Below are 57671 nucleotides of genomic sequence, written 5' to 3'. Positions count from 1 at the left end.
AGCGCTCGATTGATTACATGGGCCTGACGCCGGGCATGAAACTGACCGATGTAAAGGTCGATGCGGTGTTCATAGGGTCTTGCACCAATGGCCGGATCGAAGACCTGCGCGCTGCGGCCGGGATCCTCAAGGGCCGCAAAATGGCGCCGGGCGTGCGGGGCATGGTGGTTCCGGGCTCGGGCCTCGTGCGGCTCCAGGCCGAGGAAGAGGGTCTGGCGCAGATCTTCATGGATGCCGGGTTTGAATGGCGTCTGGCCGGGTGCTCTATGTGCCTCGGCATGAACCCCGACCAGCTGGCCCCGGGCGAGCGCTGCGCCGCCACCTCGAACCGCAATTTCGAGGGTCGCATGGGCCGTGGCGGCCGTACCCATCTGATGTCTCCCATCATGGCGGCTGCCGCTGCAATCACCGGCCATCTGACCGATATTCGTGATATCATGGCAGAAACCGCCTGACGGTAAGGGGGAGAGTGATGAAGGGTTCCTCGGCAAGTATTCTGGCGGGCGTCTTCGCCCTTATCGGCGGCTTTGCGGCCCTGATCTTCCCGTTCGTCGCCTCGCTGGCGGTGACGGGGCTTGTCGGCGGAGCCTTTCTGATCGCCGGCGCGCTTGGGCTTTTTGCGGCCTTCTCGGATCGTGACCTGCCATCTCGCGGCTGGCTTGCGGTGTTTTCCGTGCTGCAACTGGCGCTTGGCGTCTGGATCCTCGCCAATCCGCTTGCCGGGCTTGTCTCGCTGACCGTCATGGCGGGGGCTATGTTCCTTGCCACCGGCATTCTGCGCGTCATCTGGTCCTTCCGGCTGGGAACCCGGGCCGGCCAGAGCTTCTGGCTCCTGTTGCTGTCCGGCGTGGTCTCCGGCGGCCTCGGGCTTTACACCCTCCTCTTCCCGCTCCAGGCGAGCCCGATCCTTCTCGGCACGCTTGTCGCCATCGAACTCCTTTCCGTCGGCGCCGCCCTGATCGCCCTGGGCCTCGCGCTGAAGAAACTCCAATAGGCAGAACCCAATGGACAAATTCACCACCATCACCGGGATCGCGGCGCCCATGCCGCTGGTCAATATCGACACCGATATGATCATCCCGAAGCAATTCCTGAAAACGATCAAGCGTTCGGGCCTCGGCGTGAACCTGTTCGACGAGATGCGCTACACCCAGGACGGCAAGGAAATCCCCGATTTCGTGCTGAATCAGCCGGCTTACCGCGAAAGCCAGATCATCGTGGCGGGCGACAATTTCGGCTGCGGCTCGTCGCGCGAACATGCGCCCTGGGCGCTGCTGGATTTCGGCATTCGCAGCGTGATCTCGACCTCTTTCGCGGATATTTTCTACAATAACTGCTTTAAGAACGGCATTCTGCCGATCATCCTGCCGCAAGACGCCGTCGATCACCTGATGGACGATGCCAAGAAGGGCGCCAATGCCCGCATCACCGTCGATCTTGAGAACCAGACCGTCACGGCCTCGGATGGCACGAGCTTTGCCTTCGAGGTGGATGCGTTCAAAAAGCACTGCCTGATCAACGGCCTGGACGATATCGGCCTGACGATGGAGAAGGTCTCGGCCATCGACAGCTTCGAAAAGCAAAACGCGGCGGCGCGCCCCTGGGCATAAGCCTGCCAGACCCGGATGATCGTAACGCGGCTCCCTCCCGGGGTCGCGTTTTTTCATGGCGCTCTGTGCGCTCTGATGAATTCGCGCGATTTTTCAGCCGCGATTAACGGGTGATTTCCGCATCTGCTCCATTCTTGCAACATCTTCGCCCTGTTTCGGCCACAGGGCCAGGGTCTCTTTGGGATGGTTATTGCTTCACTCGGCGAAAGTAGGCAAAAGTTGGGCAAAATTGAGGCGATCCGCCACAATATCGGCGGGATCATGGGAAACAGGAAGCGGCATCGTATCGCTTCCGTCCATGTTGAGGATGTGAAGGCAGTGGTCTCGCGAATGACCGGCGCACTTGTGCGCGCATTTCTGGTGATGATTCTCATCGCCACGCCCTCGGTGATCCTGCCGGGGACGGGGCCTGACACCCAACAGATGGTGGCGCTGATCGCTCTGTTTGGCGGCGCCCTGACTTTCGCCGAATATAACGCCGTCTATCCCAGCCTTGTCGAATTCCGCGATGCGCCGCCCTTCAACCGCATCCGTTTCCTGGCGCTGTTTCTCACCGTCTTCATCCTTTCGGTGATCGAGGCCGCCAATATCGCCCCAACCTCCTTTACCCGTCTGTTCGAGGCACTTGGCCTCCTGATCGGGCATTCGCTGGATTTCCCCTATTCGCCGATCCGGCTGGCCACCATGATGATGTCGGAAAACGCGAGCCCGGCGGATATCTCCGCAGTGCGCAGTGCGGCGGGCACGGCCTATATCATCTCGCTGATTTCGCTGGCCTTCTTTGTCGTGATCTTCAAGCTGAAAGGCTGGCCGTCACGTCATAAGGATTTCAACGTCTGGGTCAATCTGCCGACATTCGAGCCGACCGCCGGCGGCGATGTGGTGGACCGGCTGGAACGCGATGCGCGTCTTAACCTTTCCTTAGGCTTTCTGCTGCCATTCCTGATCCCGGCTCTGGTGAATCTGGTTTCCAATGGGTTTGACCCGGCGACCCTCACCTCGCCGCAGACCCTGATCTGGACGATGGCTGCATGGGCATTTCTTCCGGCTTCCCTTCTGATGCGTGGCGTCGCCATGGGGCGGATCGCGGCCATGATCCGGCAGCGCCGGGTGGCCAATCTGCCGCCCGACCATCCCGGAATCGTTGCCGCCATCTGATCGCCTGGCTTTTCGCGCTGCTGATGCCGGTCTCTGCCTCACTGGCCGAGACCGGGATAAAGCTGGCGGTCTGGAACAGCGAGCTGGAGCGCCGGGGGCCGGGCCTCTTGTTGCGCGATATCGTCGGCGGCAAGGATCCGCAGACCGAGGCGGCGCTGCGCCTGCTGACCGACCTTGATGCCGATGTGATTCTGCTGGCCGGATTCGACTATGATCACGGGCTTCTGGCGGCGCGGCGCTTTGCGGCGAGGCTGGCGGCGATGGGGCCGGATTATCCGTATCTTTTTGCCCTGCGCCCCAATCGCGGGTTTGCAACCGGGCTGGATCTCGACCTTGACGGCCGCCTCGGCGGGCCGGGCGATGCCCAGGGCTGGGGCTATTTCTCGGGCCAGTCGGGCATGGTGATCCTGTCCAAACTGCCGGTGGAGACCGAAGCGGTGCGCGATTTCAGCGGGTTGCTCTGGGCCGATCTGCCCGGCGCGCTCTGGCCGCAATCACTGCCGTCTGACGCGCGCGCGGTGCTGCGGCTTTCCACCACCGGCCATTGGGAAGTGCCGCTGATCCTGCCGGATGGCCGGCGGCTGCGGCTGCTGGTCTGGCATGGATCGGCACCCGTCTTCGGCGCGACGGGCGAGGTCAACGCGAGGCGCAACCATGATGAGACCGCCTTCTGGGCCGCGTTGATTGAAGGGCGCCTGCCCTGGCCCGCCCCCGCCCCGCCTTTTGCCATTCTGGGGATCAGCAATCTTGACCCGGTGGATGGCGATGGCCGCCATGATGCGATCCGCAGTCTGATCGCGCATCCCGCCTTGCAGGACCCCGAGCCCCGCGCCGGCTTCACACCGGAGGAGCCCGGACATCTCGGCGATCCGGCGCTGGATACCGCCGCATTCGCCGCAACCGGCGGGTTGCGCACAGCGGTGATCCTGCCCGATGCCAGCCAGACCGTGGCAGGGGCCGGGATCCTGCGCCCCGCCCCCGGCGATCCGCTGGCGGAAACCGCCAAAGCAGCATCACGCAGCTTTCCACTCTGGGTCAGGCTGGCTTTGCCGGCCCCCCCGTGACCTGTCGGCAGCTCTGCCGCCCCGGCGAGGATTTTTGCGGCAGTCGGCGAGGTAATCATCTGGATCACGGCATAGAAAGCCGCCGGGACCGCGACCTCTGCCGGCAGGCCCGAGGCGCCACAAAGGCCACCGCGATGCAGAATTCCTTCCTGGAACAGGTGAAGAGGAAGGTGATCAGCTCTTCGCGGTCTCAGGTGAATAATTTTACAAATATACCAACCGTATAGCCGGTCAGGTTCAGCGCCAGAGCGGTCAGCAGCAGCAAGATACGGGGTCGAGCCAAGCGCCGGCCAAACCGGATCGAACCGTGCAACCGCCCTGCGAAAGCGGTCCGCAACCAGACCCCAGCAGAGTTCGGTCACCACCAAACCGACCGGCACGTCAAGCGGATAGCCGGTGACCCACAGAGAGAGGAGCGGCACCAGAAAGGGCGAGCTCGCGGTATTGACCGCGTTCAGCACCGCCGCCAGCGCCACATTGCCGCGCGCCAGCAGTACCAGCAGCGGCGCCGGGACATCGGTGGGCAGCATTCCCTCCAGCGCCTGCTCCAGAGCCAGCGGGCCATAGCCGAAAAACAGCCGGCCGCCCAAGCCAGCCCGCCAGCGACATCGGCCGAGGGTGTGTGGAAACTCCGCTCTATGGTAGACTTCTGCATGGCTGCGGGGATCGGCATGTCAGGTTTCATCGAAGGCGTAGCGCGCGGGCAGACAGTCCTTTTCCCCGATCGGCTCGAGGACTGGATCCATGAGGATCATCTGGTCCGGGTGGTCGATCTCTTCGTAGATGAGCTTGATCTGGCTGACTTCGGCTTCGTGCGGTCGGCAGCGGCACGCACGGGTCGCCCCGGCTACCATCCTGCTGTTCTGCTCAAGCTGTTCATCTACGGCTACCTGAACCGGATCCCGTCGAGCCGCAGGCTGGAGCGCGAGGCGGGGCCGCAACGTCGGACTGATGTGGCTGACGGGCCGGCTGGTGCCCGATCATAAGACCATCGCCGATTTCCGCCGCGACAACGGCGCTGGCATCCGCCGAACCTGCGCCCAGTTTGTGGAGCTGTGCCGCCGCATCGGTGTGCTGAAGGGCGCGTGCATTGCCATCGACGGCAGCAAGTTCCGGGCAGTGAATGCACGGGATCGCAACTTCACCAAGGGCAAGGTCGCCAGCCGCATCGCCCATCTGGAGGCGGACGTCGAACGCTACATCGCCGAGATGGTCCGCGTCGATCAACAAGAAGAAGGCGAGGTTCGGGCCGAGAAGGTCGCGCATTTGGCCAAGCGCTACGGCCGCGTCCGCCAGCACATCCAGCATCTGCAAGCTATGGATCGCGCGCTGGCCGATGCACCGGACGGTCAGATCTCCCTGACAGATCCTGACGCCCGCGCCATGGCCACGAGCGCCCGCAACAGCGGTATGGTCGGCTACAACGTCCAGACCGCCGTCGATGCGGAAACGCACCTGATCGTCGTGCATGACGTCACCAATCAGGGCCATGACCGCGATCTTCTGGTGCCGATGGCGCTGGCCGCGCAGGAGGCGCTTCATCGTGACACGATGCATGTGCTGGCCGACAAGGGCTACTTCAGCGGACGGCAGATCCTGACCTGCCATGAGGCTGGCATCACCACAACGATCCCCAAGCCGGAGACGTCCGGCAACAGGATCAAGGGTATGTATGTGAAGCCCGACTTCGCCTACGAGGCCGATGCGGATGTCTACCGCTGCCCCGCTGGCGAAGCGCTGACCTCTACCGCTACACGACCGAGGAAGACGGGCTGGAACTGCGCCGCTACTGGACCGGGGAGTGCGGCGGATGCCCCATGAAGGCCCGCTGCACAACCGGCAAGGAGCGCCGGATCACCCGGTGGGCGCACGAGCATCTGATCGAGGCGGCACGGGCCAGGTTGATCGGACCAACTGAGCCGATGACGATCCGCCGCGGCACGGTCGCGCATCCCTTCGGCACCATCAAGGCCTGGATGGGCACGACCCACTTCCTGACCCGCAGGCTGAGGAACGTGAGGACCGAGATCGCGCTGAACGTCCTTGCCTGTAACATCAAACGGATGATGGCGCTGATCGGGATCCAAGGGCTGATGGCGGCGGTGAAGGCCTGAAAAGGGCCGCCAAACCACGTCCTGTCGAGATTTGTTGCTGGTCGCCTCATCTTGGCCGGAGCAACGCGTCAGATATCATCCGCGGTAAGTTTCCATACAGCCTAAACCCATAGACGCCGCAAATCGCCCAAAGCTGCCAGCCCGGGCAGCGTATCACGCGGCCCGCAGCGCGCATGTCGAAGGCCAGGCTGACAACCAGCATCAAAAGGCTTCTCGCGCCCGTCAGCCACGCCGTCAGCCCCGCTCCGATCCCGGGCATCCAAAGCCCGGCCAGAGTGGTCAGCACCGCCAGCAGCAAGAGGTTGTTCTCGATGAATGACCCCAGCCTTTGCGCCGCTCAGCCCCCGTTCCCGGCCGCAAGGCGACTGGTGCAAGGCATGCGGTGCAGGGTTCTCAGCATGGCGAAAATGCGTGGCGACCCCGGGGGCCCTTGCTGCTGGCCCGCGTCAATGCGAGGCGGGCCAGAGCCTCAGCAAATCCGGCCCATCTGCCGACGGGTGCGGCGTTTCTGGTCCAGCTCGGCATTGATCGCACCACCGGCGAGGATCGCCCAGACCGAGAGATAGAGCCACATCATCAGGATCACCGCCGCCCCGATCGAGCCATAGATCCGGTTATAGCTGTTGAAGTTTTCGAGATAGAGCGAGAAGCCCATCGACACGCCCGCCCAGGCCAGCGCGGCAAAGACAACCCCGCCGGAAAACCAGCGCGAACGCTCGCCCACGGGGACATTCGGCCCGTAGCGGTAGAGGATCGACAGGCAGGTCAGCACCAGAAGGAACATCACCGCCCAGGGCAGAAACCGCGTCAGGCGCGGTGCGACCTGGTCCAGTGGCATCCAGGACAGCAGCACCGGCACGATCACAACCGTCGCCAGCGCCGCAATCAGCGCCGCAATCAGCGACAGCGTCAGCAGGAAGTCGCGCGCCATCCCGCCAAGCCAGGAGCGCGGCACCGTGCGATGCACCACATCCAGCCCCTGAACCAGCGCAGAGACCCCGTTCCGCGCCGAATAAAGCGCGATCACCAGCGACAAAAGCGTCGCCCAGCCCAGCGTGGTGCGCGGCGCATTGACCAGCCCCATCACCTGGTCATGGATCAGAAGACTGGCATCGGGCGGCAAAAAGCGCTCTGCCACCTGCAGATAGCCGGCGATCACCACCGGATCGGCCATGATCCCCCAGATCGCCACCACCGCCGCAAGCCCCGGAAACACGGCGAACATCGCGTAAAAGGCCACGCCTGCCGCGACGAGACCGAAATGCCCGTCGGTCATCCTCTCGACGACTGCTGTGATAAAGCGCCAGATCATTCGCAGCGGATGCATCAGACCTCCCCTTGCGACAGGCACGCCGCGCTCATTGCCGGATCCAGGCCGAGAAATCGGCCCCTGGCGGCATTTCCCGCGCGCGGGGCGAGATCAGCGAGCGGGCGCGCTTTTCCGCAATTGTGCCGGGGCCGGACAGGGCGCCCAGCCGGTCGAGGAATTCCGGCAATTTCCCCGGCAATACGAGGCTCAGATCCAGCGGCAGATCGGGGGACAGCACTTTCGCCAGTTTCCACACCACCGAGACGCAATTCGCGGTGACGGTATTATACCAGGCGGGCTGTTCGTTCAGATCATTGCCCAGCTGAAGGAAGCTGAGAAAGACCGCGATCTGCTGATCCCGGGTCAGGCTCAGCGGGTAAAGATGCACCTCTTCCTCGCGCGGCACCGCGCGCCACTGGACGATATCGGCCTCATCTGCGGCGATCAGCGACAGCTCGAACTGGCGGAAAAATCCGCCAAGCGCCGAGAATGCCTCGCCTTTCTCGCGACGAATTTCGACCGAGAAGGTCACCGGCTCTTCGCCCTGAAAGCGGAAGCTGACCAGCAGATGCGCGATCTTCGGATTGCCCCAGGACGAGGTGATCATATCCGCACCGTCCAGCCGGGACAGATCGACCGTGCGGCTGGTCCAGGCCTCATCGGCCTCGATGGCCGATTTCCAGCGAAAGGCGCGGATATTTTCCAGATGCACCAGGTCGCCATCAACCCGGCCCTTTACGATGCGCGCCACATCCGGCGCCCAGTCGCGATCCTGGCGCGGCTGCAGGCTGAAAAACCAGCCCGACAGCACCAGCATAAGAACGGCAAGCCCGCTCCACCCCCAGCCGGGGCCCAGCCTTGCCCAGGCCACCAGCAGCACTGCCAGGCCCAGCACAGCAAGCGCAACCGGGCGGGCCTCTGGGAATTGCACCCACAGCGCCGCCGCCGCCCAGACTGTAACAAGGATCAGGACCAGCCAAAAAACCACAGATCTCACCGTTTTACGCTCGCCGTAACATAATTGACCGAAAGATCGCGCGAGGACAGGCTCCAGCGCCAGGAAACCGGGTTGAAAACCATACCCTTGCGGTCGACCGGATCAAGACCGGCCCGCCGGATCAGATCATAGAGCTCATCCGGAGTGATGAATTTCGCCCAGTCATGGGTGCCCTTCGGCAGCCAGCGCATGATCCATTCGGCACCGATGATCGCCATGGCAAAGCTTTTGGCGTTGCGGTTCATCGTCGAGCAAAGCATCAGCCCGCCGGGTTTCAGAAGCTGCTGGCAGGCGGTCAGATAGGCCAGCGGATCGGAAACATGCTCGACCACCTCCATATTCAGCACCACGTCATAGCGCTCGCCCGCCCCGGCCAGCGCCTCGGCGGTGGTGTGGCGATAGTCGATCTTGAGTCCCTGGGTCCCGGCATGGATCTGCGCCACCGGGATATTGCGCTCCGCCGCATCGGCGCCCGTCACATCGGCGCCAAGCCGTGCCATCGGCTCCGACAGCAGCCCACCGCCGCAGCCGATATCCAGGATCCTGAGCCCCTCAAATGCGCGCGGCACCGTCAGGTCTCGGCCGAATTCGCCGGCGATCTGGGTGGTAATGTAATCAAGCCGGCAGGGATTCATCAGATGCAGCGGGCGGAATTTTCCCTTCGGATCCCACCATTCCTCGGCCATGGCCTGGAATTTTGCCACTTCGGCAGGGTCGATAGTGGTCGCGGCTGACATCGCATGTCCTCGTTCGACTTTGTGTTTCACCCGGGTTATATAGACCGCAATGGACCAGAGATCAGGACAAAAACGCGCAGCCGACTTCCTTTACCCGCCGGTCGAGCCCTTCGACCAGCGGATGATGGATATGGGCGACGGCCATCAGGTTTATGTCGAGCAATGCGGCAAGCCCGACGGAATGCCGGTATTTGTCTTCCATGGTGGCCCCGGCGGCGGCTGCAGCCCGCTGATGCGGCGGTTTTTCGACCCCTCGCGCTACCGCGTGGTGCTGTTCGATCAGCGCGGTTGCGGGCGGTCGACGCCGCGCGCCTCGGTGATCCGCAATACGACCTGGGATCTGGTGGCCGATGCCGAACGGATTCGCGAGGCACTTGGCATCGAGCGCTACATCGCCTTTGGCGGCAGCTGGGGGGCGACGCTGGCGCTGATCACCGCGATCACCCATCCCGGCCGCGTCTCGCATCTGGTGCTGCGCGGCGTCTTCCTGATGACAAAGCGCGAGCTGGACTGGTTCTATGGCGGTGGCGCAGGTGCGTTCTTCCCCGAACTCTGGCGCCGTTTCATCGACCCGATCCCGCTCGAAGAGCGCAACGACCTGATCGCCGCCTATCACCGGCGGCTCTTTTCCGGGGACCGCAGCACCGAAATCCGCTTCGCACGGATCTGGTCGGGCTGGGAAAACGCGCTGGCCTCGATCAGCAACGATGGCTGGCTGGGTGAAAGCCCCGCCGATTACGCCCATGCTTTCGCGCGGCTGGAAAACCACTATTTCATCAATGGCGGCTTTCTGGAGAGCGATGGCTGGATCGAACAGAACCGTGCGAGGATCGAACATATCGACACCGAGATCGTGCAGGGCCGCTATGATATGGTCTGTCCGCCGCAATCAGCCTGGAGCCTTGCGGAAAACTGGCCGAGGGCGCAGGTGAATATCGTGCCGCTGGCCGGACATGCGCTGTCCGAACCCGGGATCTCCGAAGCACTTGTTCGCGTGATGGACCGTCTGCGCTGAATGCCTTCGCCCCGTTGATGTGTGACACCTGTTCTTTCAGGGATACCGGCAGACCCCAACTGAATCCGGAAGACACCGGACAAGACAATAAACAGGGGGTTCGACACGAAGACTGCGACTGGACAAACCTGAATGACGTGTCCAGCCGGGAAGCCGAAAACCGCCTTTTAAGGGCCTTGAAGGGCCGTTGATGACCGGCAGCGCGAGAGCCCCGCGATAAGCCAGAACGGCCCATGAAATAAAGCGCCTTCGGGACATGGACGCTCTGGCGGAGGTCGGTCACAGCAGCGGAACCTGCAAATTCCGCCGCAAGCTGCCATCCCTTATTGCGTTTTCATAAAAATATTTAACAATCAATATATTACGCTGGGCGTTGTCGGGAACCAGAACCAACATGCAACAGATTTTCATCCGGACCGCCACTTACATCCCTGGTAGCCAGCCGAGCCAGCCGCCATGCTGTGTCGCGTTTTTTTGCGTCCAATCGGCCTTCAAGAGGTCACCACTCTCCGCGCAGGTATCTCTTACCTGACCCTGAATACGAGGTCGGGCCACCATGGCAGCGCCTGCATCAGATGACAGATCAGGGAAGGCAACCTAAAAAGGCATTGGCTCATCCGCCCGCATCGGCCCGCGATTTACGAGGATAAGACGTGACACAACCGACCCTCATGCAGCAAAGCCGCCCCAAGGTATCCGAAATCATCGTCGGAGACCGGCTGCGCCCGGTATCGAAAGCCGGCGTTGAGAGCCTGATCGCCTCCGTCAACGAGACGGGGGTGATGAAGGACGCCATCCACATCCGCAAGAAGAAGGATGGCAAGCTGGTGCTGATCGCGGGTGGTCACCGGCTTGAAGCCGCCCGGCGCCTGGGCTGGGACGAGGTCGAGGCGAAGATCTGGACGGATGTGACGGACGACTGGGCCCGGATGATGGAGGTTGATAACAACCTCGCCGGGGCCGAGATGAACGCGCTCGATACTGCGGTCTTTCTGGCAGAGCGCAAACGGCTTTACGAGAAGCTGCATCCTGAGACCCGAGCGGGCGTTGCCGGCGGTCTGGCGCGGCAGGGTTCAGCAAACGAACTCGGTTCGTTTGCTGCCGCGACCGCCGAGAAATTCAACCTCACCGTCCGGCAAATCCAGAAGATCGTGGCGGCAGGAACCGCGTTAAGCCGGGATGAAATCCGCCACCTGCGCGCGGCGAAAGCGCCGGTGACCCTGAAAGACCTCACGGAAATTTCCCGGATTTCCGAGGATCAGGAACGGTCGATGGTGGTGCTGAAGCTCTCGGGCGGCAATGCGAAATCCGCCGCAGCGGCCCGCAAGCAGCTGGAAGCCGAAGAGGGCAGAACGCCCGTCATCGACCCGATGAAGCAAAGCGAAGCCGAGTTCCGGGCCATCTCAGCGGCCTGGAAGCGCGCTGGCGCCGCCGCGCGCCGCCGGTTCGTATCCGAGGAGATCGGGCAGGAAGGCGGTGTGGAATGACCCATCTGCCGGTCAAGGAATGGTGGACCACTCAGGAGATCGCGGACGCTGGCCTGCCGGATCTGCCAGATAGTCGTCAGGGTGTCGAGGCAGAGGCGAAGCGTTATGGCTGGCGCGGGCACCCGACCCATGCGCGCAAGCGTGAAGGGCGCGGCGGTGGCTGGGAGTATCACTGGCGGCTGTTCCCCTCTTCGGCGCAGCGCAAGCTGATCATGGACGCCAATGCGCCCGAGGAACCGAAATCCCGGCCTGACCGGGACGAGGCCTGGACATGGTTTGAGGGGCGCCCCGAGCATGTGAAGGCCAAGGCCAAAACCTGCCTGCGTATTTTGCAGGACGTCGAGGATCTGGCCCCGGCAGTGGGCAAGTTTCTCGCGGTCGCCATGATCGCGAAACAGCGCAAAGTCAGTGACCGCACCATCTGGGGCTGGTTTGAGCGGGTCGAGGGTGTCCGGCGTAATGATCGGCTACCCTATCTCGCGCCGCGCCATGGCACCGCCGCCGCCAAACCCACGAAATCCGCCTCTGCCGCAGAGTTTTGCGATATCCTCAAGGGGCTTTACATGCGCCTTGAAGGCCCGGATTTCCGGCCCGCCTGGCGCGACGCGCGCGATATTTGCCGCGCCTCTGGTAAGGACTGGCTGGAATACCGCACCGCGCTGCGCTGGTATCTTCCCGCCCGCGCGCAGAGGTCATCAACGACGCCGGCCGCGATGTGGCAAACCTCTTCCGCATCCTTCAGCGGCACTACCCGCAATTCCTCGAACACCTGAAATTCCAGCTGACCACCCGCGCCGAGTTCAACCGGCTGGTGGACACGCGAGCCGACACCCTGACCGATCTCGAACGCGCTGGCCGATTCCTTTATCTTCAGCGCACTGCCTTCGGCGGCAAGGTTTCAGGCCGGAACTTCGGCGTGGCAAAGGACAGGCCGGGCCGTTTCAACCTCTCGACGCTGGAACCGTTGCTCGAGGATCTGCATTCCCGCCTTGCCGGCGTGGTGATCGAATGTCTCGACTTTGGGGAGTTCCTCCACCGCTATGACGGCGCCGGCACCTTCTTCTACCTCGATCCGCCCTATTGGGGCAGTGAGGGCGACTATGGCAAAGAGCTATTCAGCCGGGCGGACTTCCAGCGCTTGGCGGATACGCTGCGAGCGACCTCGGGTCGTTGGCTCCTGTCGATCAATGACGTGCCCGAGATCCGGGAGATGTTCGCCTGGGCGCAGATCGAGGCGGTCGAGATCACCTATTCCATCGCCGGCCGGGGCAACGCGAAGCCCGCCGCCGAACTCCTGATCCGGGGATAATAAAAGGGGCCGTGAAGGCCCCTTAAACATGCTGCAAACCAAAACTCGCCTGCTGCAACTTTGGCTGTCACGCCCTGCAAACTTCGTTGTCCGCTATCACCGGGGTCTTCCGGTATTCCTGAAAGAACAGGTGTCACACATCACCGGGCGCCGGCGCGCAACTGAACGACTCGCGAACACTCTGCACGGATTTTCCGTGCAGTCACGGGAAGTTCCGGGAAAATCCGGGAAAACTTCACTCCCCGGCAGGGTGTGCGAGGTTGTTAAAAAAGCTCTTGTTTCCCTGGACTTCGCTCAATATACGGGGCGGCGGAGACGTGGCCGAGTGGTCGAAGGCACACCCCTGCTAAGGGTGCAGGCCCGGAAGGGTCTCGAGGGTTCGAATCCCTTCGTCTCCGCCATTACCTTAAATTTTCTCTTATTTGTCAGCCGCTTGCGAGGCGGATTGTCAAACTATCTTAGAAGGTTTGACAGTTGATAGTCACCCTTCTTTCTTCCCGAGTGCAAGCATTGCCTGCGCAGCAAGGTCTTTCCGGCCTGCCGCGACCGTGTAACGGGTCACTTCGGCAAGCGACTTATGGCCCGAGATTGCCATAATCTGATGCGGGGTGCAGCCCGCTTCCGCCAGCCTGCGGCAAGTCGCTTTGCGCAGCCCATGCGGTGACAGCCCATCCGGCAAGCCAGCTTCGCGCACCATGTCGCGGAACCAGTTGGTGAATCCGGGCGGGGTAAAAGGTCGCCCCTGAGCGGTCATTAGGAAACTCAGGTTATCAAGGGGCAGCGAGTCGAGAACTGCCCGCAGATCAGCATGAAGCGGAACATGCACATCCTGCCCCGTCTTCTGTTGCGTAATCGACAGAATGCCTTTGCGGACATGCTGCCGCCCCATGCGCACCACGTCACTGCGCCGCTGTCCCGTGTAGAGCAAAAGCACTAGCGCAAGATGCGCGCGGGTGCCGGGTTTGTGGTGCTCTTCGAAGGCGGCGATGTGATCCTCTTCCCATGTCAGGAATCCTTCTGTCTTGTTGCGCACCTTCCTGACGCCTTGAGTCGGATCATCACCGCGCCAGCCCAGTTCGACAGCGTGACGCATAAGAAGATGCACCATTCGCAGCATATTGTTCGCAGCGGCGGGCGTTGCTGCCTTGTCGCTGACCAGCTTTTGCAGGTGCTTGCGTTCCAGTTGAACGACTCGCTTGTCACCATGTTCGGCCCGGAAGCGTTCGATGATGCCCTTCTGATCCCATGGCGATCCCGCACGACAAGGGCTCTGCCTACGCTGTGCCTTCCTGCCGCCCGTATCTACGTAGACTCGTGACAAAATGTCACTTTTGTCACGAGTGGGCACACAGGCCTACCTATGTGAGCCGGCAGACCCGATCCTAGGTCAAACTGGCGGTAGTGACGAAGTCGTCGTAGAACATAGCAGAAAGTCGCCCGTACAGCGTGCCGCCTCTCTGATTGATCGGAAACTGGATCGGCACCCGCACTCGGGCCAGAAAATGCGCTCATCCCGCGATTTTATCGTTGCCTGTACCGCAAGCACCCGCCTCATCAGCCGTTGGAGTTTTCAATTGACGTGACCTCGTGGCTCGGTTCCTTCTGAACGTCAGGGATTCGGGGCGCAATGACTGAACGATTTCATATAGCTGAATGGTATGGCAGGCCGTTCATGGACCTGCAGCCGATGGACCGTGTTAGCATGGCACAGCATCGGGTCGGCGCGCATACCATGAAAAAGACCGATGTTAATCGTTTGATCGCCTTGCAGGAGAAGGCTGACCTTGGCGTACTTTCGGTGCGCGAGCAAGGCCGCCTCGACGTCCTCACGGCCTTGATGGACCAGCAGCAGGCCGGTGAAAAGCCGTGCCCGTTCAGGACCGATATCGTGCACCCCACATGCACAAAGCCGGGCGGCGTCTGCTCGTTGCGGCTCTATACCGACGATGGAGGACCGTTCCGGCCAGTCGATGGTGATCGCGGCATGATCCGTGCCCTTTGCCCCTATCGTTTTCATCAGGACAACGCCGCATTCCGGCACATTGGCGAACGCCTCCTCGGCGATCCTTCGCCCACGCAGGCCGGCGAGGTGGGCTTCCTTGAATCCACCGGCAACCTAGATAGCGCCGCTGGCGAGGACGTTGGTCGGATCGACATGATCCTTGTCGCGAGCAACGTCCCTGCCGGTGGCGACATGAAGTGGACCGCAGTGGAAATCCAAGCGGTGTATTTCTCGGGACGGGAAATGGCCATCGAGTTCAGGGATATCCTAGAGCGCCAAGGGGTCGCCGGGATGCCCGTTGAGGGCCGCCGCCCGGATTACAGAAGCAGCGGGCCGAAGCGATTGATGCCACAGCTACAGATCAAGGTCCCCACGCTCCGACGCTGGGGCAAGAAGATGGCGCTCCTTGTCGACAAGGCCTTCTTCATGTCGATGGGCCAGATGAAGCGAGTGGAGCATCTATCGAACTGCGATGTCGTTTGGTTTCTAGCCGACTTTCACAGGCAGCCCGGAGATGACCTGTATAGCATAGAAATCGTTGATGAATTCGGAACGACCCTTGAGAGCGCCATCGAAGGTCTTACGGGGGGAGAAGCGGTCTCCTTGGAAGAATTCGAGGCTCGAATACAAGGAAAGATCTTGCTCTAAATCGTTGCATGATTCATGGTTTGGTGATAGGCGCACGAGAAAACAAAATAAGAACAAATGTCGAATAGGCGGATGACATGAACCTCACAGCAATCGACTTGTTCTGTGGCGCGGGTGGCCTGTCTGCAGGGCTTGAGATGGCTGGCTTCAAGGTTCTCGCTGGCGTGGATCTCTTTGATGCCGCCGGAAAGACTTTCGAGAAGACGCACAAGCATGCGAAGTTTATCGGCGAACCCATCGAGGACGTGACTATCGAACGCCTCATGAGGGACACCGGACTGAAGAAGGGTGAACTGACCGTTCTGGCTGGCGGCCCTCCCTGCCAAGCCTACTCAGTCTACAACCACCAGCGCGGAATGCATGATGCTAGGGCGGTGCTCTTTAAGCAGTATCTGCGGATTGTCGAAGGAATGCAGCCTGAATGGATCGTCATGGAAAACGTGATGGGTATCTACTCCATCGGCGGCGGCGAAGCGGTCCGAGCGATCAAGGCTGAGCTCGGTGCGCTTGGATATGAAGTTGAAGAGAAGGTCCTCAAGGCCGAAGAATACGGCGTGCCGCAGGAGCGGCGTCGGGTGGTCTTCATCGGAAACCGGATTGGTGCACCTATCCGCCACCCCGCGCCGACTCACGGGCCCGACCTTAAGCCCTTCACGACAATCAGGGAAGCGATCGGTGATCTGCCTGCGCTGGCGAACGGCGAAGACGGCGGGACAGTGAAATACACCAAGGCCACGAAAGGCACTTTCCAGAAGTTTGTTCGTGGCGAAAAGAAGACGGTCGAAAACCATGGCGCTCCCCGCCTAGGCAAAGTGAACGTCGAGCGCCTGCAGTATATCCCGCCGGGTGGCAGCTGGCGCGACATCCCCCACGATCTTCTGCCAGCTGGCATGAAGCGGGCGAAGCGCTCTGATCATACGAAAAGGTATGGCCGGATGACTTGGGACGGTCTGTCCTGCACCGTGCTTACGAAGTGCGACATTCACTGGGGGGCCTATATCCATCCGGATCAGGACCGAGCCGTGTCGGTGCGGGAGGCAGCTCGCCTGCAGGCTTTTCCGGACTGGTTCGAATTCCAAGGGTCGAAAACTGATCAATATGTCCAAGTTGGCAATGCGGTCCCTCCGCTCCTCGGCCGAGCCATCGGTCGGACGATCCGCGAACTGATAGAGGAGCACGAGTCAGCTCCGATTGCCGCGGAATAACCCTCGATTAGAAAACCGTGCGGCCGGTACTGGCGGCGGGGCTATAGGCAGAGGCTGTGTCAAAACTCGCGCGAGCATGGCAGAGTGCGGAGCGACGTTCTATCAAATGATCCAAGCGGAGATTCTTTTCTGTTCAATGCCGCCAAAATGGCGATCTCAAGAAAGATGTTCTCGTCAACCTCTCAGAATCTGAGTTTTGGCACAGCCTCGGCCCTTAACGGACGGTCGCGCCTCACCTTTGCTGCGCAGCGGCACTTCCGCAACAGGGTGTGTCGCTCGCGCCTTCGACGGCTGTGAACCTGCGAGGTGATGACTTCTACTCAGAAGTGGAAGCAGGTAGCTGTGCTTACTCGGACTTGATTCAAAAAACTTGCAGACAGGTTCACCCGGCCATATTGCGATGCTGATCCGCAACATTCGCACGTGCTAACTCGTGGCGATGATATGGAACCTGAAGCATGGCTGTTACGAACGAAACACTCGATGATGAATATCAGGCGCGTGTCGTAGGGTTTGTCGACATTCTCGGTTTTGGAGCTCTAGTCCAACGTGCCGACCGGGACGTGAACCTGCGTCGCGAGATCATCGAGGCGCTAGAGAAAGTGCGGGCAGTGACGCCTCCCGGCGACGGTGATACGGAACTGCGAACGCAGAGTTTCTCCGATAGCCTCATTCTGTCGGCGGCTAACACTCCAGAGGGTCTATGGCATCTCCTGCTCTCGATTGATGCCCTCGCTTGGAATTTACTCCAGCTCGGCATTTTTATTCGTGGTGGAGTGACCATTGGCGGGATGACGCACAACGATCATCTTGCCTTCGGAACGGGAGTGAACGCGGCCTATGATCTTGAATCAAAAGTAGCGAAGATGCCCCGAGTAATATTGGGTGCCGCAGCGTTCGACGCCGCGGTCTGCTACGCGAGTCAAAGCGAGGTCTGGGCGGCCTATCGCAATTCGCGTCTACTTCGCGATCGGGATGGCGTCTGGTTCTTAAACTACCTAACGGAATTGGCCTGCTTCAACCGTCAGCATCCCAGTAGTCCCGACATGCTTCACCATCCAATGTATAAAGTCGGCTGCTCGATCCAACAAATCTTTCAAGAGAAACATGACCGTACAATCGATCAGCCTGATGTTTACGCCAAGTTAGAGTGGTTTGCGCGGTACTGGAATGCTGAGGTTTCGACCCATCCTGATCCGACCGCTATACCGGTGATCGGCTCGATAAATGTAGCGGGCACAGAGCTGCGGGACACACGGCTACCGTTCAGGAGCTTCTGAGCCCCAGATGGTGCCCTTGGTTACCTCTCGAGGTCGGCCCTTAACGGACGGTCGGCCTCGATTTATGCGGCGTCGCCGCAATTCCCGGAAGCTGCCGTTGATCTTTCTCCGCAGCAGACACCCGGCAAAAATGGAATCGATGGGGACGAAGCTGCAGTCCGCGCCTTAGACGCGTCGTGCGATAGGTAAGCGATTGTCGCGCCGCCTTGCAGACGCTCTGTTATCTCAAGGTGCCGCGCACTTAGGGCCGGGGTGCTCCTGATCAGCGTTGGCGACCCGCTTAGACGATCAGATGGTCCGCAATCTTGGACAAAACTGTCGTTCTCTGGCGCGGCGGCAAATATCGACTTATTGTAAGACCTGACATTTGTGTGATCGGCTAGGAGTCAATGTCTGATTATCGCAAACTCTTTGCGATGGTCCGCCCGCGGGCCGGATGACTCAAGTCCGCCACGGAGCATTTCTGAGACAGCCAATTGTTTCGGGCGCGGACGAAACAGTATAGAAGCGCGGCATCTGTTGGGGGGTATAAACATCGTGCGATTCTTTGTGGGAACCCAGCAACCTGCCTATCAGCGCATGCCGACCTTCCAGTTGATTAAGGACAATTGGAACGACTGGTTCAAATGGTACACCCTCTACGCGATCCGCGCGATCCAGCCCGACGGCTCAGTTGTCGAATTGGGAAGCGCAAAAATCGCGCGCCAAGGCATGACTGAAGACCAAGGAAGCACCGAATTGCCGCCGGTCTTCGAAGCCTTGGACGCAACCTATTTCTCGGTCGGCCAGGGTGAGAATTATTACGAGACGCTGATCTCGCTCGGCGATGACGTGCGCACCGGCTTTCTGACCGCAATGCGCGATTGCGCGTTCACGCCAGCCATCCTCGACGCCAACGCCAACGAGCCCGTCCTCCAAAATTCGCTTCTGCGCGATATCGAAATGTCGCGGGTTCGAGAGCGCTTCAATCGCCTTGCCCACGGCCAGATAGCGCTGTCGCCCTACAGCTTTGACTATCTTTTTCCGTCCGACCCCCACGGGCTGACGCCGCCGCCCGTCCTTGGCTTCGCGGTGACGCCAAACTCGCTGCCAGCAACCAACATCCATGTGCTGATCGGCCGCAACGGCGTCGGCAAGACCCGCTGCTTCGACTTCTTGGCTCGCGCATTCCTCGGAATGCCGGCGGACGATCCGCAACAGCCCGTCGGCCAGCTGCGCAACCGCGCTGCCAACCCCTGGGGAATCGAAGACCCGGATTCCGATCCTGGCTTCGCAGGTTTGGTCACGGTGTCGTTCAGCGCTTTCGATTCCACCGGCCCGCTGGGCGGTGCCAGCAGTGGCGAAAAGCGTTACGCTTATCTTGGACTGGTCACGCACGAGGCCCCACAGACCGGCGCGCCGGTCGCGATGCCGCGCGGTCCGCGCGTTAAGGACGGGCACGAACTGGCGTACGAATTTGCCAAGAGCATGCTGGCCTGCCGCGAAGGCGTCCGTCGCCGCCGCTGGGAGAACGCCTTGCGGACGCTGGAGGCCGATCCTCTGTTTGCCGAGGCGAACGTCTCTGCGCTCGCCGATTATCAGGGGCCGGATCTCGAACAGCGGGCACGCAGTCTATTTCGGCGGATGAGCTCGGGCCATGCCATTGTGCTCCTTTCGATGACCCGCTTGGTCGAACTGGTCGAAGAAAAATCGCTCGTCTTGATCGACGAACCTGAGAGCCATCTTCACCCGCCATTGCTGTCGGCGTTCGTACGCGCGCTATCGGACTTGCTGATCAACCGCAATGGCGTCGCGATCATCGCCACGCATTCGCCGGTCGTGCTGCAAGAGGTTCCGAAATCCTGTGTCTGGAAGCTAAGCCGCGTCGGCCGCGAAGCTCGCGCAGATCGCCTAGAGCAAGAGACCTTCGGCGAAAATGCCGGCACGCTGACCCGAGAGGTGTTCGGCTTGGAGGTGACGCAGACCGGATTTCATAAACTGATCGCCGATCACGCCGAGGGCGGCCGCACCTACGAGCAGATTTTGGCGCTGTTCGACGGCCAGCTCGGTGCCGAGGGCCGGGCGCTCGCGCGGGCCCTCTGTCTCGTCCTACCTGACGAGCTCCCGCCGCGGGGCAACGAATAGGATGCGCACGCTCCCGATGCCGCTGCAGTCGGCGGCCGATGTGCTAGCAACCTGTATCGGCGGCGTTGCCGATCCGGCTCAACGCCTTCGTCTGCAGGCGATCACGGGACAGCTCGTTGCGGACGCAGCCAATTATGACCAACTCGCCCGTATCCAAAGCCTGCATCAGGTCGTGCGCGCGCCGAATGTCGACGCCGTCACTCGGTCCGAGCTCGAAGCGCTCTATTCAAAACAGATGAGCGCTACGAACGGCGCGGCGCGTGGGATCTACAGCGCGCTTCGTAACGCCGCGCCCAACGGCAAATGCCCGCTTTGTGGCATCGGTACGGTCACAGTGCTCGACCACCATCTCCCAAAGGCGCGCTATCCCAATCTGTCGGTCTGCCCCTTCAACCTCGTTCCGGCTTGCGACTTCTGCAACATGTATAACCGCCCCTTGCGCAAGGGGGTTCGAAGCTTCTTTTGACGCGTTGTCGGGTGCTGACATGTATCCGGCCTCTTATGCGACCATCGTCATGCCGCGGGCCCGTATGGTGTTCGCGGATCAGGCCCCAAATCAACGCCGCGTGCTCGAAGGCACTTTGTTGCAGGCTGGTTCCCCTGATCCTGTCTCACGACCGTTGCGCCAAACGTCTCCTTGCCCTCTTCCGCTCCGACGTTCTCGCGACCTCGACGGCTTATGCCGCTGCGGCCGGAGCCTTGTAGACGTCACCGTGGGCCATAAGGGCCCAGACGATGCGCGCCATCTTGTTCGCCAGCGCGACCCGCACCAGCATGGGCGGCTTGCGCGTCAGTATCCCGCCCAACCAGGTTCCCGGTCGGGCCGAGGCATGGACGTGTCGCTTGATGATCACGCTGTTGGCGCCGATGATCAGCAGGCGCCGCAGGGATCGTTCCCCCATCTTGGTCGTGGCCCCGAGCCTCTGTTTGCCGCCTGTCGAATGCTGGCGAGGGGTGAGCCCGAGCCAGGCGGCAAAGTCCCGGCCTGTGCGGAATATCTCTGGTGGGGGCGCCAGCGTAGCAATGGCCGTGGCGATCAGGGGGCCGATGCCAGGAATTGTCATCAGCCGCCGTGCGACCTCGTTGCCCTTTGCCCGCCGGCTGATCTCGGCGTCCAGCTTCCCGATCTCTGTCTCGAGGTGCCGGAGCGCCGCAACCAGCACATCAAGCGTGGGGAGGGCCTCGGTGGGCAGCCCGCTGTCCGGGTCTTCGATCATCGCAATAAGTCGCGCAGCGTTGCCAGCACCTTGTGGCACGATCTGACCAAACTCGCCCAGATGCCCACGCAGGGCGTTGATCGCCTGTGTGCGCTGCCGGATCAGAAGTTCCCGGATACGGAATACCATCGCCGACCCTTGGGTTTCTTCACTCTTCACCGGGACGAAACGCATCGTCGGGCGCTGCGCCGCTTCGCAGATCGCCTCGGCATCAGCGGCATCATTCTTCTGGCGCTTGACGAAAGGTTTCACATAGGCGGGCGGGATCAGCCGAACCTCGTGCCCGAGCTTGCCGATCTCGCGGCCCCAGAAATGCGCCCCTCCGCAGGCTTCCATGGCGACAATGCAGCTCGGCAACTGGCTGAAGAACGACAGCACCTGATCCCGCCTCAGCTTCTTGCGCAGCACAGCTTGCCCAGAGGCGTCGGCACCATGTGCCTGGAACACATTCTTCGCCAGATCGAGCCCGACAGTGGTAATCTCCGACATGACCGCTCTCCTATGTGGATCCTCGCAGACCCACCTTGGCACACAGATGCCGTCGGGGGGCGGTCACATCATCAACGCCAAGCGGGCGCGCTTCCCAACCTGCGCGGAAGAGCAGACCCTCCACCCATACTATGACGACTACACCCAGCAGCAGTGGATCTTCGCCCAGCTCGATGTCGCTGGTCCGCCCGTTCTAGTCTTTCACGTCAATGCGCCGGCGCACTGGCCGCAGGTCTCGCGGCTCCGGGCAAAACGGCACTTTGATGTCGTCAAACTCGGCGTGAGCTACACTTCGAATGCGAATGATGAACTCATTCCCTTGCGCCACCATCTCACCACGATTGCGGCGACAAAGGGAGTAGCCGGCGTGCAGGCCTATCTCGCCGAAGAGCAGGCACGCTACGCCACTCGGCTCAATTGCTGGCAACACATCATGTTTCAGACGCTGGCCGCCAACCCGTGGTTCATCGGTGGTGGGTATCTTCAAATCCCGCAGTGATATCAGGTGGCGTCGAGAGACCACTGTTAGGACCCGCAGTCGAGCGGTTGGATAGCATGCGAATGACCGGTTTTCGGCCCAGAGCGGACGGTCGAACTGGAACTATGCTGCATTGCCACATTCCCGGAAGCCGACATACGACTGGCGGTGCAGCGAAGTCACGGCCAAGATTTCAGTTCTGAGGGGCGTTGCAGACGTTCGCTGTGGCTTCACAATGAACGGCCCAGGACCGTCTCGATTGAATAACGGCGGAAGCGGGCACTCGCAGCAGTATGCACGAGCGACCGGCCTATGGCCGATGACGACCTGTAGCTTTTCGATGGGAACGCAGGCTCTTCGCTTGAGATCTACCCTCAGTGTTCCAATATTCTAGGCGGGCTTGCTGTAGCCGAAAGCGGTACTGGCCTTCAGTCAGCGCCCTGTCTCGTAGCGCAGCGCATCAACTGTCTTGGCATGAGGATTGAGTGGTTTTGGGTCCTTCGAGACGATGCCTTTCGAAGCCGACGGGCGATAGTCCAAAGCGTTGATCGTCTCGCCACCCGAGAAGCTCCCGGCCACAATCGACGCCCTCACGATATTAAGGCCAGTCCCGTCGGCGCAATTATGCTCACTCGCACTTCCGCTTCCGCTCATCTACAATCTCAATCGGGGATTGATTCGTGGGTGGGATATTGGAAGTCGACAAAAAACGCGAAGCAACAGCTTCAATTAGGGGCTATTTCTACCAGCTCGATGCAGCGTTACTCGAAATCCTGAACGCCGGCCTTGACGAGAGGGTTGTCATCGAGGGCATTGAAGACTTCGACCACTATACCGATGAAGGCGTCATTTACGGCCAGGTGAAGTACTACGCGGAGCAAAGCTTGACAGACTCGGTACTGCGTGACCCCCTGCATAAGCTCTTTGTTCATTTCTATGGGCTCCAAGAAGCACAGCGGACAGGCCGAAAATACCTGCTGTACGGGCACTTTTCAGAAGTTAAGATCGATATTGGTGAGTTTGCCGTCGAGCGTTTCAAATCGGTCATGGAATACCGAAAGGAAGTGAAGGCCGCTGACGGTACAAAATCCTACGAAAAGAAGTCTTTGCTCGACGGGATGGCCGCACCAGATGAGCTGATTGAGGCGTTCTGCAAGAGCTTCAGCATACAGATCTCGACGGAATTTTCTGAACATCGCAATCTCGTCATCGAGGCAATAAGGAAAAACCAGAGCGTCTCCGGGGTTGAGGCCGAAGGTTTTCATTATCCAATGGCGTTCGACTTCATCGCCACACTCGCCACGAAAAAAGATCATAACGACCGCAAGGTCACCCTTCGTGATCTGCAGGAACATTTCAAAGGTACTCAAGCTATTCATAATCGTTGGCTTCTCCGGGAGAAGGAAGCGAGCGAGTACGCGAAACATATGAAACGCCTTTACTTCTCGCCCACGAACGGCGCAGGAATCGTCCGCGCTTTCATCATTGAATGCAGTGCGGTAACCGACTGTTCGGTTGTCTGCGACCAACTCAGGGAAATCGGCAAAAACTGGAGTTCGGCTAAGACGCGCCGCATCCAGAATTCCGAGCGCTACGCGCCATTCGTTCTGCTACGCGGCGCGGATGAAAAACTCATCATGCAAGTGAAGGACGAGCTTTTCGATACCGGAACTATTTTCGTAGATGGTTTCCCATATCGCGGATCGCCATTCCGCATCGATCACGTTCATAGCCAACAGACCCAAGAGCACCAAATCGAAATTCGTCTTGTTGACGACGTTGACCAGTTGCTGGTGGCGCTCGCTGGTGTGGGACGGAAGTTGTGCCATATCTACGACTTTTTCCTTGAACGCCCAGCAGTCATGGCTCTGCCTGGTCCACAGGCTCGGATGTATTCGATCCCCGTCAGCAGCATCTCCACAATCACGAAAATTATTTGAGGATTAACAATGACTGAGGAAATCGCCAATGCTGAGGTTGTCGCCGTTTATCCCAACAAAGTCCGAGTGGCCGTCGATGATCTCTTGAACTTCCAGGTGGCGGGTGAGTCTCTTCGCGTTGGATCCTTTCTCAAGGTCTCGGACAATGACAACGTTTCTCTCATCTGTATAATCGAAAGCTTTTCAATCGAGATGAAAGAGGTGAAAGGCGACGGCAGCAGTGACTACAAGCGCGTCTATATGATTGATGCCTATCCTCTCGGGACCCTTAAAGACGGAAAGTTCAATCGCGGCGGTGACGAACTCGCCATTCCGCCAAAGAAGGTCGTCCCGGCGACGAAAGCGGAAATCGCAGCCATCTATGCAGACTGCTATGCGGCTGAAGACCGCTTTTGCTTTTCGTCACTGACCAGGCAACGTGATATCGTAGTACCTGTTCATGGGGACCGGTTCTTCAACAAACATATTGCCGTTGTGGGTGCTTCGGGATCGGGAAAATCATCGAGTGTGTCGTCAGTTCTGCAAAAGGCGATATCTGCTAAAATGGGAGAATACCAAGGACTCAACAACTCCCATATCCTGATATTCGATCTTCATTCCGAATATGCCACCGCGTTTCCGAAGGCGAATGTCATCACCGTCGATGACCTCGTCTTGCCATATTGGCTTCTCAACGAAGACGAGATGGAGGACATGTTTCTGGAGTCCGGCGACAATAACAATTACAATCAAGAGTCGCTGCTACGATCTGTGGTGACCATTGCCAAGAAGATCAGTAATCCTGCTGTCGAAAAGGTAAACTTCGACAGTCCGCTTCGATATGATATTCAGCACGTAGCGAACGCTTTCCGCAACCTGACACGGGAAACAAAAGATGCTGATAACTCGCTGCATATCAAGTTTAAGGACGGTACTGCCGAAACGTTCGAAGATGTCGAGCGTCAGCTTGAGCATTATTGCAAGGCGCTGCGGGATTTCGCGCCCCCAGAACGCAGCAAAATCAATAAAGGCCCCTATGCCGACGGTAGCATCGACAAATTCGAGCGTCGGATTAGATCAAAGATATCCAACTCTCGGCTCGACTTTATATTCGGTGCGAAGGCCAAAGCTGCGACATTGGAACAGGTACTTGAACAGTTTACTGGCTATAAGGCGGGAAGCGGATCGAATGTCACCATCATCGACCTCAGCGGCATTCCCTTTGAGCTGCTCAGCATTACCGTCTCGCTGATCTCCCGTCTGATGTTCGATTTTTGCTACTATGCGCGGCGCGTCGAAAGTAAAACAGAGCAACCGTTCCTCATGGTGTATGAGGAAGCACACAAATACGCACCAAAGAGCGGTCTTGCCCGCTACAAGGCTTCCCTGGCTGCAATCGAGCGCATTGCCAAAGAAGGCCGAAAGTACGGCATCAGCCTTCTGATTTCGAGCCAGCGCCCGTCTGAGATTTCAGAGACTATCTTTTCGCAATGCTCCAATTTTCTGGCAATGCGTCTCACCAACCCTGATGACCAAAGTTATGTCCGCCGACTATTGCCGGATACACTGGGCAATCTCACTGAGGGTATGCCTGCCCTTGAGCAAGGGGAAGCACTTCTCATCGGGGACGCCGTCATCATGCCTTGCGTCGTGTATGTGGAGAAATGCGACCCAGAACCCTCATCCAGTGACGTGAAATATTTCACGCTTTGGAAAGAGGCGTGGAAGGAGATCGACTTCAAAAAGCGTGCCGATAACTGGCGAGGGTGAGGGGCGCTGATCAAGGATCACAGGTCCGGATTGTAGATATGGATAAATAACCGAATGAAATCAGGCTGCCTGAGGGGGCCGTGATCCCCAAACCCGCCAGACCGCCGTAGGCTTCGGATGTGACGTTTCATCCGAGGCTCGGTGAGTGGCAACTTTCCCGCACTCATAGATCAGACCTGCCAGTCCGCCAAATGGTTAGGGATTCTCATTCCGGGGGCGGTTACGGCAATACTCCAACATCGGCTTCAACCGGTCAGGTCCGCTGCACCTGCGAAGCGCTCTGGCACGCTGCGACTTAGTTGAGTGTCTCTGATTGGCTTGGATTTACCGAACCGTCGATTGGTAACGCGGCCCCCTGCGCCGGTGGTCGAGCGTCCGGTTTGGCATTTAGGTGCGATTGTCGTGCTGCACGGGCATCAGACGGCTTTCCGCCCATACCAACATTGCTGCCCAGCCATTGGAGGGGGCGGCTGCCATGGCAAGATGAAGTTCTTGCCATGGAATTTGTGCGGAGGTGGGATCATCTGATCAGAAGTAAGCCGTCTGCATGCAGGTATTGCACCACTTCTGGCGTAACAGTCCATCACGCTTTTTGTTGATTTCTGCAATTGTCTCGTCGGCAGCGCCCCGATTTGCGCTGCCGTTGATCTGAGCGCCTAGCATCATTCCGAACGCGAGGCTGGCTTGATCATTGAACTGCGCGAAGTCAGCTTCGTATTGGCCTGTGATGAAATACATGCCCATGGTGTCGATTAGGCTATTCGCAAGATCCAGGTCAACGTTGCCACCTGAGCCTTCCGCGACCTCGACCAACTCGCCGATGATCCGCTCCCCGATTCGATCAAAAGGGATGCCCTGCGCGATGCCTTCACGCAGGAGGATCGAGGTGTCGCTCGCCCAGAAGCATGTCGTCTCGAAGAGCGACTTACAAGTCTCATTGTTGCGGTCACTGCAATCGTTCTCAGACTTGATCTCATCGGCAAGCGAAAATAAACCCGCCGATGTCATGTGAAAAGGCGATGAAATGCCGGGCCGCAAAGAGAGATGCGGAACCGTCGCTGGCTGGCTCATGCTCTGTTTCGGGCGTTGGGTCGGTGGCGGGGATATGTCGAATATCGCCTGGCTCGAAGCGATCAATTTTCATTAGAGGTATCCTTCAGTGGATCAAACGCTGGTGGATTAAGGTGTTGGTCGGTGTTGGACGCACCGGCCAACACCACACTATCAGTCATGGGACGGCGAACAACCTTGCCACGGGACGCGTAGACGCCGTCCTGGGGCATCGCCCGCTATCGGCTGATCCGCGCATCGGGGCCTCGCGCGCCGCAGGTGCAGCGCATCCGTCAGGTCTTTGACCCGAACACCGGCGAGAAATACCTGCTGGAGGGCGCGCTGTGACCGTCACCACGCCTCTCGATCTCGCCCGCAGCTGCTGGGGGGATACCATCCCGGATTATGTGGTTGTGCTGGCTGAGGAATGCGGACGCAGCAGTCAAAGCGCGGTGGCTAAGCGCCTCAATCGTTCGGCCACGCTCGTCTCGAATGTCCTGCGCAATAAATACAGCGGCGACATGGCTGCGGTAGAGGATGTGGTGCGCGGCGTGTTCATGGGCCGCTCTGTTACCTGCCCGGCGCTCGGCAGGATCACAACCGCCGCCTGCCGTGACTGGCGGGCGAAGGGGAAGACATTTTCTAACGAAAACAGCGAGCGCGTCAGGATGTTCAAGGCCTGCCGAAATTGCCCGCTCGCCAGGAAGGAGGCCGCGTGATGTCAGGCATCCGCGTTTTCCTGCCGCCTGATCTGGTTGTGGATCGCTTTGTGGGCCGCACCGGCGCGCCCTTGGTGATGCTGGCCGGCCGTGATCAGACCCGCGAAATCAGCCGGTATCGTCAGGAACTCATGTGGCTTTTGCGCCAGCTCACCACGATCAGCAACCGCCAGATCGGCGCCATGTTGGGCGAGCGCAGCTCGGCCACCGTTGACGAGGCGGTGGACCGGATCTCGATGCGGGCAGCGACTGATCCGGATTACCGCCGGCTCGGAAGCGCGGCGTCGGGAGAGTGCCGCGCGTCGTGGCGGTGTGGGTGCTGCTGGTCGTTCCCTTCGTCATCGTCTTGCTGCTGAACGCCTATGACGGTGCGATGGCCGCAGCACTGCCTGGGATACAGCGGAAGCCGACGATCCCCGGAACCATCGGATCGCTCCTCCTCGTGCCCGGGGTGGTGTTGCATGTGGTTCTTATGGTCAGGCGCGGCGCTGCGAAGCACAAATCCTGAGATCGGACATCGCCCCATTGCAACGCACCTCGCTGACTTCGTCTCACCCTTTAGCGATCCCTTTTGATCGGATCGGGGAGAGGATAATCGGCGAGTTGGTCGAGGTCGCGGAAGGCTCAGGTGGCTACGTTGACCTGGATCTTGCAAATAGCCTGATCGACCCCATGGGCATGTATTTCATCACAGGCCAATACGAAGCTGACTTCGCGCAGTTCAATGGCCAGGCCAGCTTTGCGTTCGGAATGATGCTGGGAGCTCAGATCAACGGCAGCGCAAAGCAGGGTACTGCCGACGAGACAATTGCAGAAATTAACAAAAGGCGTGATGAACTGCTACGCCAGAAGTGGTTCAGTACCTGCATGCAGACGGCTTACTTCTGACCAGACGATACCGATTCGCGCGAGATCCATGGCAAGAACTTCATCTTACCATGGCAACATGAGCTGCTGCTCGTCGATCTCGGGAGTCTTCCGGCACCCGCGATTGAACACGCCGGACACCCCTTCAAGCAGGGCCCGCATCCATAGATGGATCATCGTCGGATGCACCCCAAACCGGCTAACCACCTCCGCTGCCGTCTCCTCGCCTTTTAGGGTCGCCAGCGCGCCCTTCCCCTCGAACTCAGGCGCGTGCTGCTTGCGTTTCGACATCTCTGATCTCCTTCTCGTCGAAAATCAGCAGACTGCAAATCATAACTTATCTCAGTGTCCAGTTTGCGGGGGAGATCAAAACACCAGCCAACTTCAATCGCAGCTGGATGATCGTTCAGTGCCAGGTCGCTGTCGCGAATGATTGCATACAGAATTCAGATTGACACGGAAGGCGAAGTACGCTTCTCATTTACATAAATGAGGGCGATGTCTGGCGTGCTATCGCCGGATCTCGCCAGAGTTAAAATTTTAAATGCATTGCGTGGGGAATTTGATGTTTATTTCTCGTTGCCTCAGGGCAATAGTATTTCAAATAATTGCCGCAGCATCGATGGTAATCACACTTCATGCAAACGAAAATCCAGAACATTATCTAAGCAGCGCCATTAAGAGAATTGTTGAAGATATTGATCAGAATGGCCGCTTTGATCTGTCTGAATTTAGCTGCGTTAGATTAACGTCATCGGGATTGAGTGAATGTATTGATAACGTATCTTCGGTAAAATTCCTGATCTCAAGAAGTTCATCCATACAATCTATAGGAATGACAATCAAGCTGCAAGACCCCCGTAGATATTACCCAAATGACGATGGCCGCAGTCTGATTGTTACCGATCAATCTGATTTTTCATCTTTGAGAGACGATTTCAGGTCGCTCGAAGCTTCGCTTGATTCAGATAGATATGAAAGATGCAATTTTCCTAAAAGAACGGGAACCCCCGTTCTTGATGAAGCTTTGGTGTTTGGTTTCAGGATCTCCGGAACAAATTCTGTTTTAGCACTGATATTTTCGGGATCCGAGTACCACCTGTATGGCAAACCTGGTGAGCCATCGAAAGATGGTAATGGCTTCATTGTCGGGAATCTTGTTATCGCTATTGCGTCATCATCAAAATTCCCCTGTGAAGATATCGAGTAACAGCTTGACTGCGGCTTTCGCAGAAAGATGGCATCCTGTAATTTTAGAGTGGTAAGCCCCAATGCCTCCCAATCCCGGAACGAATACTGGCGGCGGCTCAACTGGTGTGGGCGGCAACACAGATCCTAATGATGGAAACGGTCCCGGCGGCTATGGCCGCGGTGGTGGCTCAAATCCGGCAACTGGCGGAACCAGCGGTGGCGGTGGCGGTGGCGGGAACCAGCGGTGGCAGTGGCAACAGAGACCATGGTGGTAACGGCGCCGGTGGCCGACATGCTGAGCTAGGATTCCCTCATGATGACCCACAATACTCTCTCGACCCACTCATCAGTGGCGGGAATGTTCGGCAACCTGGCTTAACGGGTGATCTTGGTGAGCAATTCGTGTGGTCGCTGCCTCCGGATCCGCTGGGACCATCGCATGAAACTGCTGAAGCGGACGTAATACAAGCTGCCGCTCCAGTTGCCAGATTTCTCTTGTGGGCTGTTCCACCTGCCCTCACATATTTTAGAGAAGAAATTTGGGAGCAATTAAAAAAATTCGGTGCTAACGCGCTCTCGCCCTCAGTGGACGTCGTAGCGGCACAAGAAAATTTTGAACGCCTTCTCGATAAGCCTCGCGATGATCTTACCCCATCTGAGCGATCGCTAGTTGATAGCACAATTCAAAAACATCTTCTGGCTATCGTAGCACTGGGAGAGTCAGCTGGATGGAGCGATCTGCGAGAAGTGATTGATCCGCGCATACTGGGTTACATTATAGATAACGATATTGCGGGTGAGTACCAAGAAACGAGCAGGTTCCCCGAGGGTACTTTTGATCCGTTCCCCCAAGCTTATACAATTCCCTTGGAACCTGTTCTGCTTGATTTGGATGGTGACGGTATCGAGATCACGCAGCTTGATCAGTCTACCCAATACGTTGTCGGCGCGGATGGCCTGGAGCATCGCACGGCCTGGGCAGGTGCTGGTGCTGGTGCTGGTGCTGGTGCTGGTGCTGGTGCTGGTGCTGGTGCTGGTGCTGGTGCTGGTGCTGGTGCTGGTGACGGAGTCCTGTTCATTGATGCGGATGGCAATGGAACGATCTCGGATATATCCGAATACGTGTTCACGGAATGGGATGCATCGGCCGGAAATGACCTTGAGGCTTTACGCCGCGCGTTCGACAGCAATGGCGATGGCAAGCTGAGCTCAGCGGATACACGCTGGGGTGAGTTCCGGGTGCAGGTGACCAATGCTGATGGATCGACAAGCGTCAAAACGCTGGCGGAACTTGGCATTACCGAGATCAACCTTCGTGCCGATACGACGCGGATCACCTTGCCGGATGGTTCTGTCATCACCGGACAATCTACCTTCATGATCAATGGTGTGTTGCGGACGCTGGCGAATACCTCGCTTGCAACTGAAGCGAATGGCTACCGGATCGTTGACACGGTTTCTGTGGATGGCGCGGGAAGCCGTACGGTCACGCAGATCGGGTATGACGCAGCGGGCGACCGGGCCTTTGTCGTTACCTCGGTGACCAGTGCAAATGGCCTGTCGATTGTCAACCGCTACGATATGAACGGCGACGGGGTTACAGACCAGATCCAGACCATTACCACGGTGGTCAGCGGCGGGCTTCGCAACGAGACGGTGCTCAATTATCTGGGGTCCAGCGTCGCGACCGGGACACTGCTGAGCCGGATCTTCACCTCGACCAGTTCCGATGGCCGCGCAGTCACGGTGCTGACCGACAGTCAGGGCGGAGGCTGGTTCGACGAGCGCGAGCAGCGCATCACGGCTGCGGATGGCAGCCGGACGGTAACGATCAGCGAGCTGGCCCGGAACGGGACGGTGATCACCAGTACCAGCGAGACGATTTCGGCCAACGGGTTGGTTCGGACGACGTCGGATAATCTTGACGGTGCGGGTGGTGCGGACCGGATCACAACCGAGACAATCGTCCAGGACACGACCGGTGCCAGGACGGTCACGACGGTGGTGACGAACCAGGATGGTTCGCTGCGAACCACCGAGACGGAGACAATCAGCGCCGACGGGCGCGATAAGATTACGACGCTTGATCTCAATGGCGACGGCGCCTGGGATGTGCAGATCGTGGAGGATGTAAACGTCGTCACCGGCGGCGGCACCTCGACTGTAATGTGGGTGCGCAACGCGGATGGGTCGTTGCAACGCCAGGTGAATTCGACAGTTTCGGCAGACGGGTTGACCAGAACCTCGCAGGTAAAGATCGACGGTGACGCTGATTTTGATCAGTTCACAAATGATGTCACGACGATTGACGGTGCGGGGACGCGGACACGGCTGGTAACCGTGACCAATACAGATGGCTCGATCAATCATATGGAGAAGACGGTTCTCGGCGCCGATATGGTGACCGGGCAGACCTGGATTGATCTCAATCAGAATGGTGTGTTCGAGGCGACCGATCTCGTGCGCCAGGTCACCGTCAGCGCCTCGGATATGAAGACGGCGACGACCTGGGACCGAAATCCGGATGGTTCTGTCCGTATGGTGGTGACAGAGGTCACAAATGCTTCCGGACTGCAGACAGTCACCACGATTGATATGGACGGTGACGGGAATACAGATCGGACCATCACTGATACGACGGTCCTGAATGGCGATCTCTCTGCGACGGAAACGATTACCACGGTCAATGGTGATGGCATAGCTCTTTGCCACGGCCTTGGCCCTGCACAATGATTGGCTGAAACAGTCTGCGGGGTCGACGGAGGCTCCAAAGCTCTGAATTCTCCACCGCCCCATGCACGATTGCGAGGGGTGGTGGGAAATAGAAATGTGATTGTCAGTTGTGAATAATGTAACGCCTTTATTCTGTTGGACTTTCCTTCAGTGAGGCATGGCTATCCAATTTTTACAAGTTCTCCTAATGTTCTTGCCAGTGTCGACCTGATTCCCGGACCCCATCCAATGCGAGACCTGCCCCATACTGCGCTGCGCCCGACCACGTCTGCCGACACACTGGCGCTGGCAGGAGGGCGTGTGCATGAGGCGCAGGGCAAGGGGCGGCGGGCCTTTGCCTTGTTTCAGGCCGCTCGGCATCCGGGGCAGGTGGTGTGGGTCTTCCCCGATCATGCGCAGCAGTTGTTGCTGCCTGGGGGTCTGCCCCAGGATTTACCTGCGCGGCTGATGCTGCTGCGCCCCAGGGGCGAGACAGATCTGCTCTGGTCGCTGGAGGAAGCCTTACGCGCCGCGCCCATCGCTCTGGTCATAGCCGAGCCGGAGAAGCCGCTGTCGCTGACCGCAGGCCGCCGGTTGCAGCTGGCGGCGGAGGCAGGGCAGACTACAGGCCTTGTGCTGGTGCGAGACGGACAAGGCAGCAATGCCGCCGAGACCCGCTGGTTGTGCGAGGCGCAGGCGGCCTCGGCGCCGGACTCGACTCTGCACGACTGGTCTCTTATTAAGAACAAAAATGGAACAATTAGACGTTGGGTTGTGAGTTGGAATGGCGCGTCGGCTGCTTTCGATATGGTGTCCGCGACTGGCGAGCGAGGCCAGCCTGCGGATCCGCCCGGTTGACGGGCCTTTCGCGCTGACGCTGCGGGCGTCGAACGCCGATCATCTGCATTGTCTGAACCTGGCAGCCGAACGGCAGGGGTTGCATCGCGGTATGCCTCTGGCCGATGCGCGGGCTATCTGTCCCTCACTTGAGACCCGGGCCGCTGATTTGGTGCGGAAGGCGGCGGCGCTGGCAGCACTCCGGCGTTGGGCATCGCGCTATGCACTGATGGTAGTGACCGATGGCTCTGACGGGCTGATCGCGGATATCAGCGGTGTCGCGCATCTGTTCGGGGGCGAGGAGGATCTTCGCGCCGACCTGCAATCGCGGCTGGACCGCGCCGGGATCACCGGCGTCAGCGCCATCGCCGGCACCCGGGGTGCAGCCTATGCCCTGGCTCGCAACGGGGGTGGGGTGATTCCGGACGGGCTCCTGGCCGAGGGGATTGGCCGCCTGCCGATCACAGCCCTGCGTGTCGATCCTGACACCACCGGAGCCCTCTCCCGACTGGGGCTGAACCAGATCCGGGATATTCTGCCACTGCCCCGAGCCCCGCTGTCCCGCCGCTTTGGTCCCGGCCTGCTGCTGCGTCTGGATCAGGCGCTTGGCGTGCAGGCCGAACCCGTTGCCGCCACACCCGAGGCCCCGCATTTCGGGGTGAGGATGACGCTGCCCGAGCCGATCGGATTGCAGACTGATGTCATGGCCGGGCTGCGGCGGCTGCTGGACCGGCTCTGCGACACACTTGCCCTGCACCACATGGGCGCGCGGCGGGTGCGGCTGGAATTACGCAGGGTCGATCGCGGATCGGTCCGGGTCGAGATCGGGCTGGCGCGGCCGATGCGCGACCCGAACCGGATCGAGGCATTGTTTCGGAAGGGAGTCGATGAGATTGATGCGGGCTTTGGCATCGACGCCCTGCGGCTCAGCGTGCCCATCGCTGAGCCGCTCGCACCCGAACAGATCGGTCGCGACCCTACGGTCCCACATGAAGATGCGCTGGCGGATCTGATCTCACGTCTTGGCAATCGCATCGGTTTTGACCGCGTGCTGCGCTTCCTGCCCGCCGGGAGCAAAATCCCCGAGCGCAGCTTTCTGCTGGCGCCCGCTTCCTGTTCCGAACCTGCAGAGGCGTTTCCACGCACTGACCCCGAACGGCCGATCACGCTGTTTCCTCCCGAGGCGATCACGGTCTCCGGTGGCAGGTCGGGGCGACCGCCGGTCAGCTTCACCTGGCGCAGGATGCGCTTTTCCACGTTGCGCGCCACCGGGCCGGAGCGGATCGCCCGGGAATGGTGGTTTGACGACCCCGCCTGGCGGTCAGGCCTGCGCGACTATTGGCGGATCGAGACGCGCGAAGGGCCGCGCTTCTGGCTGTTCCACACGCCGCAGGCTTTTGCCAGGCCCGCGCCCTCAGGGGCGCAAAACTGGTATGCGCAGGGAGAATTCGCATGACGACCCCCGTGCCCTATGCCGAACTGTGCGTGACCTCTAACTTCACCTTTCTGCGCGGGGCTTCACACCCGGAGGAACTGGTCACCCGCGCTGCGGAGCTGGGACTGACGGCCATCGCCATCACCGACCGCAACTCGGTGGCAGGCGTGGTGCGGGCGTTTTCGGCCCTGAAGGAACTCGCCCGCCTGCGGGATGAGGCAGCTGCCAACAGTCCGGCGGCGCAGGAGCGGCCCGAGATCCGGTCTCAGAAAGTCACCGACCACTCCAGTCGCCAGACCGTGCCGCATTTTACTGAGGCGCCCGGCGCCCCGACGATGCCTGGTATGCAGCTTCCCAGGCTGATGCCCGGCGCCCGGCTGGCGCTGACCGACAGCCCGGTCGAATGGCTGGCATTACCGACCGATATCACCGCCTGGTCGCGGCTGACCCGACTTCTGTCACTGGGTAAACGTCGGGCGACCAAGGGGGACTGCCACCTGACCCGTGCAGATCTGGAGGAATGGGGCAAAGGTATGGTGCTGATCGCCCTGCCACCTGATCTGATGGCGCGGAAGGCGGCACAAACCCCGGCCATCAGCACGGATATTCAGCGGCTCGCCCACACTTTCCCCGGCCAGTGCTTTCTGGGTGCGGCCCCGGCCTATGATGGACGCGACCAGGCCCGGTTCGACCGGCTGGACCAACTCGCCCGGAACACCGGTATCGATATGGTCGCGGTGGGTGATGTGCTGATGCACCGCGCCGCCCGTCGCCCGCTGGCTGATGTGCTGACCTGCCTGCGGCTCGGCCTGACCATCGACAATATTGGTCATCACCGCCTGACCAATGGCGAGCATCGCCTCAAATCCGGGGCTGAGCAGGCGTGGCTCTACCATCGCTATCCCGCCGCGATCCGCCGCACGGTGGAAATCGCCGACCGCTGCACCTTCCGGCTTGATGATCTGAAATATCAGTATCCCGACGAGGCGCTGGACGGCGAACCCGCGCAGACCCGGCTGGAGCGGTTGACCCGCGCCGGCCTGCAATGGCGCTACCCAAAGGGGGCGCCGTCGCAGATCATCGCCCGGGTTGGGAAGGAACTGACCCTGATTGCCGAGGTCGAATACGCCTCCTATTTCCTGACTGTGCATGACATCGTGAAGTTTGCGCGGTCAGAAGGCATCCTGTGCCAGGGCCGCGGATCAGCCGCGAATTCCGTGGTCTGCTACCTGCTGGGCATCACCGAAGTGTCCCCCGAGAGCATCACCCTGATCTTTGAACGGTTCATCTCGAAGGAACGTGGCGAACCGCCGGACATTGACGTCGATTTCGAGCATGAGCGCCGTGAAGAGGTGATCCAGTGGATCTACAAACGCTACACCCGGGAACGCGCGGGGCTTACGGCGGTGGTGATCCACTTCCGCGCACGCGCCGCAATCCGTGAGGTCGGCAAGGTCATGGGTCTGTCGCAGGATGTCGTCGCCCGGCTGGCGGGGCAAATCTGGGGCTGGTCCTCCTCTGCCCCCGGTGAGGATCGGCTGCGCGATGCGGGGCTGGATCCGGCAGATCACCGTATCCGGCTGACCCTGAAGCTGATCGGTGAGATCATCGGCTTTCCCCGCCACCTGAGCCAGCATGTCGGCGGCTTTGTCATCACGCATGGAAGACTGGATGAGCTGTGCCCGATCGAGAATGCCGCGATGGAGGACCGCACCGTCATCGAATGGGACAAGGATGACATCGACGCGCTTGGGCTCCTGAAGGTGGATGTGCTGGGGCTGGGGATGCTGACCTGTATCCGCAAGGCCTTTGGCCTGTTGAACGAGCATCGCGCGATCCGCATGGATCTGGCCAGCCTGCACCCTGATGCCGCGACGGATGGCCAGCCGCAAACCCCCGAGGATGTCCAGCGCTCTCAGGTCTATGACATGCTGTGCCGCGCCGATGCCATCGGGGTGTTTCAGGTCGAAAGCCGGGCGCAGATGAATTTTCTGCCGAAGATGCTGCCGCGCAATTCCTATGATCTGGTATGCGAGGTGGCCATCGTCCGCCCCGGTCCGATCCAGGGCGGCATGGTCAACCCGTTCATCCGCCGCCGCATGAAGCTGGAGCCTGTCGAAGACCTTGGCCCTGCGATGATGGAGGTGTTGAAGCGCACCTATGGTGTGCCGCTGTTCCAGGAACAGGCGATGCAGATTGCCGTGGTGGCGGCGGGCTTTACCGCTGCCGAGGCCGACCGGTTGCGCCGGTCTCTGGCCACATTCAAACGCATGGGCACCATCGGCGGATTTCGCGACCGGTTTATCGGCGGCATGCTGGAACGTGGCTATGATGCCGGTTTCGCCGAACGTTGCTTTGCGCAGATCGAAGGCTTTGGCTCCTACGGCTTCCCGGAATCCCACGCCGCCAGCTTTGCCCGGCTTGTCTATATCTCGGCCTGGCTGAAATGCCATCATCCGGCCGTCTTCACCTGCGCCTTGCTGAACAGCCAGCCGATGGGTTTCTACGCGCCCGCCCAGCTGGTCCGCGATGCGCGGGACCATGGGGTTGAGGTGCGCCCCGTTTCGGTCAATGCCTCCGTCTGGGACTGCACGCTGGAACCGCGTGCCGATGGCCAGCTTGCCCTGCGGCTGGGGTTTTGCCAGATCAAAGGCATGCGCGAAGAGGATGCCGAATGGATCAGGCTCGCGCGCGGCAATGGCTATCCCGATGTCGAAAGCCTCTGGCGCCGCGCCGGGGTGCATCCGTCGGTGCTGGAGCGGCTGGCCGAAGCCGATGCTTTCGCCGCCCTTGGCCTGGTCCGGCGTGACGCGCTCTGGGCCGCCAAAGCCCTGCGCGCGCCGCTGCCATTGCCGCTCTTTGGCACCGATGGTGAAGGCGGTGCGGAAGCGCAGGTTTCCCTGCAACAGATGACCTTGGGCGAACAGATCATCGAGGATTACCTCTCACTGCGCCTGTCTTTGCGCGCCCATCCGTTGGAGCTGTTGCGCCCCCGTCTGCCGGAAAGCCTGGCTCATGGCCGGTTATCACAGGCCAAAGGCCGCATCACCGTCACCGGCCTTGTCATCACCCGCCAGCGCCCCGGCACCGCCTCGGGCGTGGTCTTCCTGACGCTGGAGGACGAGACCGGCACCGCCAATATCGTGGTCTGGAAGAAGATTTATGGTATCTTCCGCAAGGCGGTGATCGCCGGGCGACTGCTCCGGGTGACAGGCCGGATCGAACGTGACGGCCCGGTCGTGCATCTGATCGCGGAACGGATTGAGGATCTGTCGCACCTGCTGACCACACTGGGCCGTCCGGTCGCCAACGGCAGCAACGATGGCCGCGCTGACGAGGGCAGGCGCCCGGTTGGCGGCAGCATCCGCCCCACCGCGCAGCACCCGCGCGAACAGGCGAAAAGGCTGTTCCCAAGCCGGGATTTCCACTGAGGGGCGATCAGCCCTTCGGCTTCCTCGGCCAGGGTGGCTTTTTCGCCGGATCCCCGACGAACATTTCCCGACGGTCCGGGAAGTCCATTGGGCGGGTCAGTGTCGGATTTGTTCAGAAGTTCCCGCGCCCTCGAGGCAACAACCGGATGCGGCCCGGCCTCGCCGAGACGGCGCGTTCCCATCATGGCATCCAGCGTCGCTTCGATGGTGCGACGCGGATCGGAGAGGAAAGCCGCGACCCCGGCGAGGGTCTTGTCCTTCTCGGCGTAAAGGACATGCAGGATCGCGCCGACCAGCAGCGAATGGGAGGTCTTTTCCCAATGGTTGCGCTTTTCGAGCGAGCCTTCGGGATCGACCAGCACATCTGCGATCCGCACCGCTCCGTCGCGGGCGAGTTGCATCAGCTCGCGGCGCAACCTAATATCAGAGAACGGGAATTCCGCCGGTTTATCGAAGGTCGCGCTGTCCAGAATATCGCCGCTTTCCTCGTTGCCAACATAACCTTTGCCGAGGGAGAGGACGTCGCAGCGCGAATCGGTGAACTTGCGGCTAATACATTGGCTTATCACCTCTCCAGGACGCAGGTTGACCCATACGAGCTGTTTGGGGCAGAGCCACCGATCCTGCCGCTCGGCGCTAAGCCTTTCGATGAAGATGGATGAGGACGTCTCGGCCCTCTAACACGCAGGTTCTCTGCTGCAACCTTGAGTGTCATGCCCTGCAAACTTCGTTGTCAGCTATCAACGGGCACCTCACACCTTGGCGGTGTGCCGAAGATTCCCATTCATTCCCGCTAGGGCGCTCCTACTCCGCGCATCACTGTGGGAACGAAAGTGGGAACTTGAGTAAAAAATTGTCAAATAATTAAATAATTTCAATGTATTAAATTTTATTTATGGCGGAGAGAACGGACTCCGGTCCAACCTTCTCTGGCGGTGATTGACCATACCTGCATGGCGGTTGTTAACTTCACATCAGGCAACACCATGATCTCACTTAGATATCAGGCGAAATCCTCACGGAAGCGGTCCATCTGGTGCATCCGTTCATGCAGGATCGTCACGATGCCGATGTCGCCATTGGACAGTTTCCGCCAATAGACGAAGTGGTGCTCGTATCGAAAGAAGAAACCATCGACGCCGAACTCGGCCGGAACAGGCTTCGAGGCGACGCCGTGCGAGGCGATCCTGTCGAAGGCGGCGAAGAGTCCGGTGATGTAGCGATCAGCCTGCTCGGAGCCCCAGCGATCCCGCGTATAGCGGTAGATATCGTCCAATCGCAGTGACGCGCCTGTCTGTATTCGGACCCCGGCCATCCGGTCAGGTCCGGTTGCGAGCGATGACTTCGGCGGCGGTCAGGGGCTGATAGCTGTCCTCGGGTGCAGCGAAGGCATGGTTCAGTTCGGCCTTCAGACGGTCGAAAGCCTCGCCTTCCGCCCGTTCCTTGTCGCGCCGGATCAGATCGCGGATATACTCGCTGACGTTCTCATAGGAGCCTTCGTCGCCAACGTTGGCGGCGACGAAATCGCTGAGGGCTCCGCCGACGCGGACGGTCATGGTCGTGGTGCGGGACATGGATCGGCCTCCGACTTCTGGTGGCGTATTCAATATAATCAAAAACGAATGCACAACAAGGCCGAACTACCGCCCGCTTTGCCGCGTGACGCACCTATCGAATGGGCTGATCGTCTTTCAGACGCCGCACTGCGTCCAGCAAATCCGCAATTGCCCGCTCGGCCGTCTCAAGCTTGATCGCGATCATCAGATCTTCCCTGCCTGCCATCGCCAGAAAAGTGACCAGCACTTCGTCCGAATGCCGCGTCAAGGCGACAAGGTGCTCTCCGCTGGGACCGTAAGTGCCAGAAAACCAGTTCTTGACCGTCTTTTCGTTGGCACCGGTCCAGGCAGCCACGGTCTTGGCACCCGACCGACTGTCGCCAAGCGATCGCTTCAGCGCAGACGCGATTTCGGCGGCAAAGCAGCTGCTCTGCACAGCCTCGCCATGGTCCCTGTAGCCGTTTTCCTTTGGAAAGAACTTGACCTTTTTCGGAAACGACATTCCACCACCCCTCGTTTTACATGAATGCGAGGGATTCAGCCGTTGATTCCGACGGTTGTGTTGGAATTGCCTTTAAAGTGTGGAGATGTCCTGGTGGCCGGTCGATGGAAGCCCAGTTCAGATAAAAGCGACATGTCGCCCGACCTGGACATTCCTGCGGTCGCCTATGTCCGGATGTCGACAGATCACCAGAAATACTCGACAGAAAACCAGCTCGACGTCATTCGACACTATGCAACTTCCAGAGGCCTCAGCATCGTGCGGGTCTTTGAGGACTCGGGCAGGTCGGGCCTGGTGCTGGACGGGCGAAAAGCCCTTCAGTCTCTGATGACGGAGGTCAAGTCCGGCCAGGCGGGCTTCAGGGCAATCCTTGTCTATGACGTCAGCCGCTGGGGGCGGTTTCAGGATGCGGACGAAGGGGCTTATCACGAGCATGTCTGCTCGCGCGCCGGGATCAGGGTCCACTACTGCGGCGAGCAGTTCGAGAATGACGGCAGCATCGGATCGAACCTGCTGAAAACGGTCAAGCGGGTGATGGCAGGCGAATACAGCCGCGAACTCTCCGTGAAGGTCTTCGCCGGGCAATGCCGCCTGGTTGAGATGGGCTTTCGTCAGGGGGGTGCTGCGGGATACGGACTGCGGCGGGTGCTGATCGACGAACACGGCACTCCGAAAGGCGAGTTGTTGCGCGGGATGCAGAAAAGCCTGTCGACCGACAGGGTCGTTCTCGTTCCGGGGCCTGACCTGGAGCAAAATGTCGTTCGACGGATTTACCGGATGTTCGTCAACGACGGCAGCACCGAGCGCCAGATCGCCGAAGCCCTGAATGCCGAAGGGCATCTCACCGATCTGCGACGGCCTTGGACGCGGGCCTCCGTCCACCAGATCCTGACCAACGAAAAATACATCGGAAACAACGTCTACAACAAGATTTCATTCAAGCTGAAACGGCAGCGTGTGGTCAACCCGCGCGACATGTGGATCCGCGCGATCGGTGCCTACCCGCCCATCATTGACCATGCCCTTTTTCTTCGCGCGCGCGAAATCGTGGATGCGCGCAGCCGCCATTTCACGGACACCGAGCTTCTTGACGCTCTTCGAGCTGTGCTGCGGGAGAAGGGCGTCCTGTCCGGCTTGATCATCGACGAGCAGGACGGACTGCCATCCGCCCGTGCATTCCAAAGCCGCTTTGGAAGCCTTCTGCGCGCCTATCAACTGATCGGGTATGAGCCGGAGCGAGATTATCGCTACATCGAGACGAACCGCGCCTTGCGCCTGGCCCACCCCGGCGTCAAGGCCGGGATCATTGCAGGCATTGAGCGTCGTGGCGGTCGCGCGGTGCAGGACCCGACAACTGACCTGATCAGGATCAACGGAGAATTCAACGCGTCCGTCGTGCTGGCCCGCTGCTTTGAAACCGGGGCGGGCCGGCTCCGATGGCGCATCAGGCTTGATGCGGGGCTGCTGCCGGACATCACCATTGCGGTCCGGATGGATGAATTGAACGAGAAACCGCGTGACTATTACCTGCTTCCCAGCATCGACATGATCATGGGCCAACTGCGGCTTGCCGAACAGAATGGCCTGTCGCTGGATGCCTACCGCTTCGACAGCTTGGATTTCTTCTTTGACATGGCCGGACGGGCCAAAATTCTGGAGGTCGCCTGATGCCCGAAGATGCCTTTGATTCTGAGCCCGGGCCTGAACCTGAGCCTGACAGCCCCCCAAGACACGTCACCTTGATTGCAACGGATCGCATCCGTATCCTGAATCCGAGAGTGCGCAACAGGCGGACTTTCGAGGAGATGATCGACAGCATCGCCCGGATCGGTCTGAAGCGGCCGATCACCGTGGCCCTGCGCCCGAATAGCGACCCGCCGAATAGTGATCAGGTGGAATATGATCTCGTCTGCGGCCAGGGACGGCTGGAAGCCTTCATCGAATTGAAACAGTCCGAAATACCGGCGATCATCATCAATGCCGATGAAAGCGACTGTCTGGTGATGAGCCTGGTGGAGAATTGCGCGCGCAGGCAACACCGCGCCATCGACCTCATGCGCGAAATCGGCGAACTGCGAAAGCGCGGTTACAATGATCGGCGCATCGCGGACAAGATCGGCGTCAGCGTCGAATATGTGAACATGATCGCCGGGTTGCTTGAGAACGGCGAGGAACGTCTTGTCGCCGCAGTCGAGACAGGAATGATGCCGTTGAACCTCGCCATCCAGATATCGCGTACCGATGACGAGGGGGCCCAGCAGGCACTGACCGAAGCCTATACCGAAAAGAAACTGCGGGGCAAAAAACTGACGGCCGTTCGCCGCCTCTTGCAACAGCGCCAGCGACGCGGCCCGCAAATCCGCACGAATGCGATGGGGCGAAAGGATGGGGCCAAACGCCCGCTGACCAGCGATGCCCTGGTCCGTGCCTATCGTCAGGAGGCTGACCGACAAAAGCTGATGATCAAGAAGGCTGAACTCACGCAAGGGCGGCTTCTGTTCGTCGTCGAAGCATTCCGATCCCTCCGCAGCGACGAGAATTTCCTGACCCTTTCCCGATCAGATCGGAATGCCCATTGAACCGTTCCCTTCTGCTGTGAGGGCAGCGGAATGACAGAGACCGGCCTTATTCCCGTTCTGGCCGCGCCTGCCATTGATCCCGGCAATGATCGCATTGAGATGAGCGTCTCTGTCGGCATGACCATTGCGGAGATCATCGAACTGGCTTTGCCCGGCGGGACACCCGAGCAAAGGGCGCGCTGTCGGGTCTCGCTGGTGAGTGAGCGCGGATCATCAATTGTCCTGCCGGGGCATTGGCATCATCTGCGCCCTCGCGCCGGTATCAGAGTTGTTATCCGCCTTGTGCCGGGGAAGAACGCACTTCGGGCCGTGCTGTCCATCGTGGTTGCGGTGGCAGCGGTTGCAATCGGCGCGTGGGCCGCAGGCCCCGCAGGCTTCGGCTTCGCCGCAGGAACACCCGGATTCGCCCTCACCAGTTCGATTGTCGGCCTCGGGGTGCCGTTGATCGGAGCGCTTCTGGTGAACCCGCTAACCGCCAGTCGAGCAAGCTGATGAGCCGCCTTCGCTTTGGTTAGCCAAAATGTCAGGTGGATGTTGCCTGATGCGCGGTATTTGTCAGGAAAATGTCGATCAGATGAGCGATCAGCAGGCCCGGATCGCTCATTTTCACCCCCCTTCTTGCACCACCGTTTCGGGCGAAGCTCGGGTAAGCCTTTGACAGCGCTCCATTCCAGACGACTCCCCACCATTCCAGATGAAAGACCCCCCCTCCACCAGGCGCTGATCCTGGATTCCTCCCGCGGCCGCTTCGATATGATCATGTCCGAAGCCATGGACCGACTGTCGCGCGATCAGGAAGACATCGCCGGCATCTTCAAACGGATGACCTATGCCGATGTGAAGATGTTCACGCTGTCCGAGGGCGAGATCACCCATTTGCATGTCGGGCTGAAGGGAACGATGAATGCGCTGTTCCTCAAGGACCTCGCCGACAAGACCCGCAGGGGTCTGCGTGGTCGCGTCGAGGATGGCAAATCCGGTGGCGGCCTCTGCTATGGCTATGACGTCGTAAACCAATCCTGCACCACTGCGATCAGTTCGGCCTGCGTCGCGGGCACGCCCTGCTCGTTGACCCGTCGAAACAGCATGATGGTCATGCCTTCCCAATCATAGCGCGGCGCAGACCCCGGTGACCCGGAAGGACGGCGCAGCAGGTCGCGCTCGTCCTCGAACTTCTGCACCTCCTCGGCCAGCAGCATCAGATCGGTGATCTTGATCACCACGCCATCCGCCGGTTCGGTGATGTACTGCCACTCCGCGCTGCCCTGCGGCCGGATGCGATAGATCCGGCATTCCTCTTCGCTCGGACCATGACGGCGGAACATCCGCATCATGTCGGCGGCGCTGACCACCACGATGCCCGCCACCGGCTGCTTGCCGCAGATCACCGAGGCGATGCTGGTGACCAGCGTAAGATGGTCGGTCGCGGCCCATCCCGCCAGGTCGGCGGCGGCGCAACCCCAACGGGCGGATGTCTCATTCAAGGAATAGAAGGCTCTCGGCGGCAGGCTCATGGGTCGTGCGTCCTTACTTCATTCAGCGACACCCGGGTCAGCACCGGGCATGGCAGGGATCGCGTTCCCGAACAGCAGCTTGCCCGCAGGCTCGCTGTGCAGGAACACGCCTCAAGGTGTCTTCAAACAGCCATGTCTGGAGATCCGGGTGAAAAGCACCCCGGTGATCGGAAACACGCACAGGTGGAATCGGCTTGAGCTGACCAGAGCCAGCCAATCGCTTTTGAAGCGAATTGTCGTTAACGTCCCTGTCAGGTTCGGTCAGGGATGGAAGATGGACAACAAGCGTCTGGGCAAGGCCCTCGACATCATGCGTCTGGCTGAAGAGGCGGCCGCCCGGCCGGGCGGCATCAGCCTGGTGCAGATCGTGGACACCTTCGGCGTGACCCTGCGCACCGCGCAGCGCATGTCACGCGCGCTGGAAGAGGCATTTCCCATGGTGCAGACCCGCACCGACAAGGAACGGCGCAAGTGGTGGCAACTGCCCGACAGCCGCCTGCTGCACCTTCAGGGCATTCGCGACAGCGAATTGTCAGCGCTGGAAATGGGCATCCGGCGTGCGGAGCGTGAAGGGGCCGCCACAGAGGTTGCCGCGCTGACCTCTCTGCGCAACCGCCTGCTTGCCACGATGCCACCGACATTCGCCCGCCGCGCCGAGGTGGATGCCGAGGCGGTTCTTGAGGCCCGAGGTCATGCCTGCCGTCCTGGCCCCCGCGCGCAGTATTCGGCGCTTGTCCTTGGCGCGATCGACAACGCACTGAAGGGCCCGTTCACAATGCAGATCGATTATGCCGGTGCGCAGGATGCCGCGCCCCGGTCGAGGGCGGTCGAACCCTATGGTGTGCTGTTCGGGATGCGCGGCTATCTGATCGCCCGCGAGATCGACAACGGCGGCAAGTATCGGCATTTCCGGTTGGACCGGATCAGCCGCGCCAGCCTGCTGAAGGATTCCTTTGTGCGGGATCCCGGCTTTGATCTTGGCCAGCACGCTGCCCGGGCCTTCGGGTCATTCCATTCAGAGGCGGAGTACGGGCCGGTGGAGTGGCGGTTTGCACCATCAGCCGCCGATGTCGCCCGGACCTTCATCTTCCATCCCGACCAGCAGGTTCAAGATGAAGCTGACGGCAGTCTGACCGTCCGGTTCACCGCCGGGGGTTGGCTGGAAATGGCGTGGCATCTCTATCAGTGGGGTGCTGCGGTCGAGGTGATCGCTCCGTACGAAGTGCGGGCGTTGGTCGACGCCCACCGTCGCAGCGATTTCCCTTCCCTGCCCTGACACCGGCACGCGCGTTCGGTCCCGCGCCGCCCGGTCGGCGTCACGCGATGCTGTTGAAATCCGGCCACTATGGTTTCGAGCCACGATCATCAGGCGCGAACTGGCACAGGTCACCGGAAACAGCGGAATGGCGCTGGGCTGCCTTTCCGATTCGCAATCCGGTCGCGTGCCAAAAATCCAATGAAACAAGGACCGGAATTGAACCCGGCCTCTCAATTCCGGTCTCTGCCTAGGTTCCGGTCCTTCCCGTCTGCTTCCCTCTCCCCGTCTCCGGCCGCTGCCGGTATCTGGATGGGAGACCGCAATGCAGACGACAGCCCCTGCCCCGCAGGACCAACCCCTCAACCTGCTGGCTGACTGGATCAGCCGCGAGCAGCTGGCCGGTGAACTCGGCCTTGCCTGCGACACCCTCGCTCGCTGGGAGGCCCGCCAGCTCGGCCCGCCCTGCACGCGGATCGGCCGCAAGGTGCTCTACCGGCGCACTTCGGTCCAGGACTGGATCAGCGCGCAGGAACAGACCCGCCCTGCGCGGACACGGCGGGGGCGGAAATGAACCAGCTCCTGTCCCACCCGCCAGTTATCCCATCTTCTGTCAGCGGCGACTGGATGCAAGACCGCCTGACCGAGGCACGCGGCGTCCTGGCCGACACCACCCAGCATCCGGAGTCCTTGGTAATCCTCGCGGCCCGTGTCGTTGTCGGCCAGACCGACGACGCCCGCGAATGTGGTGACGCCATCGACCTGTTGCGCACGCTGGATCGCCGCCCGCTGCATGCCATCGCCGCCGCTGCCTTCCCGAACGGCGGTGCAGCATGAACCGGCGCAGCACCCCCGAGGCAGATGCCCAGCGTGCCATCGTGCAGGCATTGCGGTTTGCCCTGCCCCGTGACGCCATCGTCCATCATTGCGTCAACGAGGTGACCGAGGCAGGGCCCCGAGGTGCCAGGCGTCAGTCGATCCTAGTCGGCATGGGCGTTCATGCGGGGTTTGCCGATCTGATCGTGATCTCCGGCGGCCGCGTGCTGTTTCTCGAGGTCAAAAGCGAAACCGGCCGCTTGCGCAAGTCGCAAGAGGTCTTCCGCGACACGGTCTGCGCGCAAGGCTTCGGCTGGGCGCTGGTCAGGTCGGTTGACGATGCGCTGGGCGCGCTAGCGGACAATGGCTTAGCCAGCCGTGCGCAGCTGCCAGCGCGGAGGGCCGCGCCATGAGCCATGACGCCACCAACTGGGCGATCCAGCGGCGCGGGCTGAAGCCGACGACCAAGATCGTGCTCTGGCACCTGTGTGATCGCTTCAACCCTGACTTCGGCTGCTTTCCCTCACAGGACCGGCTGGCGCATGATTGCGAGATCAGCCGGTCCACACTGAACGAACATCTCGACCGGCTGGAGGCGGAACAGCTGCTGCGGCGGGTGCCGCGCATTGATCCTGTCACCAAGCGCCAGCTGCCGACCCGCTACATCCTGGGGTTCGAGGAAGGCTTTGCACCACATGACCCTGAGCCATGTCCGGAAACCGGACACGGGGTTTTGCCCTTCGGCCATGATGCTGAAACTGCACCTGAAATCGCTACCGTCCCTGCCAATCCGGCAGAGCCGTGTCCGGAAATCGCACACGGCAATCCGCAGGAACCCGTGTCCGGTTTTTGCCCCGACCCGTGTCCGGAAAATGCCCAAAGCCGTGTCCGGAATCCGGACACTAACCTTGTAAGAGAACCACTAAGTAAACCAGTAAAGGAGGAGGAGGACGCGGCTGCGCGCGAGGCCGATTTCGATCGGTTCTTCTCGGAACTGCTGACAGCGCTGGGCTTTGCTGCCAATGCAACCCTTCCCGCCTGGTGGCAGGGCTGGCCAGCCAGAACCCACGTTCGCCGTTGGATCGACGATATCGGGTTGTCGCGGAAGCGGATCATCGAGGTCGCCGTCGAGACCCGGGCCGATCATCCGAACCCGCCCGATGGCCCCAAAGCCCTCGACCGGTTCATGGAACGCGCGGCCCAGCGCGATGCCCAGACGGACATTGCAACCGCCAAAGCCCAGAAGGCCAAACGGCGGCGCAAGCGCGAAGACCCTCCCCGGCTCAGCGACGACGAAAAGGCGGCCTTCTACGCCAAGATGGTTAACGCCGACGGCTTCCTGCCCGTCAGCGCGATCAACAACAGCATCCGCGACCTGATGCTGGTGCGCGGCCTCGTCACCCCCGAACGCCTCCGGTTGCGAGGGGTGCGGTGAATGGCATGGTGTCACGTCCCCGGCACGGATTGTCCCTCTGCGCAGGCGGCGGAGGCTTGGATCTGGGCCTCATGCTCGCTGAACCCGGTTTCCACACCCGCGCATTTGTCGAGTGGGAGGATTGGCCCCGCAGCGTCCTCATCGCTGCCCAGCGCGCCGGGTATTTCGCCCCAACACCCATCTGGGACGATCTGCACAGTTTCGACGCCCGGCCCTTCCGCGGCGCTTTCGACATCGTCCTCGCCGGATACCCCTGCCAACCCTTCAGCGCCGCTGGCAAGCGCGGCGGTACAGACGATCCCCGGCACCTCTGGCCCGACGTCGCCCGTGTCATCGGGGAATGCCGCCCCGAATGGGTCTTCCTTGAAAACGTCGTTGGGCACGTCACCCTCGGCCTCGAAACCGTCCTGCGAGACCTTTGGGGCATGGGCTATACACCTGCGGCAGGCCTGTTCTCGGCGGCAGAAGTCGGCGCGCCGCACCAGCGGCTCCGCATCTTCATCCTGGCCCACACCGATGAGCCTGCATCCCGGCACCGCCAACTACAACCCGGCGGGCAACAGCGACTTCACCCGCAAGGCGGAAGCGCTGGCGCTGGGCATCACCAACTGGTCGACGCCAAAGGCGACAGACGGTGCGAAGGGAGGTCCGGGCCAGAGCTATGGCTCGGGCGGGATGCCGCCTCTGCCAGCGCAGGCGGCACAATGGCCGACCCCGGCCGCGCAGAATTGGAAGGGATCCAGCGAAGCCAGCGTAAATCGGGCAGACGGCAAATCCCGGATGGATATCCTGCACTACCGGGCAGAGCAGGGCTTCACCCGCCCGGCCCCGGCGATCACGCCGGATGGGCGGCGGTCCTCGCATCACGCCCCGATCTCGCGCCCGCTTTGGGCTTCGATGATTGCCTCGCATGGGCACGTCGTCTCGCGGCGGATCCTGAAGGGCCGATCACGGCGGCGGCTGAACCCGATCTTCGTCGGATGGCTGATGGGCTGGCCTATCGGTCACGCGCTCTGCGCCTGCTCGGCAACGGAGTTCACCCTCTGGCAGCAGCACATGCGTGGCGCTCTCTCGCAGCTGCCCATGGCCTCCGGCCCGTGGATATGGCAGCCGATGGATCAGGCCCAGCGCCCGGCGCAGATGTCCCTGTTTGAGGGGATGCAGCCGTGAGCGTCCAACGACAGATCGGCCGCATGGGCGTCAGCAAGGTGAAACGCGCGCTGGGCGTCCAAGCCGCACTGGAGTGGGCATTCCGCGTCGAACAAGCGCAACTGGAACTGCCGCCACCAAGGGACGTAACCGAGGAAGGCTTCGGCTTCGGCCTGGAATACGTCCTGCTGCAACGCGCCATGCTTGGCTGCAAAGTGGATGGCGGACAGCACAAGATGGGCAGCTACACCCATCCCGACGCCGAAGTGATCGCCGCCACCGTCGCAGGCATGCCCGACAGCCTCGGCGGCATTCGCATGGCGATCCAGGTGGCCGAACTGGCACGTGCTGGCATGACCCCGGACTGGCTGCCGGGCGTCGTTCCGCGCTGCGTCCCGTTGGAAACCAAAAACAACCAGCATGGGGAGCGGGCGACGACCATCGTCGTTGGCACCGAGCGGGTGAAAACGCGCGGCAAGTGGCGAACGGTCGAGGTGCAGGCTTGCCCGGTTACTTGGCGGCCGCATCCCGAACAGATCGCCTCCGCCCGGCGCGGCTATGAGGATTGGTGGCAGGCGCTGGACTGGGTCCGGGATGGGCTGATTGCGGGCGGGATGATGCTTGAAGTAGAGGTGACGGCGGCAATGCCGAAAGTGCGGCCTTGGCTGGCATCATCGCGCAAATAGCTGCCTTTCCAATGTGATACTCCTGCAGATTGGTCAAATCTGTTCTGGTCTACAGCGCAGCTTTGGCTTGATTGCAATGCTATCACTGCCTATCTTCGGTCCTGCAACCGGAGGGCGCCATGGCCAGCATCACGATTCGCAATCTCGACGACGATGTAAAGCGCCGCCTGCGTGTACGCGCGGCCGAGCATGGCCGGTCGATGGAGGAAGAGGCACGCGACATTCTGCGGCAGGTTGTCGGCCAGCCCAGCGCCCCGAAAAATCTCGGCCAGGCCATCCATGCCCGGTTCATGGCGGTGGGCGGCATTGATCTGCCGCCGACAAAGCGCAGCACGATGCGGACAACACCGGACTTCGAGTGATCAATGATCCTCCTCGACACCAACGTAATCTCCGAATTGATGCGCGCCGAACCAGCCCGGATCGTGCTGGACTGGTTTGGCAACCATGACGCAGGCGATCTGTTCATCTCGGCAGTCACCGAGGCAGAACTGCGCACCGGCGTCGCGATCCTGCCGGAAGGTCAGCGCCGCGACCGGCTGCAACTGGCCATCGATGCGATGATCGATCAGGATTTCCAGTCGCGGGTCCTGCCCTTCGATAGCCTTGCTGCCAAAGCCTACGCCGAGATTGCGGCCCAGCGTCGCGCTGTAGGCCGACCCATTGCCGAGGCCGACTGCCAGATCGCCGCCATCGCCCGCGCCACAGATGCCCCCATTGCCACCCGCAACGTCAAGGATTTCGATGGCTGCGGCGTTCGCGTGATTAACCCCTGGAATGCCGAATGAACGCCGTAGAGATTGAACAGGCCATTTCCGAACTGGCCGAAAAACCCTTCGACCGGCAGGAATTCCCCTTCCAGTTCCTTGAAGCCTTCGGGAACAAGGACACCACCCTCAAGCGCCTGCGCAGCGGCGTGTCGAACAAGTCAGATCTGGGTGGCGTCCTTCAGACCAACAATATCCACATTGCGACCTGCGCGCCCGGGCAGACCTCGGCCACCATCGCTGCCCTGCGCAGCAGCCCAGCGACGACTAAGGGCAAGGCACGCTTCATCCTGGCCACCGATGGCGAGACGCTCGAGGCCGAAGACCTCACCACCGACGATCCGCCTGTCGCATGCGCCTATCCCGATTTCCACGACCACTTCGGCTTCTTCCTGCCGCTCGCTGGCATCACCACCGTCAAGCAGATCCGGGAAAGCGCCTTTGACATCAAAGCAACCGGGCGTCTGAACCGGCTTTACGTCGAACTGCTGAAGGACAACCCCGAATGGGGAACCGAGGCGCGCCGCCATGACATGAACCACTTCATGGCCCGGCTGATCTTCTGCTTCTTCGCCGAAGACACCGGCATCTTCAACGGCGGCACCCTGTTCACCACCACCGTCAGCCAGTTCAGCGACCCGGCCAGCACAAACACCCATTGGGTCATCAGCGAAATCTTCCGCGCGATGAACACTCGGCTGGACATGCGCCCCAAGTCTGACCTGCGCAACTGGGCCAACGCCTTCCCCTATGTAAACGGCGGCCTCTTCTCGGGCGACACCGACGTTCCGCGCTTTTCCAAGATCGCGCGCAGCTACCTTTTGCACATCGGCAGCCTCGACTGGACCAAGATCAACCCCGACATCTTCGGCTCCATGATCCAGGCCGTCGCGGATGAGGGCGAGCGGTCCGCGCTTGGCATGCACTACACCTCCGTGCCGAACATCCTGAAGGTGCTGAACCCGCTGTTCCTCGATGACCTGCACGCGCAGCTGGAGGAGGCGGGCGACAACCCCCGCAAACTGCTGAACCTGCGCAACCGGATGGCCAAGATCAGGGTGTTCGACCCAGCCTGCGGATCGGGCAACTTCCTTGTCATCGCCTACAAGGAAATGCGCGCGATCGAGGCGGTGATCAACCAGCGCCGGGGCGAGGCTGACGTAAAGACCGCGATCCCCAAAACCAACTTCCGCGGGATCGAGCTGCGCGACTTTGCCGCCGAAATCGCCCGTCTGGCGCTGATCATCGCCGAGTTTCAATGCGACGTGACCTATCGCGGCGAGGTGCAGGCGCGGGCCGAGTTCCTGCCGCTGAACGCGCAGAACTGGATCACCCAAGGCAACGCCCTGCGGCTGGACTGGCTGTCAATTTGCCCGCCCACTGGGACGGGGGTGCGGTATCACGCGGAGGACCTGTTCCACACACCGCTGGATCAGGCGCAGATCGACTTCGAGAACGAGGGCGGCGAGACGTATATCTGCGGGAATCCGCCGTATGCGGGATTAAGCTCTCAGGAACAGGCGCAGAAAGATGACCTCCAGTTCCTTTTCGATGGTGTTTCGAAATACTGGAAGTCGTTTGATTATGTCTGTGGTTGGTTCTGGAAGGCCGCAAACTTCTTTAAGGCAACAACTGGCAAGTGCGCCTTCGTTACAACAAATTCGATTTGCCAAGGACAACAGGTTCCAATGTTTTGGCCGCTTGTTCTATCAAGGCCGATGCGCATAGAGTTTGCACATACATCGTTCAAATGGAGCAACCTTGCAGCAAAAAATGCGGGAGTGACCGTTGTTGTTGTTGGAATCGGCGCTGAAACCGGCAAAATGCCAACTCTCTTCATGGAGGAGCAGACAGGACGTCCCTACGCAGCCATCGTAGAGAATATCAATGCATATTTAGTTGCTGGCCCAGAGTGCTACATCGAGCCAATTTCATCTGCTCCCAAGGGCAGGCCAACGATGTTTTGGGGGAACAAGCCCGTAGATGGCGGTTTCCTTTTGATGACAGTTGAGGAGGCAAGTGCCCTAGCTGCTGGCGAGCCGAGACTAAAAAAATTCCTCAAATACTATTATGGATCGACAGAGTTCATTAAAGGAAGCCCACGGGCATGTATTTGGGTTGACGACGATGATATGGCTGAGGCTGGCTCTTTCATTGAACTGACGAGCCGATTTTCGAAAGTCAAAGAGTTTCGCCAGATGAGCAAAGCGAAGGAAACTCGTCCATCTGCGGCTTATCCGCATCGATTTCGACAAATTCAGGGTTTACCTGCATCTCCTTCTATCGTCGTTCCTATTCACACAAGTGAGTCGAGAGCCTACCTACCAGTTGGGATTTTGAATGGCGATGCGATCATTTCAAATGCCGCATATGCGATATACAATCCTGAAACGTGGAACATGGCATTGATTGCCTCCCGTTTGCATCTGGTCTGGATCGCGACAGTTTGCGGAAAGATCAAGACTGACTTCCGCTACTCCAACACCCTCGGCTGGAACACCTTCCCCGTCCCCACCCTAACCGAAAAGAACAAGGCCGACCTGACCGCCTGCGCCGAAGACATCCTCCTGGCCCGGGAGGCGCATTTCCCCGCCACCATCGCCGACCTCTACGACCCCGAAAAGATGCCCGAAAACCTGCGCGCCGCCCACGACCGCAACGACGAAACCCTCGAACGCATCTACATCGGCCGCCGCTTCAAGAACGACACCGAACGGCTGGAAAAGCTGTTTGAGATGTATACGAAGATGACGACCTCGCCCTCGACGCGGGGCAAGAGAGCGTGATGGGCGATTATGTGGTTTTCCAGATGTGGAGCGGCTATCGGGAAAGCTTGATCAGGGCGCACCAATTTTATGTCGATCAGGCGAAGTCGCGTCTTCTTGCCCAGTTCTCTAACATCAGTGCAGAGGCCGATAAGGCTGAAGAGGATTGGAGGACCGAGCGAGCAAAGCGGTTTTTTGACCCAGATCGCGACGATCCCTCCGAGCTCTACGAGGGCGCAGAAGATGCTGGCATCGAGTTCTATCAGTTGCTCACCGAAATGCAGGAACGGACCCGGCTAAGTGTTATTGCAGGCTTTTTTCACGAATGGGAAAAGAAGCTGCGCCAATGGCTGGTGGACGAGATCAACCACTGGCATCGCGGCGACTTGACTAAAGAACGCATCTGGAAGGCAAATGTCGAAGAGCTCTACGAATTGCTTGAGAGTTTTGGGTGGGCGCTGAAGTCCACCACGTGGTTTTCTGCCCTCGATGCGTGCCGTCTGGTAGTCAATGTGCACAAGCACGGGGATGGCCCATCCCTGGCGTCACTCAAGGCGGCCTACCCGAAGTTTCTTGTGCATCCTTTAGCGGGGACAGGTCTGACGCTGACCCCGCTCTGGGATAGGCTGACCCACGAACATCTTCGGGTTAACGATGCCGACCTGGAAGAGTTTGCAGACGCGATAGCATCATTCTGGCGCGAAATACCTGAGAACGTTGTGGATAGTCAGGTGGTCGCCCCACCGAGCTGGTTTGTTAAGGTGCTTGAGAAGGATCGAGCAAGTAAGGTGAAAGCATGAATGAAACGACTTACGGGCAAGGCGGCGACCAACAAGCGATTTCTCGCGTGGCAAAGGCCCATTTCGGCGGCAGTCACAAGGCGATGTTCGAGTTTCACGGCTGGGTCTTGGAACCCGGCCAGCAATACATGCATCAAGCCGCCCCACGCATAGTTGCAACCTATGGCAGCGTCCGTGCGTTCGAGGCGCATTTTGCGGCAGAGGGCAAGAAATGAGCAAGCTCAATGTCCCCTCTGTCTCTGTCACCTATGCCCGCAACGGCAGTTCGACCACGGCCAACGAACTCGGCATGCGCGTCATGCAGGAGCGCGCCTATGAAAAGCGGGGCGAGCAATACCTTCTGATCAAGTCGCCCCCGGCCAGCGGCAAAAGCCGGGCGTTGATGTTCATCGCGCTGGACAAGCTGCACAACCAGGGCCTGCGGCAGGCGATCATCGTGGTACCGGAAAAATCCATCGGCTCCAGTTTCGCCGACGAACCGCTGTCCAAGTTTGGCTTCTGGTCCGATTGGAAGGTCGAGCCGCGGTGGAACCTTTGCAACTCGCCAGGCACGGATGGCGGCAAGGTGAATTCGGTAGGCGCGTTTCTGGAAAGCAGCGACAGCGTATTGGTCTGCACACATGCGACCTTCCGCTTTGCCGTGGAGCGCTTCGGGGTCGAGGCCTTTGACGACCGCTTGGTCGCCATCGACGAATTCCACCATGTCAGCGCCAACCCCGACAACAAGCTGGGCGGGCACCTCGGATCATTCATGGCGCGGGACAAGGCCCACATCGTGGCCATGACCGGCAGCTATTTCCGGGGCGACGCCGAGGCAGTGCTGATGCCGACCGACGAGGCCAAGTTCGAGACGGTGACCTATACCTACTACGAGCAGCTGAACGGCTATGAGAACCTGAAGAACCTCGACATTGGCTATTTCTTCTACAACGGCCCCTATGTGGACGACATCCTGCGGGTGCTGGACCCGGCCCAAAAGACCATCCTGCACATCCCGAACGTGAACGCCCGCGAAAGCACGAAGGACAAACATCGCGAGGTAGAGCACATCCTCGACGCCCTTGGCGAATGGCAGGGTACCGATCCGGTGACCGGTTTCCAGCTGGTCAAGGTGCCTGACGGTCGGGTGTTGCGCATCGCCGATCTGGTCGATGACGAAGGGCCACGCCGCGATCGTGTGTCAGCGGCGCTAAAAGACCCCGCCCAGAAGATGAACCGCGATCACGTGGACATCATCATCGCGCTGGGCATGGCGAAAGAAGGGTTCGACTGGATCTGGTGCGAACATGCGCTGACCGTTGGTTATCGGGCCAGCCTGACCGAGGTGGTGCAGATCATCGGCCGAGCCACCCGCGACGCGCCGGGCAAGGTGACGGCGCGCTTCACCAACCTGATCGCCGAACCCGATGCCTCGGAAGGGGCGGTGACCGAGGCGGTGAACGACACCCTCAAGGCAATTGCCGCCAGCCTTCTTATGGAACAGGTTCTGGCGCCGCGCTTTGAATTCAAGCCCAAGACGGTGGCCAGCACGGCCGAGCCAGGCTTCGACTACGGCGAAGCGGGATATGATCCGACGAAATGCAATGTCGGGTTCAATCCGACCAGCGGCAAGTTCCAGATCGAGATCAAGGGCCTAGCGGAACCGAAAAGCGAGTTCGCGCAACGCGTCTGTACGCAGGATCTGAACGAGGTGATCACCGCCTTTGTCCAGGACAAGACCACGATCGAGCGCGGTCTGTTTGATTCCGAAATGGTGCCGGAAGAGCTGACCCAAGTTCGCATGGGCAAGATCGTGAAGGACAGATACCCGCAGTTGGATGACCACGATCAGGAAGCGGTGCGGCAGCATGCCGTTGCTGCGCTGAACCTGACGCAGAAGGCCAAGGAGCTGGCCGTCGCTGTTGGTGACACCGAGAGGTCGGGCAGCACGGCCCTGATCGACGGGGTCCGCAAGTTCATGAATGTACGCGACCTCGATATCGACCTGATTGATCGCATCAATCCATTCGGCGAAGCCTATGCGATCCTCGCAAAGACAATGAGCGAAGAAAGCCTTAGGCGGGTGGCGGCTGTGATCTCCGCCAAGAAGGTGAACCTGACGCCAGAGGAAGCGCGAGATCTTGCAAAGCGTGCCCTGAAATTCAAACAGGAGCGCGGACGTCTGCCGTCAATTACCTCGATGGATGCTTGGGAAAAGCGTATGGCAGAAGGTGTCGCATTCCTTGCCCGCATGAAAGCTGAAGCTACAAATGGCTGATTTTACTGACGACGATGATGCACTCCTGGCGGAACTTGGCGTTGAGGTCGACGCCAAGCGAGTCGGATCGCGCACGCCGCAGCAGGAACGGATTATCGCGGGCTTCGAGGACATCCAGCGATTTGTGGAAGAGCATGGCCATGCCCCGCGCCATGGAGAGGGGCGAGACATTTTTGAACGAATTTATGCCGTTCGTCTTGACCGGATTGCCCAGTTGCCAGAATGCCGCGATCTAGTTGTGCCCTTCGATCATCAAGGCTTGTTGACCGGTCATGCTGTCGCGTCAGAGGACGAAGCAGGCGAACTGGACGATGATGCCTTGCTGGCAGCGCTGGGCGTTGATGATGAATTGTCGGAGATCACGGATCTGCGCCATGTTCGGCCCAGCGCCGAAAAGCGGGCAGCAGAGGAAATCGCCAACCGTGAACGGTGCGCAGACTTCGTCACCTTCAAGCCATTGTTTGAGCAGGTTCAGCGTGATCTGGATCAGGGCGTCCGGACTGCGCGCAAGTTCGAACGAAAATCAGAAATCGAGCCAGGCAGGTTCTTCATCCTCGGCGGTCAGAAGGCTTACGTCGCGGAGAAGGGAAAAGTCGAGATCAATGCCAACGGCAATTCCGATGCACGTCTGCGGGTGATTTTCGACAATGGAACGGAAAGCAACCTGCTCATGCGGTCGCTGCAAAAAGCACTGACCTCTGATGAGGCTGGCCGTCGCATCGACGATCCAGTTGCCGGGCCGCTGTTCGCCGATCAGCCACAGGAAGGAGACGCAGCCAGTGGTACCATCTATGTGCTGCGAAGCAAATCCGATCACCCAATGGTCGCGGCGCACCGCGAACTCGTTCACAAGATCGGCGTGACGGGTAACGGCGTGAAACAACGGATTGCGGGCGCAAGCCTGCAGCCGACCTTTCTGCTGGCGGATGTCGAGGTGGTTGCCACCTATGAGCTATTCAACATCAATCGGTCGAAACTTGAGAATCTGATCCACCGGATCTTCGACCCCGCAAGGTTTGACGTGGAGATCATTGATCGCTTTGGCCGTCCGTACGTACCGAAAGAATGGTTCATGGTGCCACTTTTCGTGATCGACGAGGCAGTGGACCGGATCAGGGATGGCACGATAGTTGGCTACCGCTATGATCCGAAGTCTGCACAGCTGATCAAGTTAACGTCCTGACCCCCCACGGCATGGTTCCTCCCCGGCCCCGAACGTATGCGGGGGGGCGCAGCGCGGCATTTCGCTAGCGACAGGCATTTTCACCGGGGAATCCAGGCGGAATCCACCTGCCGGGTGATCGCGGAAAAAACGACTCGTTATCAAAGACTTGTGGAATCACGATCTTGGCGTGCTGGATTCTTTTGCGGAATCCAGGGAATCCACTTTGTGGAAGCCACCTTGGCGGGACGCCA

The 57671-nt window shown here is 60.2% G+C and carries 53 protein-coding genes, 1 tRNA gene and 4 pseudogenes (1 of these 58 running past the window's edge); 46 read left to right on the top strand and 12 right to left on the bottom strand.

Features of this window, described 5'->3' with window-relative positions; translation table 11 throughout:
* From leuC to DRF71_RS15290, 6 genes and pseudogenes are all read left to right on the top strand, one after another.
* On the top strand, positions 1 to 455 hold the 3' portion of the coding sequence (gene leuC, locus DRF71_RS15315; protein WP_112311446.1) for a 3-isopropylmalate dehydratase large subunit. The gene continues 994 nt to the left of window position 1, outside the view; only the last 455 of its 1449 coding nucleotides appear in the window; its start codon lies beyond the left edge, outside the window; its stop codon occupies positions 453 to 455.
* A 17-nt stretch (positions 456 to 472) separates the two neighbouring features.
* Positions 473 to 994 (top strand): HdeD family acid-resistance protein, encoded by a 522-nt coding sequence (locus DRF71_RS15310; RefSeq protein WP_112311445.1) that lies wholly within the window; start codon positions 473 to 475, stop codon positions 992 to 994.
* Between the two features lie 10 nt (positions 995 to 1004).
* Entirely contained in the window at positions 1005 to 1610 is a 606-nt protein-coding gene (gene leuD / locus DRF71_RS15305) for a 3-isopropylmalate dehydratase small subunit (RefSeq protein WP_112311444.1), read from the top strand.
* Positions 1611 to 1940: 330 nt separating this feature from the next.
* Positions 1941 to 2768 carry a hypothetical protein gene (locus DRF71_RS15300; protein ID WP_198672276.1) on the top strand — a complete coding sequence of 276 codons (828 nt, stop codon included), beginning with the start codon at positions 1941 to 1943 and terminating at the stop codon, positions 2766 to 2768.
* Positions 2769 to 2791: 23 nt separating this feature from the next.
* Positions 2792 to 3832: an endonuclease/exonuclease/phosphatase family protein gene (locus tag DRF71_RS15295; RefSeq protein ID WP_112311443.1), complete on the top strand. Its 1041-nt coding sequence runs from the start codon at positions 2792 to 2794 to the stop codon at positions 3830 to 3832.
* A gap of 671 nt (positions 3833 to 4503) precedes the next feature.
* Positions 4504 to 5946, top strand: a pseudogene (locus DRF71_RS15290) (IS1182 family transposase).
* Positions 5947 to 6415: 469 nt separating this feature from the next.
* Here the strand turns inward: DRF71_RS15290 and DRF71_RS15280 are convergent.
* The 3 genes from DRF71_RS15280 to ubiG are packed head-to-tail and all read right to left on the bottom strand — an operon-like array spanning position 6416 to position 8989.
* The gene (locus DRF71_RS15280; protein WP_112311441.1) at positions 6416 to 7273 is read right to left on the bottom strand and encodes a YihY/virulence factor BrkB family protein; all 858 of its coding nucleotides are present in this window, start codon (positions 7271 to 7273) and stop codon (positions 6416 to 6418) included.
* 31 nt (positions 7274 to 7304) lie between these two features.
* Positions 7305 to 8243: an Lnb N-terminal periplasmic domain-containing protein gene (locus DRF71_RS15275; protein ID WP_232831541.1), complete on the bottom strand. Its 939-nt coding sequence runs from the start codon at positions 8241 to 8243 to the stop codon at positions 7305 to 7307.
* Between the two features lie 5 nt (positions 8244 to 8248).
* Entirely contained in the window at positions 8249 to 8989 is a 741-nt protein-coding gene (gene ubiG / locus DRF71_RS15270) for a bifunctional 2-polyprenyl-6-hydroxyphenol methylase/3-demethylubiquinol 3-O-methyltransferase UbiG (RefSeq protein ID WP_112311439.1), read from the bottom strand.
* Positions 8990 to 9038: 49 nt separating this feature from the next.
* On the opposite strand from ubiG, the gene pip reads away from it, so the two are divergent.
* The 5 genes from pip to DRF71_RS15245 all read left to right on the top strand — a co-directional run bounded on the left by pip (position 9039) and on the right by DRF71_RS15245 (position 13201).
* Entirely contained in the window at positions 9039 to 10004 is a 966-nt protein-coding gene (gene pip / locus DRF71_RS15265) for a prolyl aminopeptidase (protein WP_112311438.1), read from the top strand.
* Between the two features lie 653 nt (positions 10005 to 10657).
* Positions 10658 to 11491, top strand: coding sequence for a ParB/RepB/Spo0J family partition protein (locus tag DRF71_RS15260; protein WP_232831540.1), 834 nt, complete (start codon positions 10658 to 10660; stop codon positions 11489 to 11491).
* Positions 11488 to 12264, top strand: a complete 777-nt coding sequence (locus tag DRF71_RS15255) for a DNA-binding protein (protein WP_112311436.1) — start codon at positions 11488 to 11490, stop codon at positions 12262 to 12264. The genes DRF71_RS15260 and DRF71_RS15255 overlap by 4 nt, the downstream gene beginning before the upstream one ends.
* A complete protein-coding gene (locus tag DRF71_RS15250) occupies positions 12207 to 12800 on the top strand; it encodes a DNA adenine methylase (protein WP_198672236.1) in 594 nt (197 codons plus the stop codon). Before DRF71_RS15255 ends, DRF71_RS15250 begins: the two co-directional genes overlap by 58 nt.
* 311 nt (positions 12801 to 13111) lie before the next feature.
* A tRNA-Ser gene (locus DRF71_RS15245) sits at positions 13112 to 13201 on the top strand.
* Between the two features lie 80 nt (positions 13202 to 13281).
* Here DRF71_RS15245 and DRF71_RS15240 read toward each other — a convergent pair.
* The gene (locus DRF71_RS15240; protein WP_157971110.1) at positions 13282 to 14121 is read right to left on the bottom strand and encodes a tyrosine-type recombinase/integrase; all 840 of its coding nucleotides are present in this window, start codon (positions 14119 to 14121) and stop codon (positions 13282 to 13284) included.
* Between the two features lie 306 nt (positions 14122 to 14427).
* Between DRF71_RS15240 and DRF71_RS15235 the strand changes: the two genes are divergently transcribed.
* The 5 genes from DRF71_RS15235 (at position 14428) to DRF71_RS15215 (ending at position 20525) form a co-directional block, all read left to right on the top strand.
* Positions 14428 to 15450, top strand: a complete 1023-nt coding sequence (locus DRF71_RS15235) for a NotI family restriction endonuclease (protein ID WP_112311433.1) — start codon at positions 14428 to 14430, stop codon at positions 15448 to 15450.
* A 77-nt stretch (positions 15451 to 15527) separates the two neighbouring features.
* Positions 15528 to 16655 (top strand): DNA cytosine methyltransferase, encoded by a 1128-nt coding sequence (locus DRF71_RS15230; RefSeq protein ID WP_112311432.1) that lies wholly within the window; start codon positions 15528 to 15530, stop codon positions 16653 to 16655.
* 458 nt (positions 16656 to 17113) lie between these two features.
* Complete coding sequence (locus DRF71_RS15225; protein ID WP_112311431.1) at positions 17114 to 17935, top strand: hypothetical protein; 822 nt, start codon at positions 17114 to 17116, stop codon at positions 17933 to 17935.
* 537 nt (positions 17936 to 18472) lie between these two features.
* Positions 18473 to 20059, top strand: a complete 1587-nt coding sequence (locus DRF71_RS15220) for an AAA family ATPase (protein ID WP_198672235.1) — start codon at positions 18473 to 18475, stop codon at positions 20057 to 20059.
* Between the two features lies 1 nt (position 20060).
* Positions 20061 to 20525 (top strand): hypothetical protein, encoded by a 465-nt coding sequence (locus tag DRF71_RS15215; RefSeq protein ID WP_112311429.1) that lies wholly within the window; start codon positions 20061 to 20063, stop codon positions 20523 to 20525.
* A 211-nt stretch (positions 20526 to 20736) separates the two neighbouring features.
* Here DRF71_RS15215 and DRF71_RS15210 read toward each other — a convergent pair whose 3' ends face one another.
* Positions 20737 to 21765 carry an IS110 family RNA-guided transposase gene (locus tag DRF71_RS15210; protein ID WP_112311428.1) on the bottom strand — a complete coding sequence of 343 codons (1029 nt, stop codon included), beginning with the start codon at positions 21763 to 21765 and terminating at the stop codon, positions 20737 to 20739.
* On the opposite strand from DRF71_RS15210, the gene DRF71_RS15205 reads away from it, so the two are divergent.
* The 3 genes from DRF71_RS15205 to herA all read left to right on the top strand — a co-directional run bounded on the left by DRF71_RS15205 (position 21764) and on the right by herA (position 25932).
* Positions 21764 to 22264 (top strand): hypothetical protein, encoded by a 501-nt coding sequence (locus DRF71_RS15205; protein WP_157971109.1) that lies wholly within the window; start codon positions 21764 to 21766, stop codon positions 22262 to 22264. The genes DRF71_RS15210 and DRF71_RS15205 overlap by 2 nt on opposite strands.
* 671 nt (positions 22265 to 22935) lie before the next feature.
* Positions 22936 to 24183 (top strand): DUF4297 family anti-phage-associated protein, encoded by a 1248-nt coding sequence (locus tag DRF71_RS15200; RefSeq protein WP_157971108.1) that lies wholly within the window; start codon positions 22936 to 22938, stop codon positions 24181 to 24183.
* Positions 24184 to 24192: 9 nt separating this feature from the next.
* Positions 24193 to 25932, top strand: a complete 1740-nt coding sequence (herA, locus tag DRF71_RS15195; protein ID WP_112311425.1) for an anti-phage-associated helicase HerA — start codon at positions 24193 to 24195, stop codon at positions 25930 to 25932.
* 528 nt (positions 25933 to 26460) lie between these two features.
* On the opposite strand, the gene DRF71_RS15190 is transcribed toward herA, so the two are convergent.
* Positions 26461 to 27003: a hypothetical protein gene (locus DRF71_RS15190; protein ID WP_157971107.1), complete on the bottom strand. Its 543-nt coding sequence runs from the start codon at positions 27001 to 27003 to the stop codon at positions 26461 to 26463.
* Between the two features lie 323 nt (positions 27004 to 27326).
* On the opposite strand from DRF71_RS15190, the gene DRF71_RS15185 reads away from it, so the two are divergent.
* The 3 genes from DRF71_RS15185 (at position 27327) to DRF71_RS15175 (ending at position 28589) form a co-directional block, all read left to right on the top strand.
* Entirely contained in the window at positions 27327 to 27701 is a 375-nt protein-coding gene (locus DRF71_RS15185) for a hypothetical protein (RefSeq protein WP_112311423.1), read from the top strand.
* Positions 27701 to 28057, top strand: a complete 357-nt coding sequence (locus tag DRF71_RS15180; protein WP_112311422.1) for a helix-turn-helix domain-containing protein — start codon at positions 27701 to 27703, stop codon at positions 28055 to 28057. The genes DRF71_RS15185 and DRF71_RS15180 overlap by 1 nt, the downstream gene beginning before the upstream one ends.
* Positions 28058 to 28226: 169 nt before the next feature.
* The gene (locus DRF71_RS15175; RefSeq protein ID WP_112311421.1) at positions 28227 to 28589 is read left to right on the top strand and encodes a hypothetical protein; all 363 of its coding nucleotides are present in this window, start codon (positions 28227 to 28229) and stop codon (positions 28587 to 28589) included.
* A 45-nt stretch (positions 28590 to 28634) separates the two neighbouring features.
* Here DRF71_RS15175 and DRF71_RS15170 read toward each other — a convergent pair whose 3' ends face one another.
* The gene (locus tag DRF71_RS15170) at positions 28635 to 28859 is read right to left on the bottom strand and encodes a hypothetical protein (protein WP_112311420.1); all 225 of its coding nucleotides are present in this window, start codon (positions 28857 to 28859) and stop codon (positions 28635 to 28637) included.
* 274 nt (positions 28860 to 29133) lie between these two features.
* Here DRF71_RS15170 and DRF71_RS27490 point away from each other — a divergent pair, with 274 nt between their 5' ends.
* From DRF71_RS27490 to DRF71_RS15145, 5 genes are all read left to right on the top strand, one after another.
* Positions 29134 to 29778: a hypothetical protein gene (locus DRF71_RS27490; protein WP_157971105.1), complete on the top strand. Its 645-nt coding sequence runs from the start codon at positions 29134 to 29136 to the stop codon at positions 29776 to 29778.
* Between the two features lie 131 nt (positions 29779 to 29909).
* Complete coding sequence (locus DRF71_RS27485; protein ID WP_157971104.1) at positions 29910 to 32492, top strand: hypothetical protein; 2583 nt, start codon at positions 29910 to 29912, stop codon at positions 32490 to 32492.
* Positions 32493 to 32792: 300 nt separating this feature from the next.
* Positions 32793 to 33329: an ImuA family protein gene (locus tag DRF71_RS15155; protein ID WP_232831539.1), complete on the top strand. Its 537-nt coding sequence runs from the start codon at positions 32793 to 32795 to the stop codon at positions 33327 to 33329.
* Positions 33256 to 34764, top strand: coding sequence for a Y-family DNA polymerase (locus tag DRF71_RS15150; RefSeq protein ID WP_112311417.1), 1509 nt, complete (start codon positions 33256 to 33258; stop codon positions 34762 to 34764). The genes DRF71_RS15155 and DRF71_RS15150 overlap by 74 nt, the downstream gene beginning before the upstream one ends.
* A complete protein-coding gene (locus DRF71_RS15145; RefSeq protein ID WP_112311416.1) occupies positions 34761 to 38174 on the top strand; it encodes an error-prone DNA polymerase in 3414 nt (1137 codons plus the stop codon). Before DRF71_RS15150 ends, DRF71_RS15145 begins: the two co-directional genes overlap by 4 nt.
* A 95-nt stretch (positions 38175 to 38269) precedes the next feature.
* On the opposite strand, the pseudogene DRF71_RS28675 reads toward DRF71_RS15145, so the two are convergent.
* The 4 genes and pseudogenes from DRF71_RS28675 to DRF71_RS15125 form a co-directional block, all read right to left on the bottom strand.
* Positions 38270 to 38545: pseudogene (locus DRF71_RS28675) on the bottom strand (conjugal transfer protein TraG); the annotation flags it as partial.
* Positions 38546 to 39177: 632 nt separating this feature from the next.
* A complete protein-coding gene (locus DRF71_RS15135) occupies positions 39178 to 39489 on the bottom strand; it encodes a type II toxin-antitoxin system RelE/ParE family toxin (RefSeq protein WP_112311415.1) in 312 nt (103 codons plus the stop codon).
* Between the two features lie 4 nt (positions 39490 to 39493).
* Positions 39494 to 39748 (bottom strand): ribbon-helix-helix domain-containing protein, encoded by a 255-nt coding sequence (locus DRF71_RS15130; protein ID WP_112311414.1) that lies wholly within the window; start codon positions 39746 to 39748, stop codon positions 39494 to 39496.
* A 94-nt stretch (positions 39749 to 39842) separates the two neighbouring features.
* Complete coding sequence (locus DRF71_RS15125; RefSeq protein WP_112311413.1) at positions 39843 to 40232, bottom strand: hypothetical protein; 390 nt, start codon at positions 40230 to 40232, stop codon at positions 39843 to 39845.
* A 132-nt stretch (positions 40233 to 40364) separates the two neighbouring features.
* Here DRF71_RS15125 and DRF71_RS15120 point away from each other — a divergent pair, with 132 nt between their 5' ends.
* From DRF71_RS15120 to DRF71_RS15105, 4 genes and pseudogenes are all read left to right on the top strand, one after another.
* Positions 40365 to 41900, top strand: a complete 1536-nt coding sequence (locus tag DRF71_RS15120) for a recombinase family protein (protein ID WP_112311412.1) — start codon at positions 40365 to 40367, stop codon at positions 41898 to 41900.
* Positions 41900 to 42811, top strand: a complete 912-nt coding sequence (locus DRF71_RS15115; protein WP_112311411.1) for a plasmid partitioning protein RepB C-terminal domain-containing protein — start codon at positions 41900 to 41902, stop codon at positions 42809 to 42811. Before DRF71_RS15120 ends, DRF71_RS15115 begins: the two co-directional genes overlap by 1 nt.
* 30 nt (positions 42812 to 42841) lie before the next feature.
* Positions 42842 to 43303: a hypothetical protein gene (locus DRF71_RS15110; protein ID WP_112311410.1), complete on the top strand. Its 462-nt coding sequence runs from the start codon at positions 42842 to 42844 to the stop codon at positions 43301 to 43303.
* Between the two features lie 204 nt (positions 43304 to 43507).
* Positions 43508 to 43828: pseudogene (locus tag DRF71_RS15105) on the top strand (recombinase family protein); the annotation flags it as partial.
* Here DRF71_RS15105 and DRF71_RS15100 read toward each other — a convergent pair.
* Entirely contained in the window at positions 43810 to 44325 is a 516-nt protein-coding gene (locus DRF71_RS15100) for a hypothetical protein (RefSeq protein WP_198672232.1), read from the bottom strand. The pseudogene DRF71_RS15105 and the gene DRF71_RS15100 overlap by 19 nt on opposite strands.
* Before the next feature lie 274 nt (positions 44326 to 44599).
* Here DRF71_RS15100 and DRF71_RS15095 point away from each other — a divergent pair, with 274 nt between their 5' ends.
* The 15 genes and pseudogenes from DRF71_RS15095 to DRF71_RS15030 all read left to right on the top strand — a co-directional run bounded on the left by DRF71_RS15095 (position 44600) and on the right by DRF71_RS15030 (position 57438).
* A complete protein-coding gene (locus DRF71_RS15095; protein ID WP_157971103.1) occupies positions 44600 to 45601 on the top strand; it encodes a helix-turn-helix transcriptional regulator in 1002 nt (333 codons plus the stop codon).
* 304 nt (positions 45602 to 45905) lie between these two features.
* Entirely contained in the window at positions 45906 to 46154 is a 249-nt protein-coding gene (locus DRF71_RS15090; protein ID WP_036721125.1) for a helix-turn-helix transcriptional regulator, read from the top strand.
* The gene (locus DRF71_RS15085) at positions 46151 to 46417 is read left to right on the top strand and encodes a hypothetical protein (RefSeq protein ID WP_232831538.1); all 267 of its coding nucleotides are present in this window, start codon (positions 46151 to 46153) and stop codon (positions 46415 to 46417) included. Before DRF71_RS15090 ends, DRF71_RS15085 begins: the two co-directional genes overlap by 4 nt.
* On the top strand, positions 46414 to 46809 hold the full coding sequence (locus tag DRF71_RS15080; RefSeq protein ID WP_112311407.1) for a VRR-NUC domain-containing protein: 396 nt from the start codon (positions 46414 to 46416) through the stop codon (positions 46807 to 46809). The genes DRF71_RS15085 and DRF71_RS15080 overlap by 4 nt, the downstream gene beginning before the upstream one ends.
* Positions 46806 to 47831 (top strand): helix-turn-helix domain-containing protein, encoded by a 1026-nt coding sequence (locus tag DRF71_RS15075; RefSeq protein ID WP_112311406.1) that lies wholly within the window; start codon positions 46806 to 46808, stop codon positions 47829 to 47831. Before DRF71_RS15080 ends, DRF71_RS15075 begins: the two co-directional genes overlap by 4 nt.
* 5 nt (positions 47832 to 47836) lie before the next feature.
* Positions 47837 to 48295 (top strand): annotated as a pseudogene (locus DRF71_RS28670) (DNA cytosine methyltransferase); the annotation flags it as partial.
* A gap of 52 nt (positions 48296 to 48347) precedes the next feature.
* Positions 48348 to 49001: a DNA methyltransferase gene (locus tag DRF71_RS28665; protein WP_232831537.1), complete on the top strand. Its 654-nt coding sequence runs from the start codon at positions 48348 to 48350 to the stop codon at positions 48999 to 49001.
* Positions 48998 to 49666: a hypothetical protein gene (locus tag DRF71_RS15065; protein ID WP_112311404.1), complete on the top strand. Its 669-nt coding sequence runs from the start codon at positions 48998 to 49000 to the stop codon at positions 49664 to 49666. Before DRF71_RS28665 ends, DRF71_RS15065 begins: the two co-directional genes overlap by 4 nt.
* 119 nt (positions 49667 to 49785) lie before the next feature.
* Complete coding sequence (locus DRF71_RS15060) at positions 49786 to 50028, top strand: FitA-like ribbon-helix-helix domain-containing protein (RefSeq protein ID WP_112311403.1); 243 nt, start codon at positions 49786 to 49788, stop codon at positions 50026 to 50028.
* Between the two features lie 3 nt (positions 50029 to 50031).
* Entirely contained in the window at positions 50032 to 50454 is a 423-nt protein-coding gene (locus DRF71_RS15055) for a type II toxin-antitoxin system VapC family toxin (protein WP_112311402.1), read from the top strand.
* Positions 50451 to 53219: a class I SAM-dependent DNA methyltransferase gene (locus DRF71_RS15050; protein WP_112311401.1), complete on the top strand. Its 2769-nt coding sequence runs from the start codon at positions 50451 to 50453 to the stop codon at positions 53217 to 53219. Before DRF71_RS15055 ends, DRF71_RS15050 begins: the two co-directional genes overlap by 4 nt.
* Positions 53219 to 53998: a hypothetical protein gene (locus DRF71_RS15045; RefSeq protein WP_112311400.1), complete on the top strand. Its 780-nt coding sequence runs from the start codon at positions 53219 to 53221 to the stop codon at positions 53996 to 53998. Before DRF71_RS15050 ends, DRF71_RS15045 begins: the two co-directional genes overlap by 1 nt.
* Positions 53995 to 54213, top strand: coding sequence for a hypothetical protein (locus DRF71_RS15040; protein ID WP_112311399.1), 219 nt, complete (start codon positions 53995 to 53997; stop codon positions 54211 to 54213). The genes DRF71_RS15045 and DRF71_RS15040 overlap by 4 nt, the downstream gene beginning before the upstream one ends.
* Complete coding sequence (locus tag DRF71_RS15035; RefSeq protein ID WP_112311398.1) at positions 54210 to 56255, top strand: pseudomurein-binding repeat-containing protein; 2046 nt, start codon at positions 54210 to 54212, stop codon at positions 56253 to 56255. Before DRF71_RS15040 ends, DRF71_RS15035 begins: the two co-directional genes overlap by 4 nt.
* Positions 56248 to 57438, top strand: a complete 1191-nt coding sequence (locus tag DRF71_RS15030; RefSeq protein ID WP_112311397.1) for a GIY-YIG nuclease family protein — start codon at positions 56248 to 56250, stop codon at positions 57436 to 57438. Before DRF71_RS15035 ends, DRF71_RS15030 begins: the two co-directional genes overlap by 8 nt.
* The last annotated feature ends 233 nt before the right edge of the window (positions 57439 to 57671 follow it).

Origin of the sequence: Pseudogemmobacter bohemicus, assembly GCF_003290025.1 — a bacterium.
GTDB lineage: Bacteria > Pseudomonadota > Alphaproteobacteria > Rhodobacterales > Rhodobacteraceae > Pseudogemmobacter > Pseudogemmobacter bohemicus.
Note: the sequence above shows the minus strand (reverse complement) of the source record. Positions and strands in the feature narration are given on the sequence as shown.

Coding starts and splice junctions, on each gene's coding strand:
- DRF71_RS15310 (WP_112311445.1), top strand. CDS start 473: ATGAAGGGTTCCTCGGCAAGTATTCTGGCGGGCGTCTTCGCCCTTATC.
- leuD (WP_112311444.1), top strand. CDS start 1,005: ATGGACAAATTCACCACCATCACCGGGATCGCGGCGCCCATGCCGCTG.
- DRF71_RS15300 (WP_198672276.1), top strand. CDS start 1,941: ATGACCGGCGCACTTGTGCGCGCATTTCTGGTGATGATTCTCATCGCC.
- DRF71_RS15295 (WP_112311443.1), top strand. CDS start 2,792: ATGCCGGTCTCTGCCTCACTGGCCGAGACCGGGATAAAGCTGGCGGTC.
- DRF71_RS15280 (WP_112311441.1), bottom strand. CDS start 7,273: ATGCATCCGCTGCGAATGATCTGGCGCTTTATCACAGCAGTCGTCGAG.
- ubiG (WP_112311439.1), bottom strand. CDS start 8,989: ATGTCAGCCGCGACCACTATCGACCCTGCCGAAGTGGCAAAATTCCAG.
- pip (WP_112311438.1), top strand. CDS start 9,039: ATGGACCAGAGATCAGGACAAAAACGCGCAGCCGACTTCCTTTACCCG.
- DRF71_RS15255 (WP_112311436.1), top strand. CDS start 11,488: ATGACCCATCTGCCGGTCAAGGAATGGTGGACCACTCAGGAGATCGCG.
- DRF71_RS15235 (WP_112311433.1), top strand. CDS start 14,428: ATGACTGAACGATTTCATATAGCTGAATGGTATGGCAGGCCGTTCATG.
- DRF71_RS15230 (WP_112311432.1), top strand. CDS start 15,528: ATGAACCTCACAGCAATCGACTTGTTCTGTGGCGCGGGTGGCCTGTCT.
- DRF71_RS15225 (WP_112311431.1), top strand. CDS start 17,114: ATGGCTGTTACGAACGAAACACTCGATGATGAATATCAGGCGCGTGTC.
- DRF71_RS15215 (WP_112311429.1), top strand. CDS start 20,061: ATGCGCACGCTCCCGATGCCGCTGCAGTCGGCGGCCGATGTGCTAGCA.
- DRF71_RS15205 (WP_157971109.1), top strand. CDS start 21,764: ATGACCGCTCTCCTATGTGGATCCTCGCAGACCCACCTTGGCACACAG.
- DRF71_RS15210 (WP_112311428.1), bottom strand. CDS start 21,765: ATGTCGGAGATTACCACTGTCGGGCTCGATCTGGCGAAGAATGTGTTC.
- herA (WP_112311425.1), top strand. CDS start 24,193: ATGACTGAGGAAATCGCCAATGCTGAGGTTGTCGCCGTTTATCCCAAC.
- DRF71_RS15190 (WP_157971107.1), bottom strand. CDS start 27,003: ATGAGCCAGCCAGCGACGGTTCCGCATCTCTCTTTGCGGCCCGGCATT.
- DRF71_RS15180 (WP_112311422.1), top strand. CDS start 27,701: ATGTCAGGCATCCGCGTTTTCCTGCCGCCTGATCTGGTTGTGGATCGC.
- DRF71_RS15170 (WP_112311420.1), bottom strand. CDS start 28,859: ATGTCGAAACGCAAGCAGCACGCGCCTGAGTTCGAGGGGAAGGGCGCG.
- DRF71_RS27490 (WP_157971105.1), top strand. CDS start 29,134: ATGTTTATTTCTCGTTGCCTCAGGGCAATAGTATTTCAAATAATTGCC.
- DRF71_RS27485 (WP_157971104.1), top strand. CDS start 29,910: ATGGAAACGGTCCCGGCGGCTATGGCCGCGGTGGTGGCTCAAATCCGG.
- DRF71_RS15150 (WP_112311417.1), top strand. CDS start 33,256: ATGGCGCGTCGGCTGCTTTCGATATGGTGTCCGCGACTGGCGAGCGAG.
- DRF71_RS15145 (WP_112311416.1), top strand. CDS start 34,761: ATGACGACCCCCGTGCCCTATGCCGAACTGTGCGTGACCTCTAACTTC.
- DRF71_RS15135 (WP_112311415.1), bottom strand. CDS start 39,489: ATGGCCGGGGTCCGAATACAGACAGGCGCGTCACTGCGATTGGACGAT.
- DRF71_RS15130 (WP_112311414.1), bottom strand. CDS start 39,748: ATGTCCCGCACCACGACCATGACCGTCCGCGTCGGCGGAGCCCTCAGC.
- DRF71_RS15125 (WP_112311413.1), bottom strand. CDS start 40,232: ATGTCGTTTCCGAAAAAGGTCAAGTTCTTTCCAAAGGAAAACGGCTAC.
- DRF71_RS15120 (WP_112311412.1), top strand. CDS start 40,365: ATGTCGCCCGACCTGGACATTCCTGCGGTCGCCTATGTCCGGATGTCG.
- DRF71_RS15115 (WP_112311411.1), top strand. CDS start 41,900: ATGCCCGAAGATGCCTTTGATTCTGAGCCCGGGCCTGAACCTGAGCCT.
- DRF71_RS15110 (WP_112311410.1), top strand. CDS start 42,842: ATGACAGAGACCGGCCTTATTCCCGTTCTGGCCGCGCCTGCCATTGAT.
- DRF71_RS15100 (WP_198672232.1), bottom strand. CDS start 44,325: ATGAGCCTGCCGCCGAGAGCCTTCTATTCCTTGAATGAGACATCCGCC.
- DRF71_RS15095 (WP_157971103.1), top strand. CDS start 44,600: ATGGACAACAAGCGTCTGGGCAAGGCCCTCGACATCATGCGTCTGGCT.
- DRF71_RS15090 (WP_036721125.1), top strand. CDS start 45,906: ATGCAGACGACAGCCCCTGCCCCGCAGGACCAACCCCTCAACCTGCTG.
- DRF71_RS15085 (WP_232831538.1), top strand. CDS start 46,151: ATGAACCAGCTCCTGTCCCACCCGCCAGTTATCCCATCTTCTGTCAGC.
- DRF71_RS15080 (WP_112311407.1), top strand. CDS start 46,414: ATGAACCGGCGCAGCACCCCCGAGGCAGATGCCCAGCGTGCCATCGTG.
- DRF71_RS15075 (WP_112311406.1), top strand. CDS start 46,806: ATGAGCCATGACGCCACCAACTGGGCGATCCAGCGGCGCGGGCTGAAG.
- DRF71_RS28665 (WP_232831537.1), top strand. CDS start 48,348: ATGAGCCTGCATCCCGGCACCGCCAACTACAACCCGGCGGGCAACAGC.
- DRF71_RS15060 (WP_112311403.1), top strand. CDS start 49,786: ATGGCCAGCATCACGATTCGCAATCTCGACGACGATGTAAAGCGCCGC.
- DRF71_RS15055 (WP_112311402.1), top strand. CDS start 50,032: ATGATCCTCCTCGACACCAACGTAATCTCCGAATTGATGCGCGCCGAA.
- DRF71_RS15050 (WP_112311401.1), top strand. CDS start 50,451: ATGAACGCCGTAGAGATTGAACAGGCCATTTCCGAACTGGCCGAAAAA.
- DRF71_RS15045 (WP_112311400.1), top strand. CDS start 53,219: ATGGGCGATTATGTGGTTTTCCAGATGTGGAGCGGCTATCGGGAAAGC.
- DRF71_RS15040 (WP_112311399.1), top strand. CDS start 53,995: ATGAATGAAACGACTTACGGGCAAGGCGGCGACCAACAAGCGATTTCT.
- DRF71_RS15035 (WP_112311398.1), top strand. CDS start 54,210: ATGAGCAAGCTCAATGTCCCCTCTGTCTCTGTCACCTATGCCCGCAAC.
- DRF71_RS15030 (WP_112311397.1), top strand. CDS start 56,248: ATGGCTGATTTTACTGACGACGATGATGCACTCCTGGCGGAACTTGGC.